Annotated in this window: 42 protein-coding genes, 1 tRNA gene and 1 pseudogene (1 of these 44 running past the window's edge); 21 read left to right on the top strand and 23 right to left on the bottom strand. The window is 67.3% G+C overall.

Going from position 1 to position 57,671, the window contains the following annotated elements:
- Both IEW34_RS14050 and IEW34_RS14045 read right to left on the bottom strand, forming a co-directional pair.
- Positions 1–633, bottom strand: partial view of a hypothetical protein gene (locus tag IEW34_RS14050; protein ID WP_188609847.1) — the 5' portion only. The gene continues 75 nt to the left of window position 1, outside the view; only the first 633 of its 708 coding nucleotides appear in the window; its start codon is at positions 631–633; the stop codon falls past the left edge of the window.
- A 91-nt stretch (positions 634–724) separates the two neighbouring features.
- Complete coding sequence (locus IEW34_RS14045) at positions 725–1,462, bottom strand: hypothetical protein (RefSeq protein ID WP_210324504.1); 738 nt, start codon at positions 1,460–1,462, stop codon at positions 725–727.
- Positions 1,463–1,605: 143 nt separating this feature from the next.
- On the opposite strand from IEW34_RS14045, the gene IEW34_RS14040 reads away from it, so the two are divergent.
- The 6 genes from IEW34_RS14040 (at position 1,606) to IEW34_RS14015 (ending at position 9,711) form a co-directional block, all read left to right on the top strand.
- Positions 1,606–2,736, top strand: a complete 1,131-nt coding sequence (locus IEW34_RS14040) for an extensin-like domain-containing protein (RefSeq protein WP_188609845.1) — start codon at positions 1,606–1,608, stop codon at positions 2,734–2,736.
- 309 nt (positions 2,737–3,045) lie between these two features.
- On the top strand, positions 3,046–4,209 hold the full coding sequence (locus IEW34_RS14035; protein ID WP_188609844.1) for an acyl-CoA dehydrogenase family protein: 1,164 nt from the start codon (positions 3,046–3,048) through the stop codon (positions 4,207–4,209).
- 210 nt (positions 4,210–4,419) lie between these two features.
- Positions 4,420–6,048, top strand: coding sequence for a long-chain fatty acid--CoA ligase (locus IEW34_RS14030; RefSeq protein WP_188609843.1), 1,629 nt, complete (start codon positions 4,420–4,422; stop codon positions 6,046–6,048).
- A gap of 13 nt (positions 6,049–6,061) precedes the next feature.
- The gene (locus IEW34_RS14025; RefSeq protein ID WP_188609842.1) at positions 6,062–7,270 is read left to right on the top strand and encodes an acyl-CoA dehydrogenase family protein; all 1,209 of its coding nucleotides are present in this window, start codon (positions 6,062–6,064) and stop codon (positions 7,268–7,270) included.
- Between the two features lie 7 nt (positions 7,271–7,277).
- Positions 7,278–8,060 carry a glucose 1-dehydrogenase gene (locus IEW34_RS14020; protein WP_188609841.1) on the top strand — a complete coding sequence of 261 codons (783 nt, stop codon included), beginning with the start codon at positions 7,278–7,280 and terminating at the stop codon, positions 8,058–8,060.
- Between the two features lie 184 nt (positions 8,061–8,244).
- Positions 8,245–9,711, top strand: a complete 1,467-nt coding sequence (locus IEW34_RS14015; RefSeq protein ID WP_188609840.1) for an amidase — start codon at positions 8,245–8,247, stop codon at positions 9,709–9,711.
- 87 nt (positions 9,712–9,798) lie between these two features.
- Here IEW34_RS14015 and ybaL read toward each other — a convergent pair whose 3' ends face one another.
- The 8 genes from ybaL to IEW34_RS13975 all read right to left on the bottom strand — a co-directional run bounded on the left by ybaL (position 9,799) and on the right by IEW34_RS13975 (position 21,806).
- Positions 9,799–11,526: a YbaL family putative K(+) efflux transporter gene (gene ybaL, locus IEW34_RS14010; RefSeq protein ID WP_188609839.1), complete on the bottom strand. Its 1,728-nt coding sequence runs from the start codon at positions 11,524–11,526 to the stop codon at positions 9,799–9,801.
- A gap of 411 nt (positions 11,527–11,937) precedes the next feature.
- Entirely contained in the window at positions 11,938–13,173 is a 1,236-nt protein-coding gene (locus tag IEW34_RS14005) for an acetyl-CoA C-acetyltransferase (RefSeq protein WP_188609838.1), read from the bottom strand.
- A 103-nt stretch (positions 13,174–13,276) separates the two neighbouring features.
- Positions 13,277–13,942, bottom strand: a complete 666-nt coding sequence (locus tag IEW34_RS14000) for a glutathione S-transferase family protein (RefSeq protein ID WP_188609837.1) — start codon at positions 13,940–13,942, stop codon at positions 13,277–13,279.
- A 171-nt stretch (positions 13,943–14,113) separates the two neighbouring features.
- Complete coding sequence (locus tag IEW34_RS13995) at positions 14,114–15,928, bottom strand: acyclic terpene utilization AtuA family protein (protein WP_188609836.1); 1,815 nt, start codon at positions 15,926–15,928, stop codon at positions 14,114–14,116.
- A 25-nt stretch (positions 15,929–15,953) separates the two neighbouring features.
- A complete protein-coding gene (locus IEW34_RS13990) occupies positions 15,954–16,775 on the bottom strand; it encodes an enoyl-CoA hydratase/isomerase family protein (protein WP_188609835.1) in 822 nt (273 codons plus the stop codon).
- 7 nt (positions 16,776–16,782) lie between these two features.
- On the bottom strand, positions 16,783–17,934 hold the full coding sequence (locus IEW34_RS13985) for an acyl-CoA dehydrogenase family protein (protein WP_188609834.1): 1,152 nt from the start codon (positions 17,932–17,934) through the stop codon (positions 16,783–16,785).
- A gap of 207 nt (positions 17,935–18,141) precedes the next feature.
- On the bottom strand, positions 18,142–20,139 hold the full coding sequence (locus tag IEW34_RS13980) for an ATP-binding protein (RefSeq protein ID WP_188609833.1): 1,998 nt from the start codon (positions 20,137–20,139) through the stop codon (positions 18,142–18,144).
- A gap of 53 nt (positions 20,140–20,192) precedes the next feature.
- A complete protein-coding gene (locus IEW34_RS13975) occupies positions 20,193–21,806 on the bottom strand; it encodes an acyl-CoA carboxylase subunit beta (RefSeq protein ID WP_188609832.1) in 1,614 nt (537 codons plus the stop codon).
- A gap of 398 nt (positions 21,807–22,204) precedes the next feature.
- On the opposite strand from IEW34_RS13975, the gene IEW34_RS13970 reads away from it, so the two are divergent.
- Together IEW34_RS13970 and IEW34_RS13965 are read left to right on the top strand one after the other, a co-directional pair.
- Complete coding sequence (locus tag IEW34_RS13970; protein ID WP_188609831.1) at positions 22,205–22,816, top strand: TetR/AcrR family transcriptional regulator; 612 nt, start codon at positions 22,205–22,207, stop codon at positions 22,814–22,816.
- Positions 22,817–22,965: 149 nt separating this feature from the next.
- Positions 22,966–24,237, top strand: coding sequence for an acyl-CoA dehydrogenase family protein (locus IEW34_RS13965; RefSeq protein ID WP_188609830.1), 1,272 nt, complete (start codon positions 22,966–22,968; stop codon positions 24,235–24,237).
- 315 nt (positions 24,238–24,552) lie between these two features.
- Here IEW34_RS13965 and IEW34_RS13960 read toward each other — a convergent pair whose 3' ends face one another.
- The 8 genes from IEW34_RS13960 to IEW34_RS13925 all read right to left on the bottom strand — a co-directional run bounded on the left by IEW34_RS13960 (position 24,553) and on the right by IEW34_RS13925 (position 35,490).
- Positions 24,553–26,541, bottom strand: a complete 1,989-nt coding sequence (locus tag IEW34_RS13960; RefSeq protein WP_244641984.1) for a c-type cytochrome — start codon at positions 26,539–26,541, stop codon at positions 24,553–24,555.
- A 450-nt stretch (positions 26,542–26,991) separates the two neighbouring features.
- Positions 26,992–27,810 (bottom strand): transglutaminase family protein, encoded by an 819-nt coding sequence (locus IEW34_RS13955; protein WP_188609829.1) that lies wholly within the window; start codon positions 27,808–27,810, stop codon positions 26,992–26,994.
- Between the two features lie 2 nt (positions 27,811–27,812).
- Positions 27,813–28,742: an alpha-E domain-containing protein gene (locus IEW34_RS13950; protein ID WP_188610274.1), complete on the bottom strand. Its 930-nt coding sequence runs from the start codon at positions 28,740–28,742 to the stop codon at positions 27,813–27,815.
- Between the two features lie 13 nt (positions 28,743–28,755).
- Positions 28,756–30,174 carry a circularly permuted type 2 ATP-grasp protein gene (locus tag IEW34_RS13945; RefSeq protein ID WP_188609828.1) on the bottom strand — a complete coding sequence of 473 codons (1,419 nt, stop codon included), beginning with the start codon at positions 30,172–30,174 and terminating at the stop codon, positions 28,756–28,758.
- Positions 30,175–30,367: 193 nt separating this feature from the next.
- On the bottom strand, positions 30,368–31,111 hold the full coding sequence (locus IEW34_RS13940) for an ABC transporter ATP-binding protein (RefSeq protein ID WP_188609827.1): 744 nt from the start codon (positions 31,109–31,111) through the stop codon (positions 30,368–30,370).
- Positions 31,108–32,883, bottom strand: a complete 1,776-nt coding sequence (locus tag IEW34_RS13935) for a branched-chain amino acid ABC transporter ATP-binding protein/permease (RefSeq protein WP_188609826.1) — start codon at positions 32,881–32,883, stop codon at positions 31,108–31,110. The genes IEW34_RS13940 and IEW34_RS13935 overlap by 4 nt, the downstream gene beginning before the upstream one ends.
- The gene (locus IEW34_RS13930) at positions 32,883–33,920 is read right to left on the bottom strand and encodes a branched-chain amino acid ABC transporter permease (protein WP_188609825.1); all 1,038 of its coding nucleotides are present in this window, start codon (positions 33,918–33,920) and stop codon (positions 32,883–32,885) included. Before IEW34_RS13930 ends, IEW34_RS13935 begins: the two co-directional genes overlap by 1 nt.
- Positions 33,921–34,317: 397 nt before the next feature.
- Positions 34,318–35,490, bottom strand: a complete 1,173-nt coding sequence (locus tag IEW34_RS13925) for an ABC transporter substrate-binding protein (RefSeq protein ID WP_188609824.1) — start codon at positions 35,488–35,490, stop codon at positions 34,318–34,320.
- A gap of 360 nt (positions 35,491–35,850) precedes the next feature.
- On the opposite strand from IEW34_RS13925, the gene IEW34_RS13920 reads away from it, so the two are divergent.
- The 4 genes from IEW34_RS13920 (at position 35,851) to IEW34_RS13905 (ending at position 37,197) form a co-directional block, all read left to right on the top strand.
- Positions 35,851–36,345: a DUF7986 domain-containing protein gene (locus tag IEW34_RS13920; RefSeq protein WP_188609823.1), complete on the top strand. Its 495-nt coding sequence runs from the start codon at positions 35,851–35,853 to the stop codon at positions 36,343–36,345.
- A gap of 16 nt (positions 36,346–36,361) precedes the next feature.
- Entirely contained in the window at positions 36,362–36,568 is a 207-nt protein-coding gene (locus IEW34_RS13915; RefSeq protein WP_188609822.1) for a hypothetical protein, read from the top strand.
- Between the two features lie 133 nt (positions 36,569–36,701).
- Positions 36,702–36,777 (top strand) — tRNA-Phe (locus IEW34_RS13910).
- A 144-nt stretch (positions 36,778–36,921) separates the two neighbouring features.
- Entirely contained in the window at positions 36,922–37,197 is a 276-nt protein-coding gene (locus IEW34_RS13905; RefSeq protein WP_188609821.1) for an addiction module antidote protein, read from the top strand.
- A 689-nt stretch (positions 37,198–37,886) separates the two neighbouring features.
- On the opposite strand, the gene IEW34_RS13900 is transcribed toward IEW34_RS13905, so the two are convergent.
- From IEW34_RS13900 to IEW34_RS13890, 3 genes are all read right to left on the bottom strand, one after another.
- Complete coding sequence (locus IEW34_RS13900) at positions 37,887–38,429, bottom strand: hypothetical protein (RefSeq protein ID WP_188609820.1); 543 nt, start codon at positions 38,427–38,429, stop codon at positions 37,887–37,889.
- Between the two features lie 468 nt (positions 38,430–38,897).
- Positions 38,898–39,365, bottom strand: coding sequence for a hypothetical protein (locus IEW34_RS13895; protein WP_188609819.1), 468 nt, complete (start codon positions 39,363–39,365; stop codon positions 38,898–38,900).
- A 557-nt stretch (positions 39,366–39,922) separates the two neighbouring features.
- A complete protein-coding gene (locus tag IEW34_RS13890; RefSeq protein WP_188609818.1) occupies positions 39,923–40,702 on the bottom strand; it encodes an SDR family NAD(P)-dependent oxidoreductase in 780 nt (259 codons plus the stop codon).
- A gap of 351 nt (positions 40,703–41,053) precedes the next feature.
- On the opposite strand from IEW34_RS13890, the gene IEW34_RS13885 reads away from it, so the two are divergent.
- From IEW34_RS13885 to IEW34_RS13875, 3 genes are all read left to right on the top strand, one after another.
- Entirely contained in the window at positions 41,054–42,190 is a 1,137-nt protein-coding gene (locus IEW34_RS13885) for an acyltransferase family protein (protein WP_188609817.1), read from the top strand.
- Between the two features lie 287 nt (positions 42,191–42,477).
- Positions 42,478–43,650: a calcium-binding protein gene (locus IEW34_RS13880; RefSeq protein WP_188609816.1), complete on the top strand. Its 1,173-nt coding sequence runs from the start codon at positions 42,478–42,480 to the stop codon at positions 43,648–43,650.
- Between the two features lie 206 nt (positions 43,651–43,856).
- On the top strand, positions 43,857–45,908 hold the full coding sequence (locus IEW34_RS13875) for a Hint domain-containing protein (protein WP_188609815.1): 2,052 nt from the start codon (positions 43,857–43,859) through the stop codon (positions 45,906–45,908).
- A gap of 18 nt (positions 45,909–45,926) precedes the next feature.
- On the opposite strand, the gene ilvD is transcribed toward IEW34_RS13875, so the two are convergent.
- On the bottom strand, positions 45,927–47,765 hold the full coding sequence (gene ilvD, locus IEW34_RS13870) for a dihydroxy-acid dehydratase (RefSeq protein WP_188609814.1): 1,839 nt from the start codon (positions 47,763–47,765) through the stop codon (positions 45,927–45,929).
- Positions 47,766–48,591: 826 nt separating this feature from the next.
- Between ilvD and IEW34_RS13865 the strand changes: the two genes are divergently transcribed.
- The 4 genes from IEW34_RS13865 (at position 48,592) to IEW34_RS13850 (ending at position 53,217) form a co-directional block, all read left to right on the top strand.
- The gene (locus IEW34_RS13865; protein WP_210324503.1) at positions 48,592–49,188 is read left to right on the top strand and encodes a response regulator transcription factor; all 597 of its coding nucleotides are present in this window, start codon (positions 48,592–48,594) and stop codon (positions 49,186–49,188) included.
- A gap of 883 nt (positions 49,189–50,071) precedes the next feature.
- Positions 50,072–50,335, top strand: a complete 264-nt coding sequence (locus IEW34_RS13860; protein ID WP_188609812.1) for a hypothetical protein — start codon at positions 50,072–50,074, stop codon at positions 50,333–50,335.
- Between the two features lie 628 nt (positions 50,336–50,963).
- Complete coding sequence (locus IEW34_RS13855; protein ID WP_188609811.1) at positions 50,964–51,335, top strand: VanZ family protein; 372 nt, start codon at positions 50,964–50,966, stop codon at positions 51,333–51,335.
- Positions 51,336–51,801: 466 nt separating this feature from the next.
- Positions 51,802–53,217 carry a mannose-1-phosphate guanylyltransferase/mannose-6-phosphate isomerase gene (locus tag IEW34_RS13850; RefSeq protein ID WP_188609810.1) on the top strand — a complete coding sequence of 472 codons (1,416 nt, stop codon included), beginning with the start codon at positions 51,802–51,804 and terminating at the stop codon, positions 53,215–53,217.
- Positions 53,218–53,695: 478 nt separating this feature from the next.
- On the opposite strand, the gene IEW34_RS13845 is transcribed toward IEW34_RS13850, so the two are convergent.
- Entirely contained in the window at positions 53,696–54,445 is a 750-nt protein-coding gene (locus IEW34_RS13845) for a LuxR C-terminal-related transcriptional regulator (protein ID WP_188609809.1), read from the bottom strand.
- A 676-nt stretch (positions 54,446–55,121) separates the two neighbouring features.
- Between IEW34_RS13845 and IEW34_RS13840 the strand changes: the two genes are divergently transcribed.
- Both IEW34_RS13840 and IEW34_RS30280 read left to right on the top strand, forming a co-directional pair.
- Positions 55,122–56,903: an AAA family ATPase gene (locus IEW34_RS13840; RefSeq protein ID WP_188609808.1), complete on the top strand. Its 1,782-nt coding sequence runs from the start codon at positions 55,122–55,124 to the stop codon at positions 56,901–56,903.
- A 579-nt stretch (positions 56,904–57,482) separates the two neighbouring features.
- Positions 57,483–57,671: pseudogene (locus tag IEW34_RS30280) on the top strand (hypothetical protein); the annotation flags it as partial.

The following is a 57,671-nucleotide window of genomic DNA, read 5'->3' as shown; positions in this document are numbered from 1 at the left end:
GCGCCGCGCCCCGTCGTAGAGGACGGCGCGATGCTCAAAGAGCCGCGGCGGAATGGGCAGCGGGGCGGGCGCCGCAGCCGGCGCACAATCGACCGGGGCAGCAACCGGACGGGCCAGTTCCCAGCCATCCGGCAACGGCGACCACAGCAGCTTGGCACCCACCGTCTTGCGATCGAAGTTGAGCGCCTGCACGGCCCGGCCGAACGGGGTGTCGGTGGTCTCCAGCACCCGGTTCATCTCGGGCGTCAGCCGGCTCGGCACGTACCAGTTGTCCGCTTCCGACAGCACGTGGCTACCGCAGGCGAGCTGCACCCGGCGATACGCCACCGGCTCATCCGGCCCGATCTCCAGGCGCTGCCGCTGCTCTCCGGTGATCGGTTTATCCGCGCCGCGCACCAGTTGGGCCACGATCTTGGCCTGCGGGGCGATGCGGTGGTCGGCGCACCACTTGTCCAAGGTCAGGGTGGCGCTGCGGGCACTCAGGAGCGTGGCGTTGAGCGTCTGCATCAGCGCCAGCGCGCGCACGCGACCACTATCGTCGTCCGGGAAAGCGGAGAGCGACTCCGCCCTCGCCCCCGACGACAGGACCAGGATGAGGGCGGTCAATGCAGTGCGGCGGACCCAGCAGACCATAACACTCTCCTTCGGCCACCACGGCCCGCCGGCGCGCGCCCACCTTCTGCGCGTGCCGCGGGGCGGCCAAGCCCATCCGACGGCATGAGCTTCAGGGCTTCGCCAGGGCCTTCAGGGGCGCCGGCCCGGCCAGCGCCTCCAGCTGCGGCTTGGGCGCGGGCTCGACGGCGCTGCCCAGCACTTCCCGCGTGAAGGTCTCGAGCGTCAAGGACATCGGATGGAGGCCCTTGTTGCGCAACAGCGTGCGATGCTCGAACACGCGCCAAGGAACCACCAGCGGCCGCGATTTGGAGCCATGGCGCTCGCGGGGAGCGGCCGTTGGAGCCGCGATCTGCTCGCCGACCCGCAACGGTGCCCAGAGCAGCGTGTTCTGCACGCCGATGCGCACGGGCCGCATCTGGTCGGCCGCCTGCTCGAACAGCACGTCGGCCGCCAGGCTCTCGCCGACCGCCGGCGTCAGGCGGCGGGGCACATACCAGGTTTCGGCCCAGCCCAGAAGCAGGTCGCCGCAACTCATCTCGACGCGGCGGTAGCGGGCGGACCCCTCGTCTTCGAGCTCGAGGCTCTGGCGCACGTCGTCCGTGAACGGCGCGCTCGCCTGGGGAACGAGGCGCAGCGCCAGGGTCGGCTCCGCGGCGAGCCCGTGCTCGCGGCACCAGGCATCCAAAGCCGCGGCGGTGCCGGATCGAACCATGTTGCCGCTGAGCCGCTGCAGCGCCGAGAACGCCTGCACCTTTCCGACCGTCGTGTCGCGGTAGCGGCAGATGAAGCGACGGTCCCCCTCCGGCCTGAAGCCGAAACCGTGCGGGACCAGGTCGTTTGACTGCATGTCCACACTCATCGTCGATCGTCTCCTGCGGTTGACCGGGCGATCGTCCGGCGCGTCCGCCTGCAAGCTATGCACCCGATGCGGCCAATCCAAGGGCGGCCTGGGCTGTGCAGCGGCTGGCGGCTGGTGTAAGCCGTCCGCTCATGACGTTCGTCAGCACGGCCCGCTGCCCGGCCGGGTCGCCGCTGAGGCGCCTGTCCTGCGCCGCTCTCGCCACTGTCCTCGTGCTCAGCCCCCTCACCGAATCGCATCGCGCCGGCGCGGTGCTGGCCGCCCCGTCCAGATTGCCGAGCACAGGACCGCTGCCTCCCCCGCGCCCCGACGGAGCCGAGGGCGCGGCGAACACACCGGAGCGGAGCGGGCAGCTGCCGCCTGCACAGGACCCGTCGCCGGGCGGACCCGCCGCTGCCGCGCCCTCCCGCAAGCTGGTGCCAGCGTGGGGACCCGTGGAGACCGAGGACGAGGTCGACCTGCCAGGCCGGGCGCCGCTGCCGCCACCACGGCCCGCCTTTCGGGGCGAGCCGACGGCCCCGCCCCCGCCCGAAACGCTGCCGCAGGCCGCCCCGCCGCTGGACGCGCAGCCGAAAGCAGCGCCAGCGCCAGCGCTGCCGTCGTGGTGGCCATTCGGCCGGCAAACGCCTCCCGGGAGCCAGGACGAGCAGTCGGCACCCGCGCCGTCCGAGCCAGGGTCTGGCCGCCGCGGCAAGCGTCAGCGCGTCATCCCCAGCGATGCGGAGGTCGCCCAGTGCGTGGCCCGCCTGCGCCGCAAGGGGGCCGAGGTCGACCCGATCGCCCCTGTCGCTAACGGCGGCTGCGGCTTGCCGCTGGGTGTGCGGCTGTCGCGTCTGCCGGGCGACCTCCCGCTCAGCGTTCCCGCGGTCATGACCTGCGCCCTGGCGGAAGCGGTGGAGGAATGGGTGGCGACGGTCGTGCGACCGGCAGCCAGAGGGAGATTGGGCGCACAGCCGACCAAGGTGCTCGTCGGCCCGACCTACCAATGCCGCACCATGAACCACCAGCCGGGCGCCAAGCTGAGCGAGCACGCCTTCGGCAACGCCATGGACGTGGCCGGCTTCGAGTTCGATGCGCACGCAACGTTCAAGGTCGGCTTCAAGTCGCCACGCTCGGAGGACGGCGCCTTCCAGGCCGAGATTCGCAGTCGCGCCTGCGGCCTGTTCGACACGGTGCTCGGCCCGGGGTCAGACCCCTTCCATTCGACGCATCTGCACGTCGACTTGCGCAATCGCGGCCCGGGCCGCCACATCTGCCGATAGGCGGGCGGTGAACGGGATCCGGCCGACCCGCATCTGCGGCCAAAAAGAGCTTTTCCGCAGCGCAGCCGCCGCTACAATGGGCTTCAGTACCAGCGAGTACCGCCACGTGTCGTAGCAGTACTGCCCAGTCTGCTCCGGCTGGGTCCGGAAGGTCACCTGGCCGGACGAGGCAGTCCGGCCGGCGGTGTGATCCGGCGATCGGGAGCCGTGCGTTGCTGGCCCGGAACCGTCCCTGCGGCTGGCGGCGCGCCGAATGGAATGCGTAAGGACAACGCGCCGCGGCCGGACCGGGCGCGACCGGAGGAAGCGATGATCTATACCGAGCAGCATCAAGAACTGATGCGCAGCGTGACCAGGTTCGTCGAGACGGAGGTCGACCCGCACGCCGAGGAGTGGGAGCGCGACGGCATTTTCCCGGCCCACGAGCTGTTCAAGAAGATGGGCCAGCAGGGGCTGCTCGGCATCGACAAGCCGGAGCGCTTCGGCGGCCTGGGGCTCGACTACACCTACGAGCTCGCCTTCTGCGAGGCCCTCGGCGCCACCAAATGCGCCTCGATCGGCATGGCGGTCGGCGTGCAGACCGACATGGCGACCCCCGCCCTCGCCAAGCACGGCTCCGACGAGCTCCGCACCGAATTTCTCGCCCCCTCGATCGCCGGCGACTACGTCGCGTGCCTCGGCGTCTCGGAGGTGGGCGCGGGATCCGACGTCGCATCCCTCAAGACCACGGCCCGCAAGGACGGCGACGATTACGTCATCAACGGCGGCAAGATGTGGACGACCAACGGCACGCAGGCCGACTGGATATGCCTGCTCGCCAACACGTCCGACGGCCAGGTCCACCGCAACAAGAGCCTGATCTGCGTGCCGATGAAGACCAAGGGAGTCCAGATCGCCCGCAAGCTCGACAAGATGGGCATGCGGGCCTCCGACACGGCCCAGATCTACTTCGACGACGTGCGTGTGCCTCAGCGTTATCGCATCGGCGAGGAAGGCAAGGGCTTCACCTACCAGATGGAGCAGTTCCAGATCGAGCGGCTGTGGGGCGCCGCCGGTCACCTCGTCGGCATGGAGCGGGCGATCGCCATGACCATCGAATACACGGCCAACCGCCACGCGTTCGGCAAATCGGTGCTCGATAACCAGGTCGTCCACTTCAAGATGGCCGAGCTGCAGACCAAGGTGGAGGCGCTGCGCTCGCTGGTCTATCGCGCCGCTGCGGGCTACGTGGCGGGCCAGGAGGTCACGCAGCTCGCGTCCATGGCCAAGCTGACGGCCGGCCGTCTTGCCCGCGAGGTCACCGACAGCTGCCTGCAATACTGGGGCGGCATGGGCTTCATGACCGAGAGCGAGATCTCGCGCATGTACCGCGACTCGCGGCTCACCTCGATCGGCGGAGGCGCCGACGAGGTGATGCTGACGATCATCTGCAAGGGCATGGGCATCCTGCCGGGCCAGCGCGCCAACCACTGACGGCCTAGGCGCATTCCGATCGGACGAGATCATCCGATCGCCGAAGAAACGTTCGCAAGTGGTTGAAGTGAGAGCGCTCCTCAGCGATGGAGCGCATCCACCCGATCGCGAAGCGCTCCGGGGTCGGCCCATGGCCGCCCCCTTTCGTTCAACGACAGACCGAGCGGACCGGCGCCTGAACGCCGGCCGCCACTCCGGAGGACTACGACCATGCGCGGGCTGATGATGGACATGCCGCTGCTGCTGTCCGGCTTCGTGGAGTATGCGGGCAGGTACCACGGCGACGTCGAGGTCGTCGCCCGCGAGATCGAGGGCGACATCCACCGCTACACCTATGCGGACGCGCTAAAGCGCATCAAGCGCATGGCCAAGGCCCTCAAGCGGCTCGGGGCCGACGAAGGCACCGTGGTCGGCACGCTCGCCTGGAACACCCATCGTCATTTCGAGATGTTCTATGCGGCGCCCGGCATCGGCGCCGTCCTGCACACCGTCAATCCGCGGCTGTTCGCCGACCAGATCGTCTACATCGTCAATCATGCGGAAGATCGCATCCTCTTCGTCGACAAGCTGACCTTGCCGATCATCGAGGAGATTGCGCCGCGGCTGACGACGGTCGAGGCGATCGTCGTCATGGCCGCCGCCGACCGCATGCCGGAGACCAGACTGGCCAACGTCCACTGCTACGAAACGCTGATCGCCGGCGAGACCGACGAGAATTTCCGCTGGCCGGTGCTCGACGAGAATTCCGCCTCGACCATCTGCTACACCTCCGGCACCACGGGCGATCCCAAGGGCGTCGTCTATTCCCATCGTGCAGCGGTGCTGCAGACCCTGCTGGGAGCCAACTTCACCTTCCTGCCTGGGCACCGCAGCGGCAAGCTCGAGGTGATGATGCCGATGGCGCCGATGTTCCACGGCAACGCCTGGAACATGCCGTTCCTAGCCTGTTATACCGGCTCCAAGCTCGTCCTGCCCGGCCGCAACTACGAGCCGGACAAGCTCTACGAGCTGTTCGAGGGCGAGAAGGTGACGCTCACCGCCGGCGTGCCGAGCTTCTGGCTGATCCTGCTCGACTGGCTGAAGCGCACCGGCAACAAGTTCTCGACACTGAGGCTGTCGCTCTCCAGCGGCTCGGCGCCGCCCCGGAGCATGGTCGAGACGCTCGACCGCGACTACGGCGTCGAATACGTGCAGGCCTGGGGCATGACCGAGGCGCTCATGGCCACCATGCCGACCCCCAAGCCGCGCAAGGTCGAGCCAACCTTCGAGCAGCGCATCGACGACCGCATGAAATCGGGCCGCGTCGCCTTCGGCGTCGACGCGCGCATCGTCACCGACGACGGCACGGCGCTGCCGCACGACGGCGTCTCGGTCGGACATCTGCGCGTGCGCGCGCCCTGGATCGCCTCCGCCTACCACAAGGGCATTCAGGCGCTGGATGGCGACGGCTATCTCATGACCGGCGACATGGCCGTTATCGATCCGGACGGCTACATCTCGCTGACCGACCGCTCCAAGGACGTCATCAAGTCGGGCGGCGAGTGGATCAGCTCGATCCAGCTGGAGGATGCGGCGGCCAGCCACCCGGACGTGCTGCAATGCGCCGTGATCGCCATACCCCACGAGAAGTGGCAGGAGCGCCCCCTGCTCCTCGTCGTCCCCCGCCAGGGCGCGACGCTCGACGGCCCCACCCTGCTGGCACATATGGCGCCGCGGGTCGCCAAATGGTGGCTGCCCGACGCGGTCGAGTTCCTCGATGCCTTCCCCATGACGGGGACGGGCAAGGTGCACAAGCTGACCCTGCGCCAGCAGTTCAAGAACTACACCCCAGCGGGTTGAGGAGAGCCTGATCATGAATCTGGAACCCAGCACCAGGGCCCGCGAGCTCGAAGCGCAGCTGTCCGCCTTCATGGCGCGGCACGTCTATCCGGCCGAACATCTCTACGACGAGCAGGTCGAGGCCGGCCATCGCGACCGTCGCCCGCCGATCCTGGAGGAGCTGAAGAAGCAAGCCCGGGCGGAGGGGCTGTGGAACCTGTTCCTGCCCGGCGAGCACGGCGCCGGCCTCACCAACCTCGACTACGCGCCACTCGCGGAGATCATGGGCCGCATCTCGTGGGCGTCGGAAATCTTCAACTGCTCGGCGCCCGATACGGGCAACATGGAGGTGCTGGCGCTCTACGGCACGCCCGAGCAGCAGAAGCAGTGGCTCGAGCCGCTGCTCGCCGGAGAGATCCGCTCCGCCTTCTCCATGACCGAGCCGGAGGTTGCCTCCAGCGACGCCACCAACATCCGCTGCAGCATCCTGCGCGACGGCGACCACTACGTCGTCAACGGCCGCAAATGGTTCACCTCGGGAGCGATGAGCGAGGACTGCAAGCTGCTCATCGTCATGGGCAAGAGCGACGCGGACAACCCCAACAAGCACCAGCAGCAGTCGATGATCCTGGTGCCGCGCGACGCGCCCGGCGTCCGCATCGTTCGCGACATGCGGGTGTTCGGCTACGACCACGCACCGGTCGGCCATCCGGAAATCGTGTACGAGAATGTCCGCGTGCCGGCCGCCAACATCCTGCTCGGTGAGGGCCGTGGCTTCGAGATCGCGCAAGGGCGCCTGGGGCCGGGCCGCATTCACCACTGCATGCGGCTGATCGGCGTCGCGCAGCGCGCGCTGGAGCTGATGTGCTCCCGGGCGCAGAGCCGCGTCGCGTTCGGCAAGGCACTGGGCGAACAGGGCTCGGTACGCGAAGACATCGCCAATTCGTGGTGCGAGATCGAGCAGGCACGCCTGCTCACCCTGCGCGCCGCCGCGAAGATGGACCTGGACGGCAACAAGGCTGCTCGCGACCTCATCGCGGCCGCCAAGGTGGTGGTGCCGCGCATGGCCGTAGCGGTCATCGACCGCGCCATCCAGGTCCACGGCGGCGCCGGCGTCTCCCAGGATACATTCCTGGCCGAGGCCTATACCTACGCCCGCTTCATGCGCATCGGCGACGGGCCGGACCAGGTGCACCTGTCCCAGCTCGGGCGTACCCTGCTCAAGCGCTACGGGGAGGCGTGAGGCCGCGATGAGCGCCGCGGCATACCGGCCAGCGGGCCCGTTCGACCTTACCGGCAAGGTCGCGCTGGTCACCGGCTCGACCATGGGCATCGGCGAGGGCATCGCGCGGACACTGGCCCGCGCCGGCGCCCACGTCGTCATCAGCAGCCGCAAGGCCGACGATTGTGCCCGCGTCGCCCACGCCTTCCGCGACGAGGGCCTGAGCGCCGAGCCGCGCGCCTGTCACATCGGGCGCATGGACGACATCGCCGCCATGGCCGCCCACCTCCGGGCCGCCCACGGCGGACTGGACATCCTGGTCAACAACGCGGTGCTCAGTCCGTGGCGCACCATCGACGACACGGATCCGCCGCTGTTCACCAAGGCAGTCGAGGTCAATCTGCGCGGCAACTGGTATCTCTCGCTCGAGGCGAGCAAGCTGATGAAGGCGCGCGGCGGCGGCTCGATCGTCAACATCGCCTCGGTCGCCGCGCTCCACCCCGACAAGATGCTGGCGCTCTACTCGACGCTGAAGACGGCGATGATCGGCATGAGCCGCGCCTTCGCGCTCGAGTACGGGCCGTCCGGCATCCGGGTGAACACGATCCTGCCGGGCGTGATCGAGACCAAGCTGTCGGCCGTGTTCGACGACGACGCGCGCAAGAGCCTTCTCGCAGGCACGCCGCTCGGGCGAACCGGCCTGCCGGAGGAGATCGGCTACGCGGTGCTCTATCTCAGCGCTGCCAGCGGTGCCTTCGTCACCGGCGCGAGCCTGGTCATCGACGGCGGGCTGTCGATCGCGTCTCACTGAACCCGCGCCGCGCGTCGAAGCGCGGCAGCCGCTCCCATCCCGGCCATCTAGGGCGGGATGATTTTTCGTTGAATCATCATCTCGCTCTAAGTCTTTGTTTGAGCATGATCTTATCCAAAAGCCGGTGCCCACTCTCTGGGATCATGCTCTAGACGGGCGGCCACGCCGCCGCCCACAATGGGCCATGCCCACGCTACCCGCCTCCCTCGTCGATCTCGATGCTACCGCCCTCGCGCAGGCCATCCGCGAGCGCTCCGCCTCCTGTGCCGAGGTCATGGAGGCGTATCTCGGCCAGATCGACCGCTACAATCCGGCGGTCAACGCCATCGTCGCGTTGGAGCCGCGCGAGCGCCTGATGGCCGAGGCGCGTCGCGCTGATGCCGACCTGGCCGCAGGCAGGGTGCGGGGCCCGCTGCACGGCCTGCCCTGGGCGGTGAAGGACCTCGCCCATACCAGGGGGATCCGCACGACCTACGGCTCGCCGCTGTTCAAGGACTTCGTGCCGGAGGAGGACGGCGTGGCCGTGTCGCGGCTTCGTGCTGCCGGCGCCATCTTCATCGGCAAGACCAACGTCCCCGAATTCGGTCTGGGCTCACAGACCTACAATCCGGTCTACGGCACCACCGGCAACGCCCACGATCCGGGCAAGACCTCGGGCGGGTCGAGCGGCGGCGCGGCCGTCGCGCTCGCGCTGCGCATGCTGCCGGCCGCCGACGGCAGCGACATGATGGGCTCCCTGCGCAATCCAGCCGCCTTCAACAACGTGCTCGGCTTCCGCCCCTCCTTCGGCCGCGTGCCGTTCGGCCCGAGCGAGGACGTGTTCTTCGCGCAGCTCGCCTACGAGGGGCCGATGGGACGCAGCGTGCGCGACGTGGCGCTCCTGCTGTCGGTGCAAGCGGGCTATGATTCGCGCTCGCCGCTGTCCCTTCGCGAGGATCCGGCCGACTTTGCCCGCCCCGCCCCCCGAGACGTCAAGGGCACGCGCATCGGTTGGCTCGGCGACTTCGGTGGCTATCTCGCCATGGAGCCGGGCGTCCTCGACGTTTGCCAGGCATCGCTACGCGCGTTTGAATCGCTCGGCTGTACCGTCGAGGCAGTCGACATCCGCTATCCCCTGGAGAAGGTCTGGGACGCCTGGGTCAAGCTGCGTCACACGTGGGTGGGCGGGCGCAAGCTGGCCGCCTACCGCGACCCCGCCCAGCACGCCCAGATGAAGCCGGAGCTGATCTGGGAGATCGAGGGCGCCCTGGGGCTCTCGGCCCTCGACATCTATCAGGCGAGCGTCGCGCGCTCGAGCTGGTACGCGCACCTGAGCACGCTGTTTGCGCGCTACGATGTGCTGCTGGCCCCCACCGTCCAGGTGTTCCCCTTCGACAAGGAGGTGCATTGGCCGGCGACGGTCGGTGGCCGGACGATGGACACCTATCATCGCTGGATGGAATCGACGAGCATCTGGTCCATCACCGGCCTGCCCGCAATGGCGATCCCCTCAGGCTTCGGGTCGCATGGGCTGCCCACCGGCGTGCAGATCATCGGGCCCAACCACGCGGACCTCACGGTCCTGCAGCTCGCCGCGGCCTACGAAGCGGCCATGCCGCTTGTCGCGCAGGCACGGCCGCCGATGCTCGGCGCGCAACGAGTCACGCCCTAGAAAGCATTGCCGCGTTTCTTCGAATCGTCGAAATGATTTATCGCGTTTTCTTCACGCGAACCGGCGTCCACTTCGCTCGAAAACGCTCTAAACGGCGGCCGGGTCGGGCGCGCGTGGCGCGCTAGCGCCGATGCGGCCGAGGATGTGATCGCTGATGCCGCGCGCGATCTCTCGCTCCCCCATGATGATGAAACTGGCACCCATCCGGGTCAGGTGCTCCACCTCCTCGTCGGAGTGGGCGCGCGCGATGATCTCCAGATCCGGGTTCGCCGCGCGCGCCGCCTCGATCAGGTTGCCGTTCTCGAAGGGATTGGGAATGGCGCTGATGAACCACTTCGCGGCGGGCAGATTGGCCGCCGCCAGTACCTCGGGCTGAATGGCGTTGCCGGTGATGGCCTCGATGCCGTCCGCCCGCAGCTTCTCGACGACCTCCTGCCGCTCCTCGATGACGAACAGCGGCTGGTGCTGCTGACGCAGCGTGTGGGCGACCCCGCTGCCGACGCGGCCGAAGCCGACCAGCACCGCATGGTCCGTCAACGTCGTCGGCGTGATCTCCTCGGCGGCGTCGGCCTGATCGTCGGTGCCGCTGGCCTCCAGCGAATCGAGCCATGGTCCCAGCCGATCCAGGAGCTGAAACAGCACCGGGTTGATAATGATCGAGAGCATCGCGCCCGCCAGGATGAAATCGCGCCCCATCGGCGGCAGAAGGTCGAGCTTGATGCCGAGCACCGCCAGGATGAAGGAGAATTCGCCGATCTGGGCGAGGCTCACCGAGATGGTGAAGGCGGTGCGCAGCGGATAGCCGAAAGCGCGCACCATCACGAGCGCGGCAATCGATTTGCCCACGATGATGATCAGGAACGTCGCCAGCGCCGCCAGTGGCTCGCTCAACAGCACGGACGGGTCGAACAGCATCCCGACGGAGACGAAGAACAGCACCGCGAAGGCGTCGCGCAGCGGCAGGATCTCCTGCGCCGCGCGGTGGCTCAGCTCCGACTCGGCCAGGACCATGCCGGCGAAGAAGGCGCCCAGGGCGAACGAGACGCCGAACAGCTCGGCCGAGCCGAACGCCACGCCGAGCGCGATCGCCAGGACCGCGAGGCGAAACAGTTCGCGCGAACCGGTGTGTGCCACGTAGTGCAGCGCCCACGGAATGACCCGGCGCCCGACCACCAGCATCACCACGACGAAGGCGACCACCTTGGCGCAGGTGAGCGCCAGCATCACCCACAGCGACGACAGGCCGAAGGAGCCGACGAGGCCCCCCCCCTGGTCGACGACCTTGCCGCCGAGCATCCCCGATACCGCCGGCAGCAACACTAGCGCCAGCACCATCGCCAGGTCCTCGACGATGAGCCAGCCGACGGCGATGCGCCCACGCTCGGTCTCGACCAGGCGGCGCTCCTGCAGGGCCCGCAGCAGCACGACCGTGCTGGCGACCGACAGCGCCAGCCCGAAGACGAGACCGGCGCCGATCGACCAGCCCATGGCCCAGGCCAGGCCCATGCCGAGCAATGTGGCGATCGCCATCTGGCCAACGGCACCCGGGATGGCGATGCCCCGGACGGCGAGCAGGTCCTTGACCGAAAAATGCAAGCCGACGCCGAACATGAGCAGGATCACGCCGACCTCCGCCAGCTCCAGCGCCAGCCCCTGATCGGCAACGAACCCTGGCGTGAAGGGGCCGATGAACACCCCCGCGAGCAGGTAGCCGACCAGTGGCGAGAGGCGCAGCCGCTGCGCCACCACGCCGAACAGGAAGGCGACGCCGAGGCCGGCGACAAGGATGCTGATCAGGGGCGTGCTGTGGGACATGGGCTCCTGGCGATGAATCGCTCCGACTCCGAACCGGCTGCGGCGCGTGGCGCGACGGTCCATCATCTTGGAAGGGGTGTGTAGTCCTCTCTTCGACGGTCAAAGCGGCCTGCACAAGGCGCAAGCCGCTCAATTGGGCAGAAAATGTCGGCACGGCGTGCTCAAAACGCCAGCCTCGATCCGTCCGTCGGCAAAATTCTCGGAGGCGCCTCGGTGCTCCGCGGCGAAGACGGAAACGCCCGGCGCAAGCGCCGGGCGTGACCAAACGGGCTATGAACGACCGGCTGAAGCATTTTCCGATCAGATAGACTCAGCTGAGCGGATTAAATGCTCCAGGTCGTTAAATCTGGCGCGCCTCGCCGGGCCGGGTCGTTCCACCCGATGGCGCACGCTCCAAGCTAGTCGCGGCGCTCAGATGCGCTCGATGATGATGGCCGGTGCCATGCCGCCCGCCGCGCAGAGCGTGGCAAGACCGGTCGACAGGTTGCGGCGCTCCAGCTCGTCGAGCAGCGTGCCGATGATGATGGCGCCGGTGGCGCCGATCGGGTGGCCGAGGGCGATGGCACCACCGTTGACGTTGACCTTCTCCGGGTCGACCTGAAGGTCGCGCATGAACTTCAGCGGCACGACGGCGAACGCCTCGTTGATCTCGATGAGATCGATGTCGGAGAGGCTCATGCCGGCCTTCGCCAGTGCCTTCTTGGCCGCCGGCCCGGGCGCGTTGAGCATCAGCTCCGGCGAGTTGCCGGCGGTGGCGACGGCGCGAATGCGGGCGCGCGGCTTGAGGCCGTGGGCGCGTGCATACTCCGGCGAGGCGATGAGCACGCCGCCGGCGCCGTCGACGACGCCCGATGAATTGCCGGCATGGTGCACGTGATTGATCTTGACGCCCGGATAGGTCTTCTCGACGAGCTGCTTGTAGGTCAGCCCCTCCTCGTTCAGGGGCGCCTGGTACATGACCTCGAACGCCGGCTTCAGCGACGAGAGCCCTTCCATGGTGGTCTGCGGCCGCGGGAACTCCTCACGGTCGAGGGCGACCGAGCCGTCATCCTTGTAGACGGTGACCAGGCTCTTGTTGAAATGGCCGTTGGCGATGGCGTGGGCGGCACGCCTCTGGCTTTCCAAGGCGAGCTTGTCCACGTCCTCGCGGCTGAAGCCCTCGAGCGTGGCGATGAGGTCGCCGCAAACGCCCTGGTGGGGCTGCGGGTGGATCGAGCGCAGGTGCTCGTTGCGGCTGTCGATCACGCCATCGTTGACCTTCGGCAGCGTCGAGCCATGCGACATGGACTCCACGCCGCCCGCCATGACGAGGTCCTGGGCGCCGGACATCACGCCCATGGCGGCGAGGTTCACCGCGGTCATGCCCGAGCCGCAGAAGCGATCGAGCGAGAAGCCGGTGGCGTTGTTGTCGAAGCCGGCGTCGAGGGCGGCCATGCGGGCAATGCACGAGCCCTGCTTGCCGTACTGGGTGCCGCAGCCGGCGATCACGTCGTCGATCTCGGCGGTGTTGAGATTGTTGCGCTCGGCCAGCGCCTTGAGCACGGTCGACAGGATGCGCTGGGGATGCACATCCGAGAGCGCACCCTTGCCGAACTTGCCGACGCCGCGCGGCGTCCGCGCCGCGTCGATGATCCAAGCCTCTGACATGATTGATCCTTCCATGAGCCTATCAAACGGCTGATAGATTGATTGATGGGGTATGGCCAGCGGTTTTTCAACACCCCCATGAGGGCATGAGCGGCCTGCGAAATCAGCCGGCCGCGCGCGTCATCGGCGGCTCGACCAGCCCTTGCTCGGCCGCCGCCTTCTCCTGCGAGGCGAGCGCTCGCTTGTAGCCGTCGCGCTGGGTGAGCCGCTGCCAATAGGCGCGAACCGGGTCGGAGAACACATGGTCGATCTGCAGGCGCTCCGCCAGCATCAGCGCGTAGCCGACGCAGATGTCGGCGATGGTGAAGCGGTCGGAGCAATAATACTCGTTGTCGGCGACCACGGCCGTCGCCGCCCGCAAGCGCGCGCCAAACCATTTGACATAATCGGACGCCGCACCGTCCAGACCCCGGTCCGGCTCCTGGAGCGTGTAGCGCAGGTAGATGGTCTGCGGAAAGGTCAGCGTCGCCTCGCCATAGAGCAGGGCATTGAGGAATTTGCCGTAGTCCGGCTCGTCGACGCCGACGTTGAGCGGTGTCGGCCCATACTTGCTGACCAGGTAGAGCGGAATGGCGCAGGACTCGGTCATCCGCGTCTCGCCATCGACGAAGTACGGAATGGTGCCGAGCGGGTTGGTGCCGAGATAGTCCTTCTTGAAGACGCGCGGCGGGAACGGCAGCATCTTCAGCTCGTAGCCGAGCCCCATCTCCTCCATGGTCCACAGCGGCCTGAACGAGCGCGCGCTCATGCAATGATAGAGCGTCAACATCGGTGTCCCCTTCCCTTGGCGTCCTCGGAGCATCATGGCCGGACTCGACCGGCCATCCGTCCCCGAACTTTGGAGAGCGACGGCGCGCCCGCGCCGAGGCTCGTTTCTTGAGCCGATGGATGGTCGGGTCAAGCCCGACCATGACCCGGCGGGGTCGTCGCGCTCCGTTCGTCAGGCCGCCGCGGCGGGAAAGCGCTCGGCCACGTCGGCGACCGCTGCGGCGATCTCGGGCGTCACCGGCACGGGATAGTCCATGAGCATCTGCGCAAAGGCCTTGGCCTGCGGATCGTTGCGCAGAGAGGCGATCCCGCCGCCGCCCAGCACGTCGTGGAGCAGGAAATTCAGCGCATGCGTGCCTGGGAGCTCGAAGCGCTCCACCCCACCCTTGAGATGATGCCCGAAGAAGGCGGCGACCGCATTCGCCGTCAGGGCGGCGCGGATATACGGCAGGTAGGCCGGCTTGCGGGCGATCACGCCGATATTGGCCTTGTCGCCCTTGTCGCCGCTGCGCCCCCAGGCTAGCGCGATCAGCGGCACCACGGGGGCGCCGGCCGGCGCCTGGGCCGCGGCACCGGCCGCGTCCACGCCGAGCGAGGCCGGATCGAAGCCGCCGGCCACGCTCTCGGCCGCCGCGACGGCCTTGCCCGCCACTTCGACGGTGGTCTGCACCGCGTGCTTGTCGACGAGGCAGGAGAACAACCGCACCACCGGCATCACCTTGGGGCGGTTGCCGCCCATGCCGCTGATGCCCGGGGACATGGAGGTGCCCGACGAGGTGAGCTCCCGCACCAGGATCTCGAGCGCCTTGGCGTCGGGGTGCTTGGCCGCCACCTTGAGGATCACCTCGCGGGCAGCGCGGGCCCGTGAGTGCGGGCCGTAGGAGGCTTCGGCGCCGATCACCTCGACGCTCGTCTCGGTAAACGGCGGCAGGTTCGTCGACTTGTAGATCGCCTCGCAGCGGCGGATCACCGAGTCGGCGACCTTCTCAGCCTTGCGCGCGGCGTCCAGCCCGCCGATGGTGATGTACATGCCGACGCGGAAGCCGTCCTGATAGGTGGCGGAGACCTTGTAGCTGTCGGTCGCCGGCAGGCCCTTGGCGTTGGACACCTTGACCAGGTCGGGCCCGACCTCCTCGATGCGGACTTGGGTGAAGTCGCAGGTCACGTCCGGCAGCAGGTAGGCGCGCGGGTCGCCGATCTCGTAGAGCATCTGCTCGGCGACGGTGGCGAAGCTGATCAGGCCGCCGGTGCCCGCCGGCTTGGAGACGACGAAGGAGCCGTCGGCGGCGACCTCGGCCACGGGATAGCCGATGTTCGACCAGTCGCCTGTCGTCTCCCAGTCCGTATGCAGGCCGCCGGTCGCTTGCGCGCCGCATTCGATGATGTGGCCGGCGAGCGAGGCGCCCGCCAGCTGGTCGAGGTCCCTCTCGGTCCAGCCGAAGGCGTGGATGGCGGCGCCGAGCGTCACCGCGCTGTCGACGCAGCGGCCGGTGATGACGATGTCGGCGCCCGCATCGAGGGCGGCGGCGATCGGCCGGCCGCCGAGATAGGCGTTCATGCTCCAGAGCTTCGCCGGCATCGGCTGGCCGGAGTACATCTCCTTGGTGGCCTTGAACTCGTCGGCCCGTCCGAGCAGGTCGTCGCCGACAACGACGCCGACCTTCAGATCGTAGCCCGCTTCGGCGATCTTGGCCTCGAGGGCCCGTGCGCAGGCGACCGGATTGACGCCGCCGGCGTTGGCGATGACCTTGATCTTCTTCTCGGACAAGGTGCGCAGCTCACGCGCGATGGCGCCGACGAAGTCGTGGGCATAGCCGGCCGACGGGTCCTTGGCGCGAGCGCGAGCCATGATCGACATGGTGATCTCGGCCAGATAGTCGAAGACGAGATAGTCGAGATCGCCGCCCTTCAGCAGCTGCGGTGTCGAGATGGCCGTGTCGCCCCAAAAGCCGGACGCGCCGCCGATGCGGATGGTCTTTGCGCTCATCTCGTCCTCCCCAAATCCGTTTGCATCAGATCTTTTCCACCCAGCGGGCCGGGCGCTTCTCGGCGAAGGCGCGTACGCCCTCCTGCCCCTCCTCGCCCCTGAGGCAACCGGCGAAGGCGCGCGCCGCCTCGTCGCGATAGGCCGCCGGCGAGAGCGAGCCGACACTGAGGAACAGCCGCTTGGTCACGGCATTGGCACCGGGCGCACAACGGCCGATGTCGTTCAGCACCTTGGTCAGGGTCGCCTCCAGACTGTCGGCCGTTTCGCAGTAGAAGTCGACCAGCCCGATGTCCTGCGCCTGCGCCCCGTCGAGGCGCGTGCCGGCCAGCCCCAGGCGCCGCGCCATGCGCAGGCCGATGCGGCCGACCACGTAAGGCGCGATCTGCGCCGGCGGAATGCCGAGCCCGGTCTCGGACAAGGCGAAGCGCGCCCGCGGGGTCGCCAGCACGATATCGGCGCAGCAGGCCATGCCGAAGCCGCCGCCGAAGGCCGGCCCATCGACCACGGCGATGACCGCCAGCGGGTGTTCGTTCAGCTTGGCGAACAGCTCGCCGCCGGCGCGGTTCTGGGCCTCCAGCGGGTCGACCTCGCCGGCCCCCGGCGCAGAGTCCAGCGCCTTGTTGGTGCCCTTCAGATCGGCCCCGGCGCAGAAGGCGCCATCGGCCCCTTGCAGAATGAGGGTGCGCAGGGAGCGATCGTTCTCGGTGGCGTTCAGCACCGCCCAGAGATCCTCCACCAGCGCCGCGGTCATGGCGTTGCGGGTGGAGGGATCGGCGATGGTGGCGTAGAGGCGCGAGCCCTGGCGGTCGAGTTTCAGGATGGTCGTGGCGGGCAATGGAGCAGTCATGGCGTCCTCAATATCCGAGCTGGCGGGCGGCGAGATCGCGCATGATCTCCTCGGCTCCGCCGCCGATGGCGTTGACGCGCACCTCACGGTAGATGCGCTCCACCTTGGCGCCGCGCATGAAGCCGGCGCCGCCGAAGATCTGCACCGCCTCGCGGGCGCAGAACTCCATGGTCAGCGTCGCCTGGTTCTTCAGCAGGCAGATGTCCGCCACCGGGCTGTCGCCGCGCATGACCTGCCAGGTGAGCGTATCGAGATAGGCCTGGGAGGCGTTCACCCGCATGGTCATGTCCGCCAGCTTGTGGCGGATGACCTGATGCTGGCTGAGCGGCTTGCCGAACGTCCGCCGCTCCTGCGCATAGTTCACCGCCTCCTCCAGGCAGGTCCGGGCCATGGCGATGCAGCCGGCGGCCATGCCCAGGCGCTCGCGGTTGAAATTCTTCATGACGATGGCGAAGCCGTTGTTCTCCTCGCCGAGCAGATGGCCCGCCGGCACGCGCACGTCGTCGAAGTGCAGCGTCGCTGTGTCGGAGGCCCACCAGCCCATCTTGCGCAGGGGCGTGCGGCTGAAGCCGGGCGTGTCCGTCTCCACCAGGATGAGCGAGACGCCGCTGCGGCCGCCCTCGCCGGTGCGGACGGCGACGGTGATGAAGTCGGCCCGCATGCCCGAGGTGATGAAGGTCTTCTCGCCGTTGATGACGTAGCTGTCGCCGTCGCGCCGCGCCGTCGTCTTGAGGTTGGCGACGTCCGAGCCCCCGGAAGGCTCGGTGATGGCGAGCGCCGCGATCTTGCGGCCCGCCAGCACGTCGGGCAGCACCTTGGCCTTGAGCGCATCGGAGCCGGCGATGGCGACAGGCGGGGCGCCGATGGTGTGGCTCATCAGTGAGGCGGAGATGCCGCCGGCCCCGGCGCGGGCCAGTTCCTGGCTGGCGATGTTGCCGTAGAAGGGATCGCATTCAACGCCGCCGTAGGCCTCGGGAAAGCCGAGCTGCAAGAGGCCGATCTCCGATGCCTTGCGGTAGAGGTCGCGCGGAAAGCCGCCCTCCTCGTCCCACTGCGTCGCGAACGGCTCGATCTCGGTGGCGACGAAGCGGCGCATGACGTCGCGAAACGCCAGATGCTCCTCGGTGAGATGGGGGTTGGGCCCCGGCTCGATGATCATGCGCGCTCCCTGTCAGTGCGCCGCTTCTGCGAGCGGACTTACGTCGTGGCATCCGGCGGGTTGTGCTGCACGGAGGTCTCTAGTCATTGAAGAGGATGGATGTCCGGTCAAGCCCGTCCATGATGTGTGAGATCGGAAAGTCCTTTTTCTTCAACGTCATGGTCGGGCTCGACCCGACCATTCATCCTCCTGAAAGCCCAATCGATGCTAGTCGACGATCTCGGCCAGGATCTGGCCCGGCGTCACCTGATCGCCCACGGCGACCGAGACGCTGGCGAGCATGCCGGCGCGCGGGGCGATGATGGCGTGCTCCATCTTCATCGCCTCCAGCGCGAGCACGGTCTGGCCGCGCTCAACCGCGGTTCCCGCCTCGACCGCCACGCTGACCACGCGGCCGTTCATCGGCGCCCGCAGCACGCCGTCCGCCCCCGCATCCGCGGCTCGCGCCGAGCTGATCCGGTTCTTGGGGGCGAAGGCGAAGTCCCGCGAGCCGAGCTTCAGCCACAACTCGTCGCCCACCCAGGCGAAGCGATAGCTGACCGGCTCGCCATCGACGACCACCTCGCCCTCTGCTTTTTCAGCAGCCGGGCGGCCGGCGATGGTGACCGTCGCGCCGTCCACGGTGACCGTGGCGCCGTCCCGTCCCGCCTCCACGTGGCCGCGCCGCTCGGCCGGATCGTCCTCGACCGTGAGGTTGGCCGGCGCCAGCCAGGCGATGCGCCAAGGCTGCGGCAGCGGCTTGACGTTGCTCCAGCCGCGCCACTCCTGCCCCCATGCCGCCGCCCGCGGCGTTGCCGCCGAGCTGAGCCAGGCCGCCAGCGCCCACGTGACCCGATCGGGGCGACCTGCGCGGCTGGCGTTGGTGGGAAAATGTTCCGGGATGAAGGCGGTCGAGACCTTGTCGCCGGCGATGAAGGCCGGATGGCTGAGCAGCTCGATCAGGAACTCGCGGTTGGAGGTGATGCCGAGCAGTGCGGTCGATTTCAGCCCGTGCACCAGCTTCTCGATGGCCTCGGTGCGCGTTGAGCCGTGGGCGATCAGCTTGCCAAGCATCGAATCGTAATAGGGGCTGACGACGAGCCCGTCGGCGAGCCCGGCGTCGGCCCTGACCGCCCGGCTCGGGTCCCACAGCGCGACCGTGCCGGTGCGCGGCAGGAAGTCGTCGGCCGGGTCCTCGGCGCAGAGCCGCACCTCGACGGCGTGACCCCGCAGGCCGATGTCCGCCTGGGCCAGCGGCAGCGGCTCACCGTGGGCGACGCGCAGCTGCCATTCGACCAGGTCGAGGCCGGTGACCATCTCGGTCACGGGATGCTCGACCTGGAGGCGGGTGTTCATCTCCATGAAGTAGAAGTGGCCGGCGCGATCGAGCAGGAACTCCACGGTTCCGGCGCCGACATAGCCGATCTCCCGCGCCACAGCGGTCGCCGCATCGCCCATGCGGCCGCGCAGGCGCTCGTCGAGCGCCGGCGACGGGGCCTCCTCCACCACCTTCTGGTGGCGGCGCTGCACCGAGCAGTCGCGCTCGCCCAGGTGCACGGCATGGCCGTGCTCGTCGGCGAACACCTGGATCTCCACGTGGCGCGGCTCGATCACCGCCCGCTCGAGGATGAGCCGGCCGTCGCCGAACGCCTTCTGCGCCTCCGACGCCGCCGCCTTCAGCGCCGCCGGCATGGCGGCCGTCTCGTCGACGCGCCGCATGCCGCGGCCGCCGCCGCCGGCCGACGCCTTGATCATGATCGGGAAGCCGATGCGCTCGGCCTCCGCCAGGAGCCTTGACTCGGACTGGTCCTCCTCGTCGTAGCCGGGCACGACGGGGATGCCGGCGGCGGCCATGCGGCGCCTGGCCCGGGCCTTGTCGCCCATGGCCTCGATCGCCTTGGCCGGCGGCCCCACGAAGATCAGCCCCTCGCGCGCCACCCGCTCGGCAAAGGCCGCGTTCTCCGACAGGAAGCCGTAGCCGGGGTGGATCGCCTCGGCGCCGGCGCGGCGCGCGGCCGCGATGATCTTGTCGGCGACGAGGTAGCTCTCGGCCGGCGTCAGCCCGCCGATGCCGATGGCCACGTCGCAGGCCTTGACATGCGGCGCGTCGGCATCCGCATCGGAATAGACGGCGACCGTGCCGATGCCGAGACGGCGGGCAGTGCGGGCGACGCGGATGGCAATCTCGCCGCGGTTGGCGATCAGCAAGGTGGAGATGGTTCTCATCGGTGCACTCGGAGCAGGTGAGATCGGAGCAGCGGACGAATTCGGGGACACGCTCACATGCGCCCCACGCCGAAGCTCAGCGGCTTCACCTTGCGGTCGCGGCCCGACAGGCATACCGACAGGGCCATGGCCAGCACGTTGCGGGTGTCGCGCGGGTCGATGACACCGTCGTCGAGCACGGCGCCCGACGTGTAGAAGGCCGACATCTGGCTCTCGAAGGTTTGGATGATCTTGCCCTTCATGCTCTCGATGCCGGCGGTGTCGACGGGCAGGCCGCGCAACTTGGCGCCGTCCTCCATGACGATGGCCATCGTCAGCGCCGCCTGCTCGGCGCCCATCACAGCGGTGCGCGCGGTGGGCCAGGAAAAGGCGAAGTCCGGCGAGAAGCCGCGCCCGCACATGCCGTAGTTGCCGGCGCCGTAGGAGGCGCCGCACATCAAGGTGAGCTGCGGCACACTCGCGTTGGCCACCGCCTGGATCATCTTGGAGCCGATCTTGATCATGCCGGCGCGCTCCGACTCCGTGCCAACGATGTAGCCGGTGGTGTTCTGGAGATAGATCAGCGGCGTATCGGTCTGGCAGCAGGCCTGGATGAACTGGGTCGCCTTGTTGGCGCCGGCGGGGTCGAGCGGGCCGTTGTTGGTGATGATGCCGATCGGCATGCCGCTGAGCTTGGCGTGGGCGCAGACGGTCTGCGGGCCGTAGAGCGGCTTGTATTCCAGCATCTCGGAGCCGTCGACGATGCGGGCGATCACCTCGCGCATGTCGACCGGCTTCTTGCCGTCCTTGGGGAAGAGGCCCAGCAGCTCTTCCGGATCGAGCCGCGGCGCCGGGCCGCTGGGCAGCTCGTTGCCCTGGGTCCAGCCGAGGCTGGCGACGAGATCGCGCAGGATGCGGATGCCGTCCACGTCGTCCTCGGCCAGGTATTCGGCGAGGCCCGAGACGGTGGCATGCATCAGCGCACCGCCCAATTCCTCGTCGGTCGCGATCTCGCCGGTGGCGGCCTTCAGCAGCGGCGGGCCGGCCAGGAAGGCCTTGGCGCGGTCGCGCACCATGATGACGTAATCGGCAAGGCCGGTCATGTAGGCGCCGCCCGCCGTCGACGAGCCGTGGGTGAGCGCGATGACCGGAAGGCCGGCCGCCGAGAGCCGGGCGAGGCCGGCGAAGATGCCGCCGCCAACCACGAAATCCTCGACCTTGTAGCCGAGCAGATTGGCGCCGGCCGACTCCACGAGATGGATGAAGGGCAGCCGGTTCTTGAGGGCGATGGCCTCCAGCCGCAGGAACTTGTCGCCACCCATGGGCTGCGCCGACCCGGCGGCGATGCCGGAATCATCCGCGACGATCAGGCAGCGCACGCCGGAGATGTAGCCGATGCCGGCGATGCCCGAGCAGCCCGGCACCGACTTGGCCGGGTCCTTGGTGTCGCGCAGATAGCCGGCGAGCGAGCAGAGCTCCAGGAACGGCGCGCCCTCGTCGAGCGCCAGCACCAGCCGCTCGCGCGGCAAGAGCTGGCCGCGTCGCGCGAAGCGTGGGCCGGAGGCGGCCGAGGCGTCGCGCGCGCGCCGCTGGAGCGCATGCAACTCGTCGATCGCCGCGAGCAGATAGGCGCGGTTGTCCTCATAGGCGGGACCGGCCGCGACGACTCGCGATTCGAAGGCGGGCATGGCGCTCTCCCTGGCGTGGCTCCGGTCGACCGTGACCGTCTCATTGGAGCGTCCGTGCCCTTAGCGGGCTCAAGACGGACTGTTCTGGTAATGGTACGCTCCAGTACGCATACGTCAAGAGGCCTTCGCGCCCGCACGCGCTGGTGAGCCAGCCCTTCCTTGAGCCAAAGCCTTCCTTTGAGCCAGCCTTCCTGCTGAGCGCTTGACCGGACCGCGTACTGGGAAGTACCATTATCGGAACAGTCGGTCTAACCGCCTCGGTCGCGGCGACGCCGGATCGCGGACCGCCCCGCACGAGATGGGCGCGCCAGCGCGGTATGCCCTTGCCCCTCGCCTGCGGCGGGCAGGCGCCAGGTGAGGTGCGGCCGGAGAGGCGCGAAACGCTCCCGGAGCTCGATATGGCCGTATCAGTGATGAAAGAAGACGTCGCGCAATACAAGAAGGAGCTCATCCTGCGGGCGGCAGGTGAGCTGTTCTTTCAGCACGGCTACACCGCGACCACCACCGATGCGCTGACCGAACGGCTGTCCGTCTCGAAGACTATGATCTACCAGCATTTCCGCAGCAAGCTGGAGATGCTCAGCATCATCTGCGAACGCGCGGTGAGCGAATCCGTCGCCGTCGCCGCCGAGGCGGCGATGCTGCCGGGGCCGGCCGACGAGCGCCTCACCCGCCTCGTGCACGACTTCACGCTGGTGGTGATCGAGCATCACCAGTGGATCGCCATCTCCTACCGCGAGCTCAACACACCGCCCGAGGACGTGCGCCAGCGCATCATCGCCAAGCAGGAGGAGTTCGACCGCATCGCCCGCACGCTGATCGAGGACGGGGTGCGCGACGGCGTCTTCCGCGTGGCCGACCCCGCGGCGACGGCGCTCGCCATCGCCGGCATGATCATCTGGGTGCACACCTGGTATCGCGCCGCCGGGCGCCTTCAGCCCGAGGAGATCGCCGCGACGCTGGCGCAATCGGCGCTCCGCATGGTCGGCGTCGACCGCGAGCATGGTTGAACCTGGATCCCGCGCGACTTGCGGCCCCCCGCAATTCGTCACCCGCATGACATGTCATGCGGGGTTTGGATTTCGCCACCGACCGGCGACGCCCTATGATGGCGCGGACGACGCATTCTGCTGATTGTTAGCCAGGGAGGCAACTGCCGATGAACATCAACGTCCAATCCAGCACGTCGTTCGGTCTCAATCCGGGCGATGAACTCAACGACCTGCGCATGTCGGACTCGGCGCGGCCGCTGCTCGACCACGTGCGCAAGTTCATCACGGAAACGGTCGAACCGATGCAGGTCGAGTATTACAAGCTCGCCGCCGGCCATCGCGACCGCTGGACCTTCGCACCGGGCCAACTCGAGGTGCTCGAGGTCGCCAAGAACAAGGCCAAGGCCGAAGGCCTCTGGAACTTCTTCCTGCCCGACGCCGAGACCGGCGACGGCCTCAACAACCTGGATTACGCCTATATCGCCGCCGAGCTCGGCAAGGCCCCACTGGCCTCCGAGACGATGAACTGCTCGGCCCCGGACACCGGCAACATGGAGGTGCTGGAGCGCGTCGGGACGCCCGAGCAGAAGGAGAAGTGGCTGAAGCCGCTGCTCAACGGCGAGATCCGCTCCGCCTACGTGATGACCGAGCCGGGCGTCGCCTCCTCGGACGCCAAGAACGTCGCCACGCGGGCCGAACTCGTCGGTGACGAATGGGTCATCAACGGCGAGAAATACTACATCTCCGGCGCCGGCGATCCGCGCTGCAAGATCATGATCGTCATGGTCAAGACGAGCCCCGACGCGCCGGCCAGCAAGCAGCAGTCGCAGATCCTGGTGCCGATGGACACCCCCGGCGTCGAGATCCTCGGGCCCATGCACGTGTTCGGCCACGACCACGCGCCGCGCGGCCACATGCACATGAAGTTCACCAACGTGCGTGTACCCAAGGAGAACATCCTGCTGGGCGAGGGCCGCGGCTTCGAGATCTCGCAGGTGCGCCTGGGCCCCGGCCGCATTCACCACTGCATGCGGACCATCGGCAAGGCCGAGCGCGCCCTCGATTTGATGGTCGAGCGCGGCATGTCGCGCGAGGCCTTCGGCCGGAAGCTCGCGCACCTGGGCGGCAACCTGGAGCACATCTCCCGCGCCCGCATCGAGATCGAAGCCATGCGGCTGATGGTGCTCAAGGCGGCCAAGGCCATGGACGTGCTCGGCAACCGCGAAGCGCGCGTGTGGGTCAGCATGGTCAAGGCGATGGTGCCGGAGAAGACCTGCAAGATCATCGACCAGGCAATCCAGATCCACGGCGCCACCGGCATCTCGCAGTGGACGCCGCTCGCCGAGATGTACACCGACGTGCGGCATCTGCGCTTCGCCGACGGCCCGGACGAGGTCCACCACATGGTCGTGGGCCGCAACGAGGTGAACAACCGCTGACGCGCGACCACGCGACGTGAAGACGATGGCCGGGGTTCGCCCCGGCCATTTGCTTAGAGCGGGCCGATTTTTCTTGCGATCGTCATCATGGTCCAGGTCATGCCTATGTCTTTTGTGAGTATGATCTGGTCAAAAAGCCGCTGTTCGCTCTTGGGAGACATTTCAACGTGATGGATGGTCGGGCCAAGCCCGACCATGACAGGATGGGACGGAGAGCCTTTACTCTCAACGTCACGGTCGGGCTTGACCCGACCATCCATCTCGCGTGGTAAGGCAGACCTCCGAAGCCTGCATCGGCAGCCCGCGGACGGGCCGCTACTTCGCCTGAGCCACCCGCGTCGTCTCCAGGGTTTCGATCACCTGCTCGCCGAAGCCCTCAAGCCAGCTGCGCCGCTGCGCGACCGTCGTGCCGGGCGCGGCCTTGGCGATCGGGCAATAGGCGGCAATCAGCGCATTGGCGACGTCCGACGGCCGCGCCTTGGGGTTCTTGGCCATCAGCGCGGTGGCAAGATTGGCGGCCGTGTCGCCGGGCACCGGCGTTGTCGCCGTGCCGAGGACGAGCCCTGCCTGGGCGACGAGCTCCTGCGGCACCATCTTGCCGTCGTTTGCGGGGCAGTTCAGCTGCGCCGGATCGCCGTCGGGCTCGCGCGCCACCAGCGAGCGGCCGGCCGGCACGGCCCAGAGGAAGTCCAACGGCGGAAACTTGACGGCGGCCGTCTGGGGCGCCAGCGCCGCCGAGACCTTGAGGGCAAACCGCTTCAGCTCGACATTCTTCTGCCACTCCGGAATCGTCTCGGCCGCCACCACCGGGCAATAGGCCGTGACGACGGCGTTGACCGTATTGGCGAGCCCGGTGTCGGAGGCGGTGTTGCGGTAGAGCGTCGCAAGCTCGCCGATGTCGTCGTTGCCGGCCGTGAGCATGCCGGAGATGGCCGCGACCGCCACCGGATCCGGCCCCGCCTGCCCCGGACCGCCGCCGACCTTCGGGCAGCTGAACGCCGAGGCGGCCTGCGTGCCGTAGTCCGGCACCGCTGCGGTGGCGCGCCACGCCGCCACCATCTCGGCCGTGACGTTCGGCGCCGCCGTGTTGCCCCAACTGATGCGGATGTAATTGGCGAGGTCGGCGATCTGGCCATCCCCGAGCCGGCCGGCGAAACTCGGCATGGCCCCATAGGCGCCGTCGCTCGGCAGCCCGCCGAGCGTCGCCATCAGGATGTTGTAGGGCTCGGCCGCCGTCACCGCCGGATTGCCGGCGAGGTTCGGGGCGACACCCGGCTTGCCGGCGCCGTGCGGCTGGTGGCATTCCATGCAATTGTCGACGTAGATCTGTCCGGCCCGCGCGATCACGTCGGGTGCGAGCGGTGACCCGACCTGCGGTGCGGGCCGGTCCAGCGGCGGCGGCGCGTCGAACAGATAGGTCACCATCGCCTTGAGGTCGGCGTCGGTCCATCCCGACGTGCTGTTGCGGATGACCTCGGCCATCGGTCCGAACACGGCGGTCCGGCCCGGCGCGCTGCCGATCTTGAAGAACTGCGTCAGGGTATCGGCGGTCCACCCCGCCTTGGTCAGTGCGGCCGCATCGATCGCTGGCGCATAGAAGCCGTCGATCTCCGTTCCGGTGAACTGCGCCTTGCCCTTGATCGCCCCCATGAGGTTGCGCGGCGAGTGACAATCCGAGCAGTGGCCGAGCGCCTCGACCAGATAGGCGCCCCGGTTCCATTCGTCGCTCTTGCCCGCGGTCGGCTTGAAATAGGCGGGCGCGAAGAACAGCTCGCGCCAAGCCAGCAGCCCCATGCGGATGTTGAAGGGGAAGGCGAGCGCGTTGTCGCGGTTGGAGGCCTCCACCGGCGGTATCCGGCGAACATAGGCCCACAATGCCTGGAGGTCGTCCTCCGTTATCGCCGTGTAAGCATCGAATGGCATGCCCGGATAGAGGAAGGCGCCATCCTTGCGGATGCCGCCATGGACCGCGTTCTTGAAGTCGCCGAACGTCCAGCTGCCAATGCCGGTTTTGGGGTCCGAGGTGATGTTGACCGAATAGAGCGTGCCGAAGGGGGTCGCCAGCCCAAGGCCGCCCGCGTAGGGCTTGGCCTTGTCGCGGGTGTGGCAGGGCATGCAGTCGCCAAGACGTGCCAGGTACTCGCCGCGGGCGACGAGGGCGGCGTCGTCGAGCGCCCCAGCCGGAGCACCGCCGGCCGCGGGCTGGGCCGGGGCGCCGGCGGACGGGGCGCCTTGCGCCCATGCCTGCGCCCCCGATCCCAGCGCCATCGACACGACAAGAACGGCGGCGCCAACGGACGCCACACGACGGTTCACTCGCTCGGACACACCCAGCCGCATCGCACCCCCCGCGATTGTTCGGAACGTGTCTAAGCCGCGAACAGGAACGTTGCATGACAAGCGATCGTGCACCCGCGCGAATGCGTTCGCCGGCTCACGTTCGATCAATCCGACCCGCGGGAGAGGAGGTCGCTACCTGCACCACGGCGGTTGCGGGAGGGCCAGTTGGGCCTGTCGCAACGCCTGCGCCCGGCTGTCGCGCAGATCATCGCGCCTGGCCGCATCCTACCATGCGAATGCGCACGCCGGCCCGGCGCGTCGGTGCTCCGCCGCTCCGCGCCGTTGCCGCTGGAGGATGGGCCGCCCTGCTCGGCAGCCGGGGACAGCGGCGCTGACCCATCCTGGTCCGGGTCGTGGTCCGCCGCGCGCCGGCCTTCGGCGCCTTGGCTCGCCGGGAGGGGCGAACCGCCCCGTTCAGCTCTGGGTCTGGGACAGGGCCGCGGCGGCGCGGACGGTCAGATTGACCGTCTGATCTGCGCCGGCTTTGGTGCCGACTACCGGAGCGGCCCCGTCGTAGTCGGTCGCCACCGCCAGCCGCACATAGCGATCGGTCGGGCAGATGTCGTGGGCCGAATCGAAGCCGATCCAGCCATAGTCAGCCACCATCACCTCCGCCCACTCGTGCATGGTGTGGGCGGCCTGCCCGTCGGCATCGTCCAGCCGATAGCCCGAGACGAACCGGGCCGGCCAGTCCAGGCTGCGGGCCGCACCGACGAGGATATGGGCATGGTCGCGCGCCGTGGCAGTCTTTTCCTCGAAGGCCGCCTGGGCCGTCGCCCTGGGCTCGGCGGCCGCGACCGGCAGCCGCTGGTGCAGCGCGCGCATGAGCGCATGCAGCGTACCGAGCTGGTCGCTTCCGCCGGCGGCGGCGACATCCCGGGCGAAGGCACGGATGTCCGCGTCGGGCTCCGTCGCGGGCGTCTGGCGCAGGAAGACCGCCGGGGGAAGGCGCTCCGGCGCATTGCGCACGACGCCGGCCTGGTCGAAGGTCTCGACTTCGCCGGAGATGCTGAATTGCACCTGCTCCAGCGGCCCGTCGCCGCTGAAGATGTGGACATGGTTGCCGAAGGCGTCTTCGGCGGCGCGCAGCCGGCCCGCCTCCCCGCATTCGATGTGCCAGCGCAGGACATGCTGGGCATCGAAGCGGCTGGGCATGAGGCGCAGCAGGAGCAGCGGCGACCTCGCCGTGGGCTCGCACGGATAGGTCGCCTCGTGCGTGATGGATATCTGCATCGTCAGCTCAGGTATTGCTCGGAGATGGCCGCTCCGAGCTGGTCGTTGGCAGCAATGAACTCCTCGATGAACTCGTGCAAGCCTGACTGGAAGACGGCCTCGATGCGGCCGTTGCGCAGCTTGCCGTAGAGGGTGCGCGCCAACTTCTGGCTCGGACCCTGCCGGCCATAGGCCATCGACAGCCGGTCCAGGTAGGTGGTGATGTTGGAGTAGCAGCTGGCGAGCGAGCGCGGCATATCCTCCTTCAGCACCAGCAGATCGGCGACCAGCCAGGGCTTGACGCTGTCCCGGTAGACCCAGCGGTAGCTCGTGAGGGCCGAGACGGAGCGCAGGATCGACGCCCACTGGTAGTAGTCGAGCCCGCCGCCGACCTCGGCGTGCTTGGGCAGCAGCACGTGGTATTTGACGTCGAGGATGCGCGCCGTGTTGTCGGCCCGCTCGATGAACAGGCCGAGCTGGGTGAACCAGAAGGCATCGTTGCGCAGCATCGTCCGATAGGCGGTGCCGTCGAAGCGCAGCGACGCTTCCTTGACGAAGCTGATGAAGCGCTGGGTGTCGCCCGCGGCTTCGATCTCATGCATTTCCAGATAGGTGCCGTTGATCGCCGCCCACATCTCCGAGGTGAGCGCCGTGCGCTCGGCCCGCGCGTTGTGGCGCGCCCGCTCCAGGCAATTGCGGATGCTGGCCGGCGACTCGCGCGAGAAGGCGAGGTAGTGGATCACGGCTTCCGACGTCACCTCGCCGTGCGCCGCCAGGAAGTCCTCCTCGCAGCCCGCGGTCTTGATGGCCGATTCCCACTCGGTCAGCCCGCCGCCGTAGGCGGTCGGCAGCGAGGAGAGCCGGTAGGCCGCATCGAGGATGCGCGCCAGGCTCTCGGCGCGCTCCATGTAGCGCGACATCCAGTAGAGATTCTCGGCAGTGCGGGAGAGCAGGGTCATGTCTCGATCAGTCTCCCAGAACCCACGTGTCCTTGGTGCCACCGCCCTGGCTGGAGTTGACGACCAGCGAGCCCTCCTTCAGCGCCACCCGGGTCAGGCCGCCGGGCACGATGCGCACGCGGTCGGCGCCGGTCAGGACAAACGGCCGCAAGTCGACGTGGCGTGGGGCGATGCCGCTTTCGACAAGGGTCGGCGACGTGGACAGCGCCAACGTCGGCTGGGCGATGAAATGGTCGGGCGCGTGCTTGAGCTTCTCGGCGAAGGTATCGCGGGTCGCCTGGTCGGCATGGGGCCCGATCAGCATGCCGTAGCCGCCCGAGCCGTGCACCTCCTTGACCACCAGCTCGTCGAGGTGCTCGAGCACGTAGGCGAGCGCCTGGGGCTCGCGGCAGCGCCACGTCGGCACGTTCTTCAGCATCGGCTCCTCGCCGAGGTAGAACGTCAGGATCTCCGGCATGTAGCTGTAGATCGCCTTGTCATCGGCGATGCCGGTGCCGACGGCGTTGGCGAGCGTCACGTTGCCCGCCTGGTAGGCCAGCATCAGGCCGGGCACGCCCAGCATCGAGTCCGGCCGAAACGCCAGCGGATCGAGGAACTCGTCGTCGATGCGCCGGTAGATGACGTCGACCCGCTTGGGGCCTTCGGTCGTGCGCATGAAGACGCAGTCGTCCTTGACGAACAGGTCCCTCCCCTCGACCAGCTCGACGCCCAGGCGGTCGGCCAGAAACGAGTGCTCGTAATAGGCGCTGTTGTAGGGGCCCGGCGTCATCAGCACGACGGTGGGCTCGCCGGCCGCCCGCGGCGCCACCGAGCGCAGGGAAGCGAGCAATTCATCCGTGTAGCCGTCGACGGGCGCCACCCGGTGGCGGCCGAACAGCTCGGGGAAGAGGCGCATCATCGCCTCGCGGTTCTCCAGCATGTAGGACACGCCGGACGGCGCCCGCGCATTGTCCTCCAGCACATAGAACGTATCGGCGTCGACCCGCACCACGTCGATGCCGGCGATGTGGATGTAGACGTCGCCGGCCGGCCGGAACTGGGTCATCTCCGGCTTGAAGAAGGGATTGCCGAGGATCATCGCCTCGGGCACGACGCCGGCCCGGATGATCTCGCGGGGACCATAGATGTCCTTGAGGAAGGCGTTGAGCGCCCGCACCCGCTGCTCGAGCCCCGCCGCCAACAGGGTCCACTCCTCGGCGGCCAGGATGCGGGGAACGATGTCGAACGGGATGATCCGCTCTTCCGCCTCGGTATCTCCGTAGACGGCAAAGGTAATGCCCATGCGGCGGAACAGCAGCTCCGCTTCGGTCCGGCGTTGCGCGAGGAGCTCCCTCGGGACTTGGCCGAGCCAGGCCTGCAATCTTTCGTAGGCTGGTCGACACCTGTCGCCGAAGCTCGACATCTCGTCGAAGGCGCGCAACGCCATGTTTTCAGCCTCTTTGCTGTGGTTCTTCTCGCCGACGCAGACACAAGTAACGTGCCAACGATTGTGGCACGCCCGAGCTGCGGCGGTCGAGGCGCCGGCCGCGCGCAGGCGCATTTTTAGGCGGCAGGAATGCACACTTGACCATCATCTGCCGCGTGCGGCGGCAGGTCGTGGCAGGCCGGATACCGACCTCTCAGGCGAGCGCCGCTGCGGCGGCCTGACTGATGCCGAGATAGGTCTCGACGATGCGCGAATCTGCCTGCAGCTGCGCGCTCGGACCTTCCAGCACCACGGCGCCGTTCTCCAGTACGTAGCCGTAGTCGGCGATCTTGAGCGCGGCGCGGGCGTTCTGCTCGACCAGCAGGACGGCGACGCCGGCGTTGCGCAGCTCGACCACGATGCGGAAGATGTCGCGCACGATCAGCGGCGCGAGCCCGAGGCTCGGCTCGTCGAGCATCAGCAGCCGGGGACGGCCCATCAGGGCCCGCCCCATGGCCAGCATCTGCCGCTCGCCGCCGGACAAGGTGCCCGCCAACTGCCGCCGGCGCTCGGCAAGTCGGGGAAACAGGCCGTAGATCCGCTCCAGCGCTCCTGCCGACGCCACCCTTCCCTCCGCGCGCAGGCGGAAGCGGCCGAGCCGCAGGTTGTCCTCGACGCTCATGGTGGTGAACAGCTCGCGCTTCTCGGGCACCAGGGCGATGCCGCGGTCGAAGCGCCCCTCGACCGCGAGATGCTGCACGGGCTCGCCGTCGATGGAGACGGCACCGTGCGCCGGCAAGATGCCCATCAAGGCATTGAGCAGCGTCGACTTGCCGGCGCCATTGGCCCCGATGACCGTGACGATGCCGCCGGCCGCGACGGTGAGCGACGTCGGTTGCACGGCCGGCACGCCGTTGTAGGCGACAGCAAGGTCGCGCACGGTGAGCAGCGCGCTCATGTAACGCCGCCGAGGTAGGCGTCGATCACCGCCGGGTTGGCGCGCACCGTGGCCGGATCGCCCTCCGCCAGCTTGGTGCCGAACTCCATCACGACGAGGCGGTCGGTGAGCCCCATGACGAAATCCATGTCGTGCTCGACCAGCAGGATCGAGAGCCCCTCTCCCTTCAGCCGCCGCAGCAGCTCCGCCAGCTCCGCCTTCTCGCGGTGACGCAGGCCCGCCGCCGGCTCGTCCAGCAGCAGCAGCACCGGATCGAGGCAGAGGGCGCGGGCGATCTCGACGATGCGCTGCTGGCCGAGCGCCAGGCTGGTCGCGGGCCGGTCGGCCATCTCGCCCAGGCCGACCCGGCCGAGCTGGCGCGCCGCCTCGGCGAAGATGCGGCGCTCCTCGGCCTGGTCGAGGCGCGTGATCCCCGCGAGCGCGCCGGCCCGGCCGCGCAGGTGGGCGCCCAGCGCCACGTTCTCGATCACGCTCATCGACGGCACCAGCCGCACGTGCTGGAAGGTGCGCGCGATGCCGCGCCGTGCGACGGCCCGCGAGCGCTCGCCGGCGATGGCTTCGCCACCGAAGCGGATCTCGCCGGCCGTCGGCGGCGAGATGCCGGTGATCAGATCGAAGGTAGTGCTCTTGCCGGCCCCGTTGGGCCCGATCAGGCCGACGATCTCGCCCCTGTCCACGGCGAAGCTGACGTCGTTCACAGCGACCAGCCCGCCGAAGACCTTGCGCAGGCCGACCACCTCGAGCAGCGGCGCGGCGGCCTGCGGCTCCGGGCGGCCGCAAGGCGCCAGGGCGCCCGCCGCTGCATGGCTGCGTCCCGCCGGCTTCACCCAGCTGGCGAGCTGCGCGATATGCGGCCACAGGCCTTCGCGGGCGGTCTGCAGGATGGCCACGAGAATGATGCCGAAGGCGATGGTCTCGAAGTTGCCCTGGGCGCCGAGCAGCCGCGGCAGGATATCCTGAAGCTGGTCGCGCACGACGGTGACCAGGCCGGCGCCGAGGATGGCGCCCCAGACCGAACCGGCACCGCCGACCACCGCCATCAACAGGTATTCGATGCTGGCGCTGAGGTTGAACGGCGTCGGATTGACCGCCCGCTGGAGGTGCGCATAGAGCCAGCCCGACACGGCGGCGAGCAGCGCCGCATAGATGAAGGCGAGCATCTTGGCCCGCGCCGTGTCGACGCCGAACGCCTCGGCGGCGATGACGCCGCCCCGCAGCGCCCGGATGGCGCGACCGACGCGTGAAGCCAGCAGGTTCTGGGTGGCAATGATCATCACGGCCAGCGTCAGCCAGATCAGGTAGTACATGGAGGCGCCGTCGCTGAAGACGATGCTCCCGATCGTCAGCGGCGGGATGCCCGAGATGCCGTCGTAGCGGGCGAAGAAGTCGAGATTGCCGAAGATGAAGAAAAGGGCGACGTTCCACGCGATGGTGCCGAGCGGCAGGTAGTGGCCGGACAGCCGCAGCGTGACGACGCCGATGATCCAGGCGCAAAAGCCCGTCGTCAGCATGGCGAGCGGCAGGGTGAGCCAGGGTGACAGCCCGTAGCGCGTCGTCGCGATGGCGGTCGTGTAGGCACCGAAGCCCACGAACATGGCCTGGCCGAACGAGGTCATGCCACCGACACCGGTGAGCACCACCAGCCCGAGCGTCACCATGGCGTAGAGGCCGATATAGTTGAGCAGCGTGATCCAGAACGACGGCAGGCCGGGCACGAGCGGCACGGCCAGGCACAGCGCCAGCGCCGCCACTTGGAGCAGGCGGGCGCTCATCACTCCTCCTCCTCGATGACAGGCGCGCGCCACGAGCGCCACAGCAGCACCGGGATGATCACCAGGAAGACGATCACCTCCTTGAAGGCGGAGGCCCAGTAAGACGACAGCGCCTCGATGATGCCGACGACGATGGCCGCGGCGCCCGCCAGCGGATAGCTGGCTAGGCCGGCGATGATGGCGGCGACGAAGCCCTTCAGGCCGACGATGAAGCCCGTGTCGTAGTAGATGGTGGTGATCGGCGACACCAGCACGCCGGACAGCGCGCCGAGGAAGGCCGCCAGCGTGAAGGCGATGGCGCCGGAGAGCGCCGGCGCAATGCCGACGAGGCGTGCGCCCAGCCGGTTGACGGCGGTGGCGCGCAGCGCCTTGCCGAGCAGAGTCAGCTCGAAGAAAGCCGCGAGCGCGCCGACCAGGCCGAGCGTGATGCCGACGATCCACAGCGACTGGCCGCTCACCATCAGCTGGCCCATGTCGAACATGGCGCTCGAGAAGCCGTCGGTGCGCGAACCCTCGGCGCCGAAGAACACCAGCCCAAGCCCCGTGAGGGCAAGATGCACGCCGATGGAGGCGATGAGCAGCACCAGCACCGACGCCCCGGCCAAGGGCTGGTACGCGACCCGGTAGAGATAGGCACCGATCGGCGTGATGATGGCGAGCGCCAGCAGGACCTGCACGACGACGCCGAGTTTCTGGGGTGCCAGCCAAAGCGTCAGTGCGCTGATGGCGATGGGCAGGGCCATGTCGACGGCGAGGATCCGCGCGACGAGCCGCGGCGTCAGTTGCCGACGCGCGCCCATGAGCTCGAAGATGGCAGCGGCGACACCGAGACCGACGAGCAGCCAGAGCGTGCCGGGCGCCTGTCCCCGCTCGAGAAAGGCCAACGTGAGCGCGCCGAAGCTCACGAACTCGCCCTGCGGGATGAAGATCACCCGGGTGACCGTGAACACCAGCACCAGCGACAGGGCCAGCAAAGCGTAGATGGCGCCGTTGATGACGCCGTCCTGGACAAGGATCAGGAGGATCGACAGGTCCACGTCCAGCCTTTCGTCACCGCGCCGGGCGGATCGCAAACAGCAAAGGACAACCTCGTCCTCGGCAGGATTTGACAAGTCTTAGAGCATTTCCGCGTTTCTTCGAATCGCCGAAATGCTCTATCTGTTTGATTTATCGCGTTTTCTTCGCGCGAACCGGCGTCCACTTCGCTCGAAAACGCGCTCTAGTGGCGCAGCACGGAGATCGTGACCGTCTGGACCCTGGCGACGGGTTTGGGCTTTCAAGTCGATGGATGGTCGGGTCAAGCCCGACCATGACGTTGAGAATACAAGGCTCTCCGTCTCCGCCCCGTCATGGTCGGGCTTGACCCGACCATCCCGCTCAAAGGGTCACTGGGCTGAGTTACTCGCCCCCGCCGGTCATTGGCGTGCCACGCACTCAGTTGGTCTGCGGAACCAGTTTCCACTTGCCGTCTTCGATCACCACCATGACCCGGGCGCGCTCGTCCTGGCCGACGTGATCCTGCGGCGTCATGTTAACCACGCCCTGGCTGTAGACCACGTCCTTGGCGCCCTCGAGGGCGTCGCGCAACGCGGCGCGGAACTCCGGCGTGCCGGGCTTGGCGCCGCTCTTCAGCGCCACGGGAATGGCCGCGGCGAGCAGGATCCCGGCATCGTTCATGTGGGCGCCGAAGGTCGAGACCGAGCCCGCGCCGTACTTTGCCTCGTAGTCCTTGACGTATTGGACCGCCACCTTCTTCACCGGATTGGCGTCGGGCAGCTGGCTGGCCACCAGCACCGGGCCGGCCGGCAGGATCGTGCCCTCCACGTCCTTGCCGCCGACGCGGAGGAAGTCGTTGTTGGCCGCCCCATGGGTCTGGTAGATCGCGCCCTTGTAGCCGCGCTCCTTCAGCGCCTTGGCCGGCAGCGCCGCCGGCGTGCCGGAGCCGGCCACCAGGATGGCGTCGGGCTTGGCGCCGATGAGCTTCAGCGTCTGGCCGGTGACGGAGGTGTCGGTGCGCGCGTAGCGCTCCGTCACCACCAGTTCGATGTTCTTGGCCTTCAGCACCGGCGTGATCTCGGCCAGCCAGCTGTCACCATAGGCGTCATTGAAGCCGATGACGCCCACGGTCTTGACGCCGGCCTTGGCCATGTAGTCGGCGATCGCCTTGGCCATCAGCGTGTCGTTCTGCGGCGTCTTGAACGCCCACCGCCGCTTGTCGTCGACCGGGCCAACGATCTTGGCCGAGGCCGCCAGCGAGATCATCGGCACCTTCGCCTCGGCCGCGACCTCGACCATGGCCAGCGATACCGGCGTGGTCGAGGAGCCGAGCACCGCGTCGACCTTCTCGTCGCCGGCAAGCTTGCGGAAGTTGGCCACGCCCTTAGTGGTGTCGGTGCCGTCGTCGAGCACGATGTACTCGATCGGCGTGCCGGCGACCTCCTTAGGCAGCAGGGCCACGGTGTTGGCCTCGGGAATGCCGAGCGAGGCGGCGGGCCCCGTCGAGGATACGCTCACGCCGACCTTGATGGGATCGGCGGCGATTGCCGGCATCGCCGTGGCCGCTGCCAGAGCCGCCGCAGTCGCGGCGAGCGTCAGGATCCGTCTCATCTCGTTCCCTCCCCGGGCGGTCGCGCCTGACGCGGCCACGCCGCGCCGGTGAGCTTCTCGCCGCACCCTGTTCGCTCGCCGGGCGGGGGCCGCGGCCGGATGCGCCGGCTGAAGTTGCCCAACCCCGCATGCAACTAAGCGGAGCGGTGCCCAAAGACCGCTCCACACCTAAGAAGGGGCTAGCGAGCGGCCGGAAGCGAGTCAAGAAACGGCGAGCCCAAACAGGCCCCTATCCGACCAAAGACCGAGACGGCGGCCGGGCGGTAGCGGCCGCCGGCACCCACGCCATGGCGCTCGCCTGGGCTGGTATGCTGGCGGTGTCCGTTGATTCCACCGGGCGATGCCACGAGGAGCAAAGCGATGACCCGCGACGAGGCACTCGCCATCTACCGCCCCATGCGCGCTTCTGTCCCCGGAGTGCTCGGCACTGCCATTCGCTCCTGCGGCCGCGCCGATATCATGAGGGCCGCCAAGCACATCGGGTTGTGGACCGAGGACGGGCCGATTACGGACCTGCCCGGTGCTGTCGAGATGCTGAGCGACGTCGCCCTGTTCGAGCCGAACCAGCGCGGCCGGCGCGCCTACGACCCCTTCCTGTCGAAGCGGGCAGCGCAGCTCGGCGCGGCCGAGCGCGCCCTAGCGGAGCGCATGGCCGGGGCCTTCTTCTCGTTGTTCCGCAACGCCGGCCCACACGAAGCGGCAGGGATCTGGCTCGAGGACCTCTTGGCCGGCGACCGGCGTCTCTGGCTGATGGACGGGACGCTGGAGGTCGCGGCCACCGAAAGCATGACCTTCGGCTTGCGTGTTCGACACAGGGCCGTTCCACGCCGGATTCGGGATCGCCGCGCCGGTTGACGCCGAGACCATCGAGTTGTGCAGGCACGTCTGGTCCCACGAGGGCCGGCTGCCGTTTCGCCACCCCCTCGCGGCAACGCTCTATGGCGACACGCTGCGGCCGAGCCTGCCACCGAACGAGGAGGAGATGCAGATCATCGAAGCCCTGCTCGAGCACTTCGGCGGCGATGCCGGCAGCGGCGGCGGCGGCCGCCCCCCCGGCCGCAGACGAGCGGCCCGCTAAGGCCATTTCCGCCCGGCCGCCGTTTGGCGAAGCCGGCGCCGAAAAGACTGCCGGCAAGGCTCTGGACAGCCGCCGACAGCCCCTCTATAAGGCGCGCTCGCTGTCCGCAGCCGGCTCGTCCGCCGCGCCAGCCGCCCAGGTAGCTCAGTTGGTAGAGCATGCGACTGAAAATCGCAGTGTCGGTGGTTCGATTCCGCCCCTGGGCACCATCAGCCTAAAACGGCATTGATTTTGCTGATGTTTTTGCGATTTTGTCCCACCGGGGTCGCGAAGTAGGACACTTTCTGTTCTCGGAATGTTGCCCTCCAGATCAGGTCCCGCAACTGGATTCGCCCCGTTGGCCTGTCGGTGCCATGCTCCCGCGCCTCGACATCCAGGATCACATCAAGACGCCCGAAGATCAGGTCCGATACCTGGAAGCCGCCCTTGAGGACGGCGACCCGGAAGGCACCGCCATTGCCCTCGGTGACATCGCCAAGGCGCGCGGCGTGACGAACATTGCCAAAGAGGCCGGGCTAAGCCGGGAGACCATCTACAAGGCGTTCAAGCCGGGCGGGAACCCGACGCTGGAGACTCTTACCAAGACCGTGAAGGTCCTCGGCCTGCGGCTGACGGCTGTGGCCGCCTGATCTGCCACGAGCCAGCCGGTCGAGCTCCGTCCCCGGACGACATCGCCGAGGCGCTCGACACGTTTCGGAAAGGGAAAGGGCAGGCATGGGGCGGCCTCTTCGGCGGCATCGTCCGCGCCAGCTTCGATGTAGCGCAGCCTCAGCGTGCGCGTGGGCTCCCGCGCCGGCGATCATCGTATCGATCCCTTTCGGTTCGCCGTCACCCCTCACGCCAAGGTCCCAAGTTCGACTTGGCTGCTGGAGAGCGGACCAGCGAACAGGCTAGCCGAAGAGGCCATTTAAGCGGGCCCATAGCCAGAGTAGCGTCCCGCCTGCGTCGAAGCAGAAACCCCCGCTTCGGCGTTGAAGAAGGGAGCGCGTTTGGGCGAGCGCAGGCACGACACAATTTGAGTGACCGTCGGGAAGCGCGCTGTATCGGCCAATAGCGGACGAGCCTTCGGTCCCAGGAATTCCCGCCCCGCGTCGAAGCCGTCGGCAGGGATAAGATGCACCGCCCGATCTCGCCATTCCTCGACGGCATCCAGCCGGTCGCCGCCGTGATCATCGCACCTGTACACGGTGCTGCGGCCCGTGGCTGCGATAGAGGCAGTGCGGCGGCGCGGAACTGCTGAGCGATGATCGACGTCAAACTCGACGTATCCGAGCGGACCCCGCCATATCGTGGTGGGACAGAGCCGGCCGCTATTGGCTTAGTCGGTACGGAGGCGATATCTATTTACCATCGCTTTCGAGGCGCTTATTTTTAAGTTCCTCCCATTTTCTTCGCAGGATTCTTCGCCGCTCGGCCCATCTTTGCCAAAGCTCTTGAGCGGAACCGGACAGGTCCACGCGTAGCCATGGGCCCCAAGCCTGCGGCCAAGGGTTTTTTGCGAGGGGACAATAGGCCCAAAGCCTACGATGACGAGGCCCCCGAAAAGAAATCTCGGAAAAGCGTTGTCCTTTTCATCGCTGAAAATGAGAAGATTGATCCGGCTAGGTAACCTGGTGATGCTGTCCTCAACATGGAACGTCAATCGGACGGCATAGCGGCCGAACAATCCAGGCCCCCACTCATCGCGGCGTATGCGAAAGTGGGCGGCCGCGCTGAGGCGCCCAAGGAAAGCGTCGGCGCTCTGGTATCTAACTAAGACATTGTCGCGATACTCCGGCCGGACATCGGGGCAGTTATTTGCATAAGCGGTTCCTGCTAAGCCGTTCGCCCACAGCGCCGCTACGACTGCAATCATTCTCATCATAGGCTTCCAGGCTTGTGCGATCTACGGCCGAAATGGTCGATCGACGGCCTTAGCACCTGTGCGGGGTCAACGATATCCAGTCGGGCTGGCCGATTCGTGCGTGGCACGCTGCGGCGCCTGATCGGACTGAATGAGCTCGACCCGGCGACGACAAAGCTGTCCCTGAACTACAGGAACGGTTCGTGGACAAGCTGGCGACGGATCGCGGCCGAGATGTCGTAGGCTGCGCGAGTGGGACAGCCTTCGCCATGTGAGGCCGAGGCAATTCTCGCGGCCCGTCATGTCGACCCCGTCGTCAGAGGCGGTCGAGATCGAGCCGGCGCCCCGATGCGATCCGATGGAGGGAGTGCTTCGATGACCGGCGATCGGACGGTCCGACGCTACCGACTACACCTCCGGTGACGACAATCACTTCCGCGGCGGCGAAGGGACGGATGACGCGGCCTTAGTATTCGCAGCGGACATCTAGTCCCCAGGCCGCCGGCTGCAGTAAACGTCCGTCAGGCCGGCACCGAGCGCCGAGGGCGTATCCACCAAGATGAACTTGCCTGGGTGGTTTCGTATCCAGCGCTCCAGGGCAGCGCTATCCGTGGCCGTGGTGATGCCGAACACTTGACCGGGTGACGTGCCCGGCCCTCTCGCGAAGGGAAATTCCCCAGTCTCGTCGAAGCCGAACACGGCGACAACGGGCAGCCCATCGACGGTAAGCGGCTTCCGCACCTTGAAGAAGCTCATGCTGTCCGAGACCATGGCGGGCCTTCGCCCGATCATCGATGAGCGTTGGAGCAGAGTGAGCATGTCAGCCGGCGTTGGCGGAGCGGTGCACGCAATCTGCTGCGAGATCGCGCTCGGAATCCGAGGCTCCACCGCTCCGGCCCACGCCGGAACCAGCCCCGCAACGGCGCCGACCGCCAAGAACACCGAGCGCTTCATGGATGCCTGCGCCTCCCCCCGGGACGGCTGACTATGGCGCGCAAGGATGCCTTCGTCGAGGGAGGGGGCGGGCCGCGGCCGCGGCGGGAACGTCACAAGCGCCTGCTGCTGGGCTCAATCGCCAGGGCGCGCGTGGTGGTGATCGGTGCCGGGCGGCACATAGTAGGCGATCAGCCCGAGGCCCAGCCCCAGGACGGCGGGCAGGAAAAGGAAGATCCACTCGTAGCCTGCCATGGCACCCCCCAGGCTCGACCCAGCGCGTATCCGAACGCTAGCCGGATCAGCGCGCGGTGCGCAGTCACGACAAAGGCGTAGCACCAGCCGCCGTTCCGTGGATGGGCGGTTAGGCGGCTTCGTCCGCATGGTTCGCCGGGAAACGCTCGGGTCCTGTTTTCCGAGGCCGCATGTCGCCGCAGGCGAAGCCCCGGATAAATACATTGATCAGGACCTCGGCCCGGCGACGCAGTCGCGCTTCGCAGCCAGGCCTGGGTGCTCCTTGGCCACCAAGCCGCCCGGCCATCCCGCGACGGCCATGCGCCGCGCGGGATGGCGCAAGGTCAGGCGTTGCGGATGGTGAGCCCGCCGTCCACCGGGATGGCGACGCCGGTGATGTAGGACGATGCCGGCAGGCACAGGCTGAAGGTGATCGCCGCCACCTCCTCCGGCTCGCCGTAGCGCTTCAGGGCCGTGCGCCGCTTGGCGAAAATGGTCTTGTGCTCGTCCTGGATCGACGCCGTCATGCCGGTGTTGATCGGGCCGGGGCAGATGCAGTTCACCGTGATCCCTTCGGGGCCGAGGTCGACCGCCATGGCGCGTGTCAGGCCGATCACCCCGGTCTTCGCCGCCACGTAGATCGTATCGCTCGGGGTTGCGCCCCAGCCCTCGGTCGAGGCGATGTTGACGATGCGAGCGGCGTCCGACTTGCGCAGGTGCGGCAGCGCGGTGCGCACGATGCGCTGGTGCGCCGTCAGCAGGATCGACACCGCCCGGTCCCAGGTCTCGTCATACCTGGGGTCCTCCATCGTCATCATGGCCGAGATGCCGCCGTTGTTGACGATGACGTCGAGCCGTCCGAACGCCGCGGCGATGTCGCCGATGACCTCCCTGATCTGCTGGTGGTCGCTGACGTCGAGCACCCAGCCGGTCGCGTCGCCGCCGGCATCGCGGATTTCCGCCACCACCCGGTCGACACCCTCCTTGGTCACGTCGGTGACGGCGACCTTCGCGCCCTCTTGGGCGAACACGTGGGCCGTTGCGCGGCCCATGCCGCTCGCGGCACCGGTGACCAGCACACCGCGGCCCTTGACCGAGCGGTCGAGACGTTTCACTGGGCGCATGTTTCCTCCTTCATCGCTATGGGATTTGACCCGGCACCTTATCGCGCCATGCGGGTTTCCTGCCAGCCGCGCCGGCGGGTCGTCGTAGCAGACGTGCAGGAACTGGCACGACAACGCGGGCAAGACAGGGCGCGACCGTCAGATCCTCAGTGCCTATTTTTCAAACTATCAGGAAATCGGCTGGCCTGGCGCGCCGGCGCGCCCGGCCGTGTGGGCGGCTTGGGCGGCCGGTTGCTTCCCGCACGCCGCGCCGGCGTTCACGACGGGCCGCAGGAGCGCTTCGGTTGCGCCGCGGCACCCACGATGGCACACCCGGCCAGCGAACGAGCAAGCGAGGAGCTTCCAGCGCGGATGGACGCGGCCAAGACGTGGATCATGACCGACAAGGTCACGAGCCTGCCCTATGTCGGCGCCTTGGATGGCCTGCGTGCCATCGCCGTGCTCTCCGTCGTGCTCGGTCACTTTGGCCTCCCCGGCTTCGCGGTTGGCGGCGGTTACGGCGTCGACGTCTTCTTCGTGCTGAGCGGCTATCTGATCACCTTGGTGCTGTTGAAGGGCGACGAGCAGAATCGGTCGCTCGGCGTGTTCTACTGGCATCGGGTGACCAGGCTGCTGCCGCTTCTCGCCGTCGTCTCGGCCTCGCTCTTCCTGTTGCCGCAGGTGCTGCTCTCCACATGGGGGGCCACCATCAATGCGATCGGCGCGCTGACCTATACGGCGAATTGGACAAGGGCCTACGGCGTGCCGGGCTGGCCGTCCTACATGGCGCACACCTGGACCCTGGCCGTCGAAGAGCAGTTCTATCTCCTATGGCCCGCCGTCCTGATCGCCGTCCGCACCATCGCCGGACGCCGAACCGCGGCGGTGATCCTGGGACTGACCGCGGCGGCGCTCGTCTGGCTGGCCGCCATGACGCTCGGCGGCGCGTCGATCGACCGGATCTACAACGGCTTCGACACCCATGCACCGGGGCTTCTCATCGGGTGTCTGCTCGCCCTGCTCAAGCCGCCGCCGATCAACGGGGCCACCTTCACGGGCGCCGTGCTGGCCTACCTGGCGCTGATCTGCCTGGTGCCCTGGTCGCCCGGCGGCGCCACGGCGATATGGCTGCTCTCGTGCATCTTCATCTGCTTCGCGGTCGGCGGAGCGCGCGACAGCCTGGCCCATCGCGCGCTCTCGTGGCGGCCGCTGGTCTTCGTCGGGATCATCTCCTACGGCATCTACCTGTGGCACTATCCCGTGCATCAGGTTCTCACACATCTCCAATGGCCGCCGGCCGCCTTCGCCGGCATCGGTATCGCAACCAGCATCGCCTTGGCGTGGGCCAGCCGCAGACTGGTGGAAGACCCATGCCTGCGGGCGCGCAGCGCGCTCTCCCCCCGGCATCAGATCATCGCCGGCTTCACCGCTCTGGCGTTGACGATTGCGGCAATGATCGGCGGCCTGGTCTACTTTTTTGGGGGGTTCCTCGCCAGCTCGCCTTACTGAGCCGGATCATCGCAAATCCTCGTCCAAAGGCGACATGCTCCGGCATCGGTCTGTCCTCGACACACTCGCCGGCCGCGCACGCAGGCTTGGCCGCTCTCCCGCATCCCATCTCGCGTGCGGACGTCCTGACCCGCCGATACAGCGACCTACGCCAGCGTGTACGCTGGCGCACGACCCCTCCAAGGCCCTCGCAGTAGTGTTCTCCGCATCGGGGAGCTGCGCCTGCTCCAAGCCGCAGAGCCGAAGCAACAATACGATGACGCGAGCAGAACATCAGGAGAGGTAAGATGGCCTACTACGGCGACGACGGTGATGATTACGTCAACAACAATGCCAACGCTCGCCAATACGGCGGGGATGGGGACGACCGCCTGCGGAGGGACGACGGGGCGTTCCAAGCCTACGGCGGCGACGGCAGCGACACGTTGTGGCAGGCCGGAAATTTCTACATGGATGCCTACGGCGGCGCGGGCAACGATTGGATCATCAACACCGGCACCACCACGGCCGCCCAATGGCTGTACGGCGATGCGGGCAACGACATCATCGACGCCGCGAGCGGCAACGACTACATCGACGGCGGCCAGGGACGCGACGCGCTGCGGGGCGAAGCGGGCAACGACTCGATCTACGGCGGCGGCGGGGACGATGGACAGGGGAGCGTGACGGCCGGCTCGACGGTCGGCGGATGGTCCAACACGATCTTCGGCGGCCTCTACGGCGGCAGCGGCGACGATTTCCTCGATGGCGGCCAAGGCAAGGATTTCGTCGACGGCGGGGCAGACGATGACTTCGTCTATGGCGGTGAGGGCGACGACGTCGTCCATGGCGGAACGGGGAACGACACCGTCGACGGCGGCTCGGGCAATGACAGGCTGTACGGCGGCGACGGCAACGACTTCATCGCAGGCGGCGCCGGCAAGGATGTGGCCTACGGCGGCGACGGCAACGACTTTCTGTATCTGGTCGGCGAAACCGGCTCGTCGGCGCTCGGCGAAGCGGGTGACGATCAGGTCTTCGCGGCAGGTGGCGGCAACTTCACCCTGCACGGCGGCGACGGCAACGACATCATCGGATCGCAATCGGGCCACGACACCCTGTTCGGGGATGCCGGTGACGATCTGCTCTATGGCTTCTCCGGGAGCGACAAGCTCTACGGTGGGGCCGATACCGACCGCCTCATCGGCGGACACGGGCACGACAGCCTCTATGGCGGGACCGGGCTCGACTACTTCATCATGAATGAAGGTTTCGCGGCCGGCGAAAAAGATTACATCATGGACTTCGAGGACGGCATCGATCTCGTGGGGCTACCCACTGCCGTGCAGGGCCAGATGTCGCTCACCTCCACCCAAGACGGTGCCTTGCTCTCCTACAATTTCGGAAACGGCGCCTACAGCATCGAGTTCCTGGGCGTGACCGCGGCGCAGGTGTCCGACCAGATTTACTACTACGGTTGACAACAGCACTGCATCCATCAAACATCGGGGCCGCATGAGCGGCCCCATTTCTGTTGAATGGCGGGCAGCCGAGCTTCGGGATCGAACGTCGTCCACCCGTCACTGGTGTCTGTCGAGCATCCCTGTCACTGGAACTTCGCGGACCACCCGCCTAATAGCAACGGGCGCGCGCCCGCGAGCGGGCGGCATGGGAAGGCGGTCGGAGGATGACTGACAAGGCCTGGATTGGTGACGATGCCGGCAACGGCGATTGGAGCAACGCGGCAAACTGGGATCCTCCGGGGGTGCCGGGCGCCGCGGACGCGGTGTTCATCAACGGCGGTCGGCCAACGATCGCCGGCGACGTCGGTGCCGTCGCGTCTCTCTCGCTCTCGGCGCAGCTGGCGCTCGACGGTGGCGTCATCCAGGTCTCGGGCACGTTCGCCAACGCTGGCGCGCTGACACTCGCCAATAGCTCGAACCTAGGGTGCGCCCAGTTCGACAACGTCGGCGCCGTGACTATCGGGAACGGCTCCACGCTCTATTCGGGCAACGTGAATAACGGGGGGCCCATCGAGATCGACGCCGGCGGCGTGCTCTACGCGGATGGAGGCTACAGCAGTCTCGGCTCCATCGACGTGCGCGCTGGCGGACTGCTGCAGTTCGAGGATCTGCCGCTCGCGTTGGCGGAGCTCACCAGCGGCGACATCGCCAACAATGGGACGATCGCCATCGGCGTGGGCGTGCGGCTCGATCTCGCCGACCCGATCGCCAACCAGACCCTCGACCTGGCGAGCGTCGGAAGTCTCACCGTCAACGGCGGGACGATCGCCAATGGCACCATCGTCGACGACGGCACCACGGCGCTCACCCTCCAGGGCGCCACGTTCGAGGCCATGACCTACCGGGGGGAACTCGATATCGGCTTCGGCAGCCTCACGGTGGTCGGTGGCCTCACCGTCCACGACGAGGCCGGCGTCGGTCCGGGCACGCTCAACGTCGACGGTGGCTCGATCGTCATCGACGGCCAGACTCTCGACGGTATGACCATCAACCTGTTCAACGCCGGGCTGTTCGCGCTCAATGCCCCCGCAGTGCTCGCCGCCGGCGTTGTGCTCAGCATTCCGACCGACGCCGGCTCCTTCCTCGCCGGCGAATTCATCAGCCACGGGCAGATCGACGTCCTTGCCGGCAGCTTGCTGTCGTTCGAGACGCTCGACAACGAGGGCGAGGTGCTGGTCGGCGCCGGCGCGACCCTCACCGGCAACGCCTTGGTCAACGACGGCAGCATCACCGTCGCAAACGCCAGTCTCTCGTTGAGCGGCGACCTCGGCGGCGGCGGCACCCTCACCCTCGCCGGCGCGGCGACGGTGACCCTCAACGGGGGGACGGCGAGCGAGCAGACGGTGGCGCTGATCGACGGCGAGCTGCGCCTGCTGACGCCCAGCGCCTTCGAAGGGCTGATCGACGATTTCAACGATGCCGACGATGCCATCGACCTGCTCGGCGTGCCCTTCGATGCCGGCGACACCGTCACGCTGCTCTCGGGCAACCTGCTGGAGATCACCCAGACCGCCGGCGAGGGCGGCGGCGTCATCACCCTGCGGCTGAGCCCCTCGGAAGATTACAGCCGCGCGACCTTCCTCCTTGCCGACGACGGCGAGGGCGGCACGGACATCACGGTCGCCGTGTGCTTTTGTGCCGGCACTGGCATCGCCACGCCCGACGGGGAGCGCCCCGTGGAGACGCTGGCTGCCGGCGACCTGGTGACGACGGCGGCGGGCGTGGCGAGGCCCATCCGCTGGATCGGCCGGCAGACGGTAGCGCCGGCCTTCGCTGATCCCATGCGCCAATCCCCGATCCGCATCTCGGCCGGCGCCCTGGATGAGCGCATGCCGGTGCGTGATCTTTACGTCTCGCCTGAACACGCCCTATTGGTCGACGGCGTGCTGGCGCAGGCCGGTGCGCTGGTCAACGGCACCACCGTGCGGCGCATGCCGCGGCCGACCGAGCCGTTCATCTACTATCACATCGAGCTCGATGACCACGCGTTGGTCTTGGCCGACGGAACGCCGGCCGAGACATTCGTCGACAACGTCACGCGCCGCCGCTTCGACAACCATGCGGAGTACGAGGCGCTGTTCGGCCCCCCACAGCCACGCATCCCCGAGATGGAGCTGCCACGCGCCAAATCGGCGCGGCAGCTTCCGCGGGCCGTGCGCGAGCGGCTCGGCCGGCGTGCGGAGGCGCTCGGCCTTTGGCGACGGGCGGCCGCCTGACCGCCCATCCTCGACCCGTCAGTCGTCCCCGAGCTCCAGCACGGCGCCCTTGGCGGCGCTGGTGGCGAAGGCGGCGTAGCGGCGCAGCGCCTTGGTCACGTTGCGCTTGCGCGGCTCGGCGGGCTTCCAGCCCCTGGCCTCCTGCTCGGCGCGCCGAGCGGCCAGCTCCGCGTCGCCCACCGCGAGATTGATCGTTCGATTGGGAATGTCGATCTCGACGACGTCGCCTTCGCGCACCAGCCCGATGGCGCCGCCCTCCGCCGCCTCGGGCGACGCGTGGCCGATGGAAAGACCCGAGGTGCCGCCCGAGAAGCGTCCATCCGTCAGCAGCGCACAGGCTTTGCCGAGCGCCCGCGATTTCAGGTAGCTGGTCGGATACAGCATCTCCTGCATGCCGGGACCGCCGCGGGGGCCTTCATAGCGGATGACGACGACATCGCCCGCCTTGACCACGCCACCCAGGATGCCCTTGACCGCCGCGTCCTGGCTCTCGAACACCCTGGCCGGCCCGGAAAATTTCAGGATGCTCTCGTCGACGCCGGCGGTCTTCACCACGCAGCCGTCGAGGGCGATGTTGCCCTTCAGGACGGCCAGGCCCCCATCCTTCGAAAAGGGGTGCTGAGCGTCGCGGATGACGCCGGTCTCACGATCGAGGTCGAGATCGTCCCAGCGCCGGTTCTGGCTGAACGCCACCTGGGTCGGCACGCCGCCCGGCGCCGCCAGGAAGAAGTCGCGCACCTTCGGCGACGTGGTGCGCGAGATGTCCCAGTGCTCGATGGCCTGCCCGATCGTAGCCGTATGCACGGTCGGCAGCTCCCGGTGGATGAGGCCGGCCTTATCGAGTTGGCCGAGGATGGCCATGATGCCGCCGGCGCGGTGGACGTCCTCCATGTGCACGTCGCTCTTGGCGGGGGCCACCTTGCAGAGCACCGGCACGCGCCGCGACAGCGCGTCGATGTCGTCCATGGTGAAGTCGATGCCCCCTTCGTGCGCTGCCGCCAGGATGTGCAGGACCGTGTTGGTCGAGCCGCCCATGGCGATGTCGAGGGCCATGGCGTTCTCGAACGCCTGCTTCGACGCGACCGTCCGCGGCAGGACGGTTTCGTCGTCCTGCTCATACCAACGTCGTGCAAGGTCGACGATGAGGTGACCGGCCTCCACGAAGAGACGCTGGCGATCGGCGTGGGTGGCGAGCGTCGAGCCGTTGCCGGGCAGCGACAAGCCGAGCGCCTCGGTGAGGCAGTTCATCGAATTGGCGGTGAACATGCCGGAGCAGGACCCGCAGGTCGGGCACGCCGAGCGCTCGATGGTCTTGACGTCCTCGTCGGACACCTTGTCGTCGGCCGCGGCGACCATGGCGTCGACCAGGTCCATGGCGTGCGTCTTGCCCGCGAGCACCACCTTGCCGGCCTCCATGGGGCCGCCCGAGACGAACACGGCTGGGATGTTGAGCCGCATCGCCGCCATCAGCATGCCGGGGGTGATCTTGTCGCAGTTGGAGATGCACACCATGGCGTCGGCGCAGTGCGCGTTGACCATGTACTCCACGCTGTCGGCGATCAGTTCACGCGAGGGTAGCGAATACAGCATCCCGTCGTGGCCCATGGCGATGCCGTCGTCGACCGCGATGGTGTTGAACTCCTTGGCGACGCCGCCGGCCGCCTCGATCTCGCGCGCCACCATCTGACCGAGGTCCTTCAGGTGCACGTGGCCCGGCACGAACTGCGTGAAGGAATTGACGACCGCGATGATGGGCTTGCCGAAGTCGGCGTCCGTCATGCCCGTGGCGCGCCAGAGACCGCGGGCGCCGGCCATGTTGCGGCCGTGGGTGGTGGTTCGGGAGCGGTAGGCTGGCATTCGTCCATCCCTGTCGAAGTACGCGTTTACGCGGTCGGCTGCGGCAACGAAGACGCGCGTATACGGATCGCTTCGTTTGACGAGCTAGTACCGAAAACCAGCGCTTCCGTCACGGCCCAAACGCATGCGCGCCGAGCTTGGCGCCCATTCTCAGCGGAAACGGCCACGGACCTATAAATGGGGTCGCCGCCCCTGGCCTGCACGAAAGGATAATCCCGGCCACGGCACGGGCTACGTCAGCCCCGTGCGCCGGCCAGTTCGTCGACCAGCTAGACCCAGGGCTCTCCTGACGATCGGAGCGGCCCGGCAAGTCCGGAAATTCACCAGATCTCAGAGTAAGTTGACTGATCCGGGCACAGAACGACGCTGTCACCCGGCGTCTTGGTCGGAGCCGCGAGCGCCCGCCCGATGCAAGGCGCAGCGGCGCTGGCGCACCTGCGTCATTCGACCGCACATCCATCAACATAGGGAATCCAATTTGCGACGTAGCTGACGAAAGGTAAGGCTGACGAAAACTGGAATGCCCAAGCTGAAACCGATGCAACGATGCTTGCGCTTCGGACCCGCCTGGACTGTCGCACGGACGGCAGCGCCGACCGGCCGAGTATCCGTTTCCGCATAGACAGACGGGCTTTTGCTCGGCGCGTGCCGCGCATGGTTTCCACGGGGGACGAATTTGGGCACCGCAGCTTCGGCAGGCGACCAACGCGAGAGATCGGGCTCGGCCCCCGATGCGGACCCATCGCCAAAGCCGGCCGGCCAGCCCTGCACGGTGTTGATCGAGGACCGAACGTTTTTTCGCGAATGCGTTCTGGCGTCCCTGCGCATGACTGAGGCCGGCCATGACTTTCAGGCTTTCGAGAGCGTGGCCGCGTGGGAGCGGAGCACCGTGTCCGCCCGGACCTCCTTGCTCATCCTGTGGATGTCGGCGCCATACATGCGGCCGGAGCCCGACAACCTCTTCGCCGGCCGCCTGAAGCAGGTGCTGCAGGTTCCGGCGCCGCCCCCAGTGGTGGTGATGTCCGACCACGAGGGCGCCGACAGTGTCGCCCAGGTCATGAACAGCGGCGCCCGCGCCTTCCTGCCCACGAGCATGGGCGTGGAGCTGACGGCCAAGATTTTGGCCATCGTGCGGGCCGGCGGCAGCTTCGTCCCCGCGAGCACCCTGGTGGCCATGGCGAATGGCGTCGGCGCGCCATGCGCCTCCGAACTGATGACGCTGCTCTCGCCGCGCCAGCTGGCCGTGGCGCGGGCTATGGGGAAGGGGCTGCCGAACAAGGTGATCGCCGACGAATTGGCGATGAGCGAGAGCACCGTCAAGGTTCACGTCAGGACGATCATGCGCAAGCTTAAGGCCCGCAACCGGACCGAAGTTGCCGTCCTCACGCGGGAGCTCGACGCCGGTATCCTGCGGCGGCGCTGACACGCCCGGGCCGGCTCTAACCGCGCTCGGTCGAGCGCACGCGATGCCGCCTAGCTCCGGCCGATCCCAAGCTCCCGATCCCGATATGGCTTGCGATCGCGTTTGCGTCGGGCTACGAAGCGACAAATGCGAGAATGAGGCTCGTGGTCCCGGCTCGTCCCAGGCGGTGCGAGACCGGATGCTCTCGCGAACCAGGAGGAGGCGGACGCCAGCGGAGGAGCTTGGAACAAGCGCCGCTATGAACTCCGGTGTCGAACCGTTCAAGCAACGGAAATCACCATGAGTTTCATGGCACAAGGTGCTGTCGGCAATCCAGCTCCATCCAGGTAGGCTCGTTCGACCTGCGCGAAAATTGTGCGCTGGCATCCCGCGTGCCGGGTGGCCGTGCCGCTTTCGCGCCTTAGCTAAATCTGTGGATATCGCCGTCGATCGGCTTCATGCAAAGCAACGGCAGTCGACTGCGGCGCAGTTCCCGTCGAAGCTTGATGTGCCGTCGAGCGACGCGAGTATCCGCAGCGACCCGGGAGCAGCGCCGAGGATGCATCTGCAATTGGCCGATACCGGCAGAACTTTGCGCCGGCCTCGATTTACCGATAGATGTGCAAGAACGTCGACGTCATGAGAACGAACGTACCTTCGCGCTCACACACGTCCGTTCCACTTCCGGCGCCTGCACAAGGCCGGTCGGGTTTCCGCTCCCTCCAGGCGCCCGCGTCGCCGAACGCAGGCGGGGACCACTGGGGACTGTTACGAAAAGGATACCGTTGGGGATGTAATGCAGGCATGTGCCGACGGGATGTCGGCACGGTACGGCATGCTTCGCGAGATCCCATCGAGCGGCTTGCCGCGTGCTTCGAGTGAGACATTGGAAGGCGGACAGAACGTGAGCCCCATCTCGAAAAAGATCTACGAAACGTTGGCCCGCAGGCCCCATTGCCTCCGGATCGCAGCTCGCGGCGGAGCGGAATTCGTCGTCCCCACGGACAATATGCGCCTCACCGGGGGCAAGGTATTCTGGGAGGACGACGTGGGCCTTTGGTGCCTGCCGGTGGAGGCGATCACCCGCGTCGTCGGAGATTTCTGGAACGCCGGCCCTCCCGGCACGCTCGTGCCTGCACCCACATACTGGGCGGCTGGTCGCGCCTGAGCTCAGCTGCCCGCGTCCGACGAAGTTGAGGTCGCCGCTCCGGTCCCCGCCCCGGGGCTCTCATGAAAATCGGAAGTTTCGGATGATCTCGCCTACCTCTTTTTGCTTATGGACGAGACGCATTGTCCATAGCTCGCGTGAATTCGATGTAGTTCTAGTTCCAATGGCCCATGTTGAGCGGTTTCCGGGCGCAGCCTAAGCTCACTCAGCCGCTGATTTCGACCCCCAAGTGAACAGCGGTGAGAGCCGGGCGACCGAACCCCCTTCGGTGCCCGGCTCGCCTTTTTCGAGCGCAGATGGAAGTCCTTCAGCATGATCCCCGCACATCGACGCCGCGTTGGACAAGATCACGCACGAGGAAGGGTTCGGGGTGGCGCGGCGTCCGAGCCAATACATCCGTCGTTCACAGCCGGCGCCGCCGCCCTCCTGCCTCGCGCAAGACCATCGGGGCGAGGGAGACGGATGGGAGCAACCGGATGTCGGGTCGAGCTCGAGAGCGCGTCGCTCCGATCGCGCGCAACCCCCTCATCGCAGAGACGCGCTTCAAATTTCATGACTTGCGGCATTTCCTCTCGCTCGGTGTCCTCCATCTGATCGAGACTTGCGCTCGCGCCATTCCGCGGAACCGATGAACACGAGAACTCTTGCACGGTCGGCAGCGTGGCTGTTGCTGCTCGCCATTGTCTTCGTCACCCTGGCCCCGATCCAGCTGCGACCCGTCGTTTCGTCCTCGCCCGCTCTCGAGCGGCTTTGTGCCTTCGGCCTGGTTGGCCTGGCCTTTGGCGTTGCCTACCCGAAGCACCGCCTCATCCTGCTCCTGGGCATCGTGGTGGTGGCCGGTGGCCTCGAGGCAGCACAGAACTTGACGTTCAGCCGCCATGGCCGGCTTCCGGACCTGGAGATCAAGGGGATCGGCGCCCTCATCGGCCTCCTGGCGTCCTGCATTCCGGGCAAATGGCTGCGGCAGCGCCCGACCCGGTCCGGCCGAGCGTCGCTCTGAGCGCGGACTGATCCGCGACCGGGATGCGCTCGTCCGCGGGACCGCGAGGACGGATGCCCAAGGAGGCGTCGGAATTGCCGCTCCATGTGCCGCATCCCATCTTCGTACATCATCCAACCCCATGATCTCTGCCCCATCAAACCTGTCCCGCCCACGAGCGCACCGCGGCGGAGACGTTGATGGGCGCCTCGTGCGAAAGACGTAGTTCTGCGGATCGGAAGGAGTGCGGCGTCGCCGTTCTGGCACCTTGCTCCACTTCTGCGAACTCATACGATGATCAGCTTAAAAGACCACGCGTTGTCGCGGGCGTCGTATCGACGTTTCGGAGATCTGAGCATTCAGCAGATCCGCTGGCTGGGCCGTCAAATCTCGAGACGCCGCTCTCCCATCCGATTGCAGCATTCCGCCCGGCAGGACGGCCGGCTTGAGAATCGCGCAACAGAAAGCACAGGAAGGTGCAGGTAGAATGTCCAGAATTGTTCCGGTCATCTTGTGCGGCGGCGGCGGCAAGCGCCTTTGGCCGATTTCGCGAGGGGCCCTTCCGAAGCAGTTCCTGAAGTTCGACAACGAGCCGAGCCTGTTCCAGCAGACCGTGCTGCGCGTCAGCGACGCGGGCCAATTCTCAAGTCCCGTCATCGTCGCCAACGAAGACTTCCGCTTCATCGTGAGCGAGCAGTTGGAGGAGATCCGCGTCTCCCCTCGCTCCATTCTGCTCGAGCCGGCCAACCGCAACACCGGGCCGGCCCTGGCTGCCGCCGGCATGCACATCGCCGACGAGACGCCGAACGCGAAGATGCTCGTACTCCCGTCCGACCATGTGATGGTCCAGACCGACGCCTTCGCCACGGCGATCGGCACTGCCCTAGCCGGCGGCGGTGACAAACTGGTGGCGTTCGGCATCAAGCCGACCGCGCCCGACACCGGCTATGGCTACATCCAGGCCGGAGCACCGCTGCCCACGGCTGACGGCTTACTGGCTATCAGCTCGTTCGTCGAGAAGCCCGATCTGGCAACCGCCCAGAAATTTCTCGCTCGGCCCGAATACAGCTGGAACTCCGGCATCTACCTGTTTCCGGTGCAGCGGCTCATCGAGGAGCTCGAGCGCTTCGAGCCCGAACTCGTGGCCAAGACCGGCGCTGCGCTGCGGGGCGCCCAGAACGACGGCGACTTCCTGCATCTCGCCAAGATCTTTGGCGAGGCCCCGACCATCTCCATCGACCACGCCGTCATGGAGCGCACTCAGCGCGCCGCCGTGGTGCCGACGAACATGAGCTGGGCCGACGTCGGCTCATGGGAGGCACTGTGGAACGTGTCGCCCAAGGACGAAAACGGAAACGCGGTCTCGGGCGACGCGATCCTGCTGGATTGCAGGAACAACTACGTCCGCTCGACCGGACCGATGGTTGCGCTCCTCAACCTGTCCGATCTCGTTGTCGTGGTCACCGACGATGCGGTCCTGGTGGCTCCGAGGGCGGACAGCCAGCGGGTCAAGGACGTTGTCGACAAGCTCTCCGAGCTCAACCGCGCGCAGAAGGACTATTCGACAATCGTCTATCGTCCCTGGGGACACTACGAGAGCGTGCAGTCGGGCGAGCGCTATCAGGTCAAGCGCATCATGGTGAAGCCGGGCGCCCAGCTATCCCTCCAGAAGCACTTTCACAGGGCCGAGCACTGGGTGGTCGTCAACGGCACAGCCATCGTTACCCGCGACAACGAGGAGATCATCCTGCGCGAGAACGAATCGACTTATCTTCCTCTCGGCTGCGTGCATCGCCTCGCCAATCCCGGCAAGATCCCCCTGACGTTGATCGAAGTGCAGTCCGGCGCCTATCTCGGCGAGGACGATATCGTCAGGTTCGAGGATATCTACAACAGGGTCTGAGGCTCTGCACGACGACCGAACTCCGGTTGGCGACGCTCGTCCTGCGCATGGCGCCGAGCGTCGCGGATACCCCGATCGGTTCGCGCCCACCGAAATGACCGGCTGCGAAGCGATCGGGTGCCTTCCACCCGATGGGAGGCGCTCTGTCGGGCCGCTCTCCACAGCTGAAACTGAAACGGCGGCCTCTCCGATATCCTGGAGGGCCGCCGTTTCAGTTTTCGGTACCGCCAACTGATCCGCTCGGGAATCGACTAGAGCGTTTTCGAGCGAAGTGGACGCTGGTTCTTGTGAAGAAAACGCGAAAAAACTAACAGATAGGGTATTTCCGTGATTCGACAAAACGCGGAAATGCTCTAGATCATGATCCCAGAATGTGAATGGCGACTCTGGACAGGTTCATGCTCTAAACCAGGACTTATGGCGGGATGATTAATATAAGAATCGTCCCGCTCAAGTGAGATGGCTCAACCTGGCAAACTCAGTCTTGGGGGAACAGCCTCTGGGTCAGAAATGCGACCTCGGTGCGGTTCTTGGCCTTGAGCTTCTTCATGATGTTGCGGACATGCACCTTCACGGTGCTCTCGCACATGGCCAGCTCATAGGCGATGATCTTGTTCGGCATGCCCTTCCGCATGGCCCGGGCTACCGCGAGCTGCCGCGGCGAGAACAGCCCGGCGAGATCCGCCGGCGCCGGCACACTGCGCGCACCATCGTTCGACATCGCGGCAAGGCAGGTCGCGGGAATAAACGTTCCCCCGGCGCGCACCAGGTGAAGCGCCTTGACGATCACGTCGAGGCTCAGGCTCGTCGGAAGAAAGGCGCGGGCGCCGCCCGCCATCAACTCGACGATTGCCTCCGGATTCTCCTGATCCGACATCACGGCAAACGGGATTTCGAGCGCCAGTGCCTTCAGCTCCGCCAGTTGCTGCTCCAGCTCGGATGTGGAGCTCAGCTGGTTCGCCCAGAACAGCAAGAGCGAGGTTTGAGCCGACAGTCCGCTGGCCTGCCAGTCCTGGACGTTGTCAAACGTCAGGCAGTCGCTTTCCGCATCGGCCGCCTGAAGCGACGAGGACAGACAGTCGCGCACGAAGTTGCGGCTGTCGATCAGCACTGTGAGGGGCCGGGCGGTCGCACCATATACCGCCGGCTCGCCGAGCGTGGCGACGGGAGCGTCGCTCACATGGCCAAGGTAGACACCCGCTGAGCGCGGCTCGCTATGCACATCCATTCCGGACCTGACCTTTCGAACAGACAGAGCAATGATGCCTCCTTGAACCACGTTGTTTTGGTGTGGGACCAGACCCCTATTAGGGCACAACGACACTCAAAGGGTGTAGCAAGACGCGGCGGCGCCGAACGTATTCAGTCGGCGGCTATATCCCCGATACCTCTTCCGGCGTAGTCTCCACGTCATAGCTCGGTCGTTCGAGGGATGACGCATTGATCGAGACAGGTACGGCATCAGCCCAAAAGGAAGACCCTGAGGCTTATCGGGCGAGGGCGTCGCCAGCGCCGGTTGAAGGCGGCGCGCGCGATCCCTCCGCGGGGCGGGCCGCCAGGTCTGAGCGCGGCGGCGTCTGCACCGGCCGACCGCACGCCCCGAACATATCCGACCTGTCCTGCGGCATGCGCACGTGCATTCGACACGGGGCGGTCCAAGGGCCATCGCCCCCCTTCGTCGGGCGCCCTCAGCCGCGAGCGGCATGGCGAGGCCCTTAGTGTGTAAGTCCTACCAATTTTGGGGACATTTTTGCGGTGCGGAAGCCGGACTACAAGGAAGAACGGCTAGCGCGTCGCGAACACGTTCGCTTTGTGCTGCCGGATATGCGGATGTCCACGCCGGCGAGGTCACAGGTCAGATTATGAGCCTAACAAGGCGCGGCGCGCACCCCGTTGTGCCCACTTTGAGTGGCGAAGCGCGTGCCGATTGGTCGAGCGCAACGATTCCCCCCGACCTGGTCGCGGTGCCGGAGCTGTCGGTCTTCGTTCTGCGCCATATCCTGATCGTGCTCGTTGCCGTCGCGATCAGCGTCGGCGGCGCGTTGGCATACGTGAAGCTCGCGACGCCCACCTATACGGCGCGCACGCAGCTGCTCATCGATCCCAAGTCCTCCCAGCTGACACGCGACGAGGCGCAATCCAGCACGATCGACAGCGCACAGCTCGAAAGCCAAATGGCGGTGCTGCGCTCGGAGCGCATCGCGGTGGCGGTCATCCGGCAGCTGGGGCTGCTCAAGAACCCCGCCTTCGTGAAACCGCAGACGGAAGAGCTTCCGGAGGGCGCGCTCCTGCAGCAAGCCGTCTCGGCGTTCGGCGCCGGTCTCGACGTGCGTCGCTCCGGGCTCTCTTATGTGATCGACCTGACATTCACGTCCCCGGACGCGAAGCTGGCTGCGCAAGTGGCCAATGCCACCGCGGACGCTTACATCCACGACCAGCTGGATTCGCGCGCGACCTCCGCGCGCGTGGGCTCGGAATGGCTCGAGCGCCGGGTTGCTCAGTTGCGCGAGCAGATGAGTACAGCAGCGCTGGCACTTCAGGAATTCAAGGCGGGCCGCGCCTACCGAGGCTATAGGGACGAGCAGAGAGGCGATGCCGGAGCGGACGGGTCCGCGCAGGTTCAGGGGGGGACCAGGGACCGCAATACCCTGGAGGAGCTCGAGAGCACCGCCCAGGCATACAAGAAGATCTACGAAAGCGCCCTGCAGGGGTACGCGGAGGCGGTGCAAAGGCAATCCAACCCGATGGTCGAGACGCGCGTGCTCTCGCCGGCCACCACGCCGCTCAACAAGAGCCATCCGCGAAGCACCCTGATCGTTGCGTTCGGCGTATTGCTCGGCGGCCTGCTGGGCGTTGGTCTGGCGATCCTGAGGGAGAACCTCGACAGCACCATCCGCTCGGTGCGCAGCGCCAAGCAACAGCTTGGGCTGCTGTGCCTTGGCGCCCTACCCCTGATCCGCCGCACGTCCCGCACCCGGTGGTCGGTCCGCCGCTCCTTCGGCCGTCGCCTCGGCGCCCTTCTGGCCCTGCTCAAGCGCCGATACGGCAAGCCGTCGCTCGAGTGCTTCACCGCGACCGACGAGCTCGGCAAGGACCCCTTCCTCCATGCCTTGGCTCAGGTGAGCACGACGCTCGCCGCGACCGAGCGGCGGAGGTCGCTGCGGGCCATCGGCATCACCTCCGCCATCGGTGGCGAGGGAAAGACCACCATCGCCGGGAACCTGGCGTGCCTCCTCGCCGCCTCGGGCGTTCGGGTCCTCGTCATTGACGCGGATCTCGAGCGCTGCGCCATGACCCAGGCCGTGACGACCGCGGGCCAACCCGGCCTGGTGCAGATTCTGCTCGAGGACTGCCCCGTCAGCGAATGCTCCATCCCGGTCCCGCGCACCGGCGTGGAGCTGCTGCCGACGAAGAAGTTCAACTCGGTGATATCCGAAGCGCTGCTCGGTTCCAGCGCGATGATGCGCTGCCTCAGCGAGGCTCTGTCGACGTATGACCTCGTGCTCGTCGATCTGCCGGCGCTGGATCAGAACTCGGGCGCAATTGCCATGGGGCCGCTGCTCGACGGTCTCCTGATCGCCGTGGAGTGGGGGCGCACGCCCGCCCCGCTGGTCATCGATGCGGTCGAGCGGCTGCAGTCGACCGGCAGCCATCTGCTCGGCACGATCCTGAACAAGGCATCGTGACGGCGGGAACGATCAGCGAGGAGCGCTCCGATGGAAGACCTCGCGCCTTCCTCCACGATCCCATTCGAACCGGCGCGCGCGAGGGTAGTCGTTGGCCGCGGAGCGGCGCAGCCGCGATCCCAGCATGGCACCTCTCGCAAGTGCAAACCAGATCGTTCAGTGGCTCGTCCGGCATAGTTTGCGCACCGCAACGGCCATCAGCACTGCAAGTGCAGAATTTCCGGATCGCCTATGCCATCTAGACTTCAAATATGCAGCGGCGACGCCGCCTCCCCTCATGAATAGACCACGAACGTAAGCCGAAGTGAGTATATTTCCGTTCCGACGGACAATGATAGGTTCGATTTGCTGGGTTCGATCGCAAGTTCGAAGCCGGCAAGGTCGAACGCTTAAGCGATCGCAAGCGGAATTCAACCACCAGATGGCGGTCAGGCGACCGGACGCGTTCGCTGCGACTAGCCCTTCGGGAAGATGAGTCTGCCGGCGAGGCGTCGGCCGGGCCGAGCGGCGAGAAAGGTGCACCCTCCCGCTCGGCTTCGCTTTCACGTCGTGGCTGCAACTCAGGGTTATACCATCGCAATGCCCGTCTCTGCTCAGAAATGGACGCAGGCCCTCGATCCGGTCCGCGATCTGCTCCCCTTCGCGATCCCCCGGCCCGAAACCTCGCTTGCGCGCAACAGCTATGCGTATGAGACGCGGCCTTTGGTGAAGCCGACGGGCTTTCGCGAATATGATGCGCGGTGGCTGTTCGAGCGCGAGCTCAACCTG

The organism is Chelatococcus reniformis (assembly GCF_014640075.1).
Taxonomy (GTDB): Bacteria; Pseudomonadota; Alphaproteobacteria; order Rhizobiales; family Beijerinckiaceae; genus Camelimonas; species Camelimonas reniformis.
The sequence above is the reverse complement of the archived record's forward strand: the minus strand, read 5'-3'. Positions and strand labels throughout refer to the sequence as shown.

Bases quoted from the DNA above. Each gene is read 5' to 3' on its own strand.
- IEW34_RS13995 (WP_188609836.1), bottom strand. From the start codon at position 15,928: ATGAGCGCAAAGACCATCCGCATCGGCGGCGCGTCCGGCTTTTGGGGC.
- IEW34_RS13970 (WP_188609831.1), top strand. From the start codon at position 22,205: ATGGCCGTATCAGTGATGAAAGAAGACGTCGCGCAATACAAGAAGGAG.
- IEW34_RS13890 (WP_188609818.1), bottom strand. From the start codon at position 40,702: ATGCGCCCAGTGAAACGTCTCGACCGCTCGGTCAAGGGCCGCGGTGTG.
- IEW34_RS14045 (WP_210324504.1), bottom strand. From the start codon at position 1,462: ATGCAGTCAAACGACCTGGTCCCGCACGGTTTCGGCTTCAGGCCGGAG.
- IEW34_RS14040 (WP_188609845.1), top strand. From the start codon at position 1,606: ATGACGTTCGTCAGCACGGCCCGCTGCCCGGCCGGGTCGCCGCTGAGG.
- IEW34_RS13955 (WP_188609829.1), bottom strand. From the start codon at position 27,810: ATGCAGATATCCATCACGCACGAGGCGACCTATCCGTGCGAGCCCACG.
- IEW34_RS14030 (WP_188609843.1), top strand. From the start codon at position 4,420: ATGCGCGGGCTGATGATGGACATGCCGCTGCTGCTGTCCGGCTTCGTG.
- IEW34_RS14015 (WP_188609840.1), top strand. From the start codon at position 8,245: ATGCCCACGCTACCCGCCTCCCTCGTCGATCTCGATGCTACCGCCCTC.
- IEW34_RS13990 (WP_188609835.1), bottom strand. From the start codon at position 16,775: ATGACTGCTCCATTGCCCGCCACGACCATCCTGAAACTCGACCGCCAG.
- IEW34_RS13920 (WP_188609823.1), top strand. From the start codon at position 35,851: ATGACCCGCGACGAGGCACTCGCCATCTACCGCCCCATGCGCGCTTCT.
- IEW34_RS13905 (WP_188609821.1), top strand. From the start codon at position 36,922: ATGCTCCCGCGCCTCGACATCCAGGATCACATCAAGACGCCCGAAGAT.
- ybaL (WP_188609839.1), bottom strand. From the start codon at position 11,526: ATGTCCCACAGCACGCCCCTGATCAGCATCCTTGTCGCCGGCCTCGGC.
- IEW34_RS13985 (WP_188609834.1), bottom strand. From the start codon at position 17,934: ATGATCATCGAGCCGGGGCCCAACCCCCATCTCACCGAGGAGCATCTG.
- IEW34_RS13865 (WP_210324503.1), top strand. From the start codon at position 48,592: ATGACTGAGGCCGGCCATGACTTTCAGGCTTTCGAGAGCGTGGCCGCG.
- IEW34_RS14000 (WP_188609837.1), bottom strand. From the start codon at position 13,942: ATGTTGACGCTCTATCATTGCATGAGCGCGCGCTCGTTCAGGCCGCTG.
- IEW34_RS14005 (WP_188609838.1), bottom strand. From the start codon at position 13,173: ATGTCAGAGGCTTGGATCATCGACGCGGCGCGGACGCCGCGCGGCGTC.
- IEW34_RS13880 (WP_188609816.1), top strand. From the start codon at position 42,478: ATGGCCTACTACGGCGACGACGGTGATGATTACGTCAACAACAATGCC.
- IEW34_RS14025 (WP_188609842.1), top strand. From the start codon at position 6,062: ATGAATCTGGAACCCAGCACCAGGGCCCGCGAGCTCGAAGCGCAGCTG.
- IEW34_RS14020 (WP_188609841.1), top strand. From the start codon at position 7,278: ATGAGCGCCGCGGCATACCGGCCAGCGGGCCCGTTCGACCTTACCGGC.
- IEW34_RS13900 (WP_188609820.1), bottom strand. From the start codon at position 38,429: ATGAGAATGATTGCAGTCGTAGCGGCGCTGTGGGCGAACGGCTTAGCA.
- IEW34_RS13875 (WP_188609815.1), top strand. From the start codon at position 43,857: ATGACTGACAAGGCCTGGATTGGTGACGATGCCGGCAACGGCGATTGG.
- IEW34_RS13945 (WP_188609828.1), bottom strand. From the start codon at position 30,174: ATGGCGTTGCGCGCCTTCGACGAGATGTCGAGCTTCGGCGACAGGTGT.
- ilvD (WP_188609814.1), bottom strand. From the start codon at position 47,765: ATGCCAGCCTACCGCTCCCGAACCACCACCCACGGCCGCAACATGGCC.
- IEW34_RS13855 (WP_188609811.1), top strand. From the start codon at position 50,964: ATGAACACGAGAACTCTTGCACGGTCGGCAGCGTGGCTGTTGCTGCTC.
- IEW34_RS13850 (WP_188609810.1), top strand. From the start codon at position 51,802: ATGTCCAGAATTGTTCCGGTCATCTTGTGCGGCGGCGGCGGCAAGCGC.
- IEW34_RS13845 (WP_188609809.1), bottom strand. From the start codon at position 54,445: ATGGATGTGCATAGCGAGCCGCGCTCAGCGGGTGTCTACCTTGGCCAT.
- IEW34_RS13925 (WP_188609824.1), bottom strand. From the start codon at position 35,490: ATGAGACGGATCCTGACGCTCGCCGCGACTGCGGCGGCTCTGGCAGCG.
- IEW34_RS13975 (WP_188609832.1), bottom strand. From the start codon at position 21,806: ATGCCCGCCTTCGAATCGCGAGTCGTCGCGGCCGGTCCCGCCTATGAG.
- IEW34_RS13940 (WP_188609827.1), bottom strand. From the start codon at position 31,111: ATGAGCGCGCTGCTCACCGTGCGCGACCTTGCTGTCGCCTACAACGGC.
- IEW34_RS13980 (WP_188609833.1), bottom strand. From the start codon at position 20,139: ATGAGAACCATCTCCACCTTGCTGATCGCCAACCGCGGCGAGATTGCC.
- IEW34_RS13965 (WP_188609830.1), top strand. From the start codon at position 22,966: ATGAACATCAACGTCCAATCCAGCACGTCGTTCGGTCTCAATCCGGGC.
- IEW34_RS14035 (WP_188609844.1), top strand. From the start codon at position 3,046: ATGATCTATACCGAGCAGCATCAAGAACTGATGCGCAGCGTGACCAGG.
- IEW34_RS13895 (WP_188609819.1), bottom strand. From the start codon at position 39,365: ATGAAGCGCTCGGTGTTCTTGGCGGTCGGCGCCGTTGCGGGGCTGGTT.
- IEW34_RS13935 (WP_188609826.1), bottom strand. From the start codon at position 32,883: ATGAGCGCCCGCCTGCTCCAAGTGGCGGCGCTGGCGCTGTGCCTGGCC.
- IEW34_RS13885 (WP_188609817.1), top strand. From the start codon at position 41,054: ATGGACGCGGCCAAGACGTGGATCATGACCGACAAGGTCACGAGCCTG.